This window comes from Streptomyces sp. NPDC002730 (assembly GCF_042888805.1).
GTDB lineage: Bacteria > Actinomycetota > Actinomycetes > Streptomycetales > Streptomycetaceae > Streptomyces.
Window position 1 is genome coordinate 619,218 of the sequence record NZ_JBIAQG010000003.1, and the last position, 56,632, is coordinate 675,849.

Genomic DNA, 56,632 nt, shown 5'->3' on the forward strand with positions numbered 1-56,632 from the left:
CGGGCCGGTGCGGGCGACGGGTCGGTGAAGACCTCGCCGGCGTACGTGTCGAGCGGCGGGTCGTAGAGATAGCCGACCGTGATCCGGTGGCGTGCGAGTGCGGCGATGGCCGCGTCGCGGTCCTCGACCAGCAGCGGCACCCGGAACAGCGGCTGCACCGGTCCGGGCCGCGCCGGCGCCCACTCGGTGGCGTACAGCCGCCGGGTGCCGGCGAGATGCGCGGCCAGCCGGCGGTCGAGGCGGGTCAGCAGCCGCTCCGTACGCCGCAGCCGCAGCCCGCCGGGTCTGAGCCGGTAGTCGTGCATGTCCACGCGTATCCAGGAGTGGAAGTCCGCGAGCGCGGGAGCTGCGTACATCGCCTGCTTGAGCTCGCCGGGCCGCAGTTCCATCCGGATGTCCTCGCGCTCCTCGAGACCGAGCAGCCGCTGGGTGGCGCGGGCCGCCCGGACGAGCCGCAGTCCCCGCACACCGGCCTCGGCGTACGGTCGCAGGCCGTACGCGATCTCCGCCGACAGCCGTGCCGGTTCCAGGAGTTCGTCCCGTGCCCGCTCCAGTGTCGGCCGCAGCGCCGGATCCGCGACAGCGAGGAATCCGCCGGTCTTGGCCCCGGTGTGCTTGGAAAGGCTGAAGACGGACGCATCACCGAAGGTCCCCACCGGCCGTCCCGCCACCTCGCTGCCGATCGCGTGCGCGGCGTCCTCGATGAGCGGGATCCCCAACCGGTCGCAGCGGGCGCGCAGTTCGGGGACCGGATCGGGATTTCCGTACAGATTGGTGGTGATCACGGCGGACAGCCCGCGCCATACGGAGTCGGGGACGGCGGCCGTGTCGATGGACCCGTCCTCGGCGTTGAGCGGCGCCTGTACGGGGCGCAGTCCGGCGGCGAGCACCACGAAGAAGATGACGTCGTCGTTGACCGGCGACATCAACACCCGCCCGCCGGGCGGGCACCAGTGGCGCAGTGCCACGTAGAGCCCGATACGGCACGACGGCACATACAGACATTCCCTGCCCAGACGGCGGCCCATCAGCTGTTCCAGTGGTGCGTACGCCGCAGGGCAGCCCTCCCCAAGAGCCATGTTCGTCCCCCCACCTACCCCAGGCTCAATGTGGACCAATCAGGACTGCCCCGTCAATAACGGGGAAGGGCCCATTCCTTGACGGAATGGGCCCTTCCAGTGGCCTGTGCGGCGCGTCCCCCGTTACTCCTCCAGCGTCAGACCCTTCCGGAGCCCGACCAGGGTGCGGGACAGCAGCCGGGACACATGCATCTGCGAGATTCCGAGCTCCTCGCCGATCTCCGACTGCGTCATATTGGCGACGAAACGCAGGGAGAGGATTTTACGGTCCCGTGGCGGAAGGCTTGCAATCAGCGGCTTCAGCGACTCGACGTACTCGATGCCCTCGAGTCCGTGGTCCTCGTAGCCGATGCGGTCCGCGAGCGCGCCCTCGGTGTCGTCCTCCTCGGGCTGGGCGTCCAGCGAGCTCGCGGTGTACGCGTTGCTCGCCGCCATGCCCTCGACGACCTCGTCGTTGCTGATGCCGAGCTGCTGCGCCAGTTCGCCGACGGTGGGCGCGCGGTCGAGCTGCTGGGCGAGTTCGTCGCCCGCCTTCGCGAGGTCGAGCCGCAGCTCCTGGAGGCGGCGCGGCACCCGCACCGACCAACTGGTGTCGCGGAAGAATCGCTTGATCTCGCCGACGATGGTCGGCATCGCGAAGGTCGGGAACTCGACGCCGCGGCTGAGTTCGAAGCGGTCGATCGCCTTGATCAGGCCGATCGTGCCGACCTGGATGATGTCCTCCATCGGTTCGCTGCGGGAGCGGAACCGGGAGGCGGCGAACTTGACCAGTGCCAGGTTGAGTTCGACGAGCGTGTTGCGTACGTAGGCGTACTCGTGCGTGCCTTCCTCGAGGGATTCGAGGCGCCCGAAGAGCGTCTTCGACAGGGCACGCGCGTCCACTGGTCCCACCTCGTTGAAGGGTGGGATCTGCGGGAGCCCGTTCAGCCCGTTCAGGCTTTCCAGGTTCTCGGGTTCGGGGGCGGGGGCGTGTGTCGACGGCGCGGTGGGGGTACGCGATGCGTCGAGCCGGGGTGACATGGTCTCCTCCATCGTTCTCGGCATATGGCCGCCGATGCCAATACGGGCTGCTGCGGTGAGCGGCGCCTCCAAAGCCGGTCGTGTTGGTTGTGTCCCTACTAGGCCTACCCGGTCGGCGCGGGCAGTTGCAAGTGCCATATGTTCTATATGTCCGTTATGGTGGAGAGTTCGGCTACCCGTCGGCGCATGGAAGGGCTACTCTTCGTCGGGCGTCCACACCGTCCGACGACGGCGCTCGACGCACGCAGCGACACTCCGATGACACGACGGCGATGCGGCGAACGATGCAGCGCACGACACGGCGAAGAGGGACGGGCATGGACCGCGGGACGGTCGGCAGCGCGAACCGGGGTCGGCTTCAGGTCGAGGTTCGGACCGAGGGCCACAGCGAGGTGGTGAAACCGGCGGGTGAGCTGGATCACCACACCGCCGAATTGCTGCGCGCGCCATTGGACGACGCGCTCGAGCAGGGCCGGGTACGGCTGGTCATCGACTGTTCGGAGCTCGAGTTCTGCGACTCCATCGGGCTCAATGTGCTGCTCGGCGCGCGACTGAAGGCCGAGGCGGCCGGGGGAGGGGTCCATCTGGCCGGGATGCTGCCCGTAGTGGCCAGGGTCTTCGAGATCACCGGAGCAGATGCGGTCTTCACCGTGCACGACTCCCTCGAAGCGGCCCTCTCCGACTGACTGTCGCCCCCTTTGTTGTCCGCGTCACGCGCGCGCTTCGGCGTAGTGGGTGTTGTCACGATTCGGCAGGGCAGGAGAACCCCCGCAGAACGTTGACGACCCCGCACTCTGTGTATTCAAGTCATGGCAAATTGGTGAATCGGTGAGGTGAAGCGCTGATGAGCACCACCCGGCAGCAGCCGCCGGGCGACCTCGGCCCCGAGCCGAGCGGCGCCGGCGCCGCCCCTGCCTCCGGTGCGCCCGGCGGTGCGGTGCGCAGTCTTGCCCTGGGCAGCGCCAGCGGCATCGTTCCGATGGCCCGCGACTTCACCCGCCAGGCGCTGTACGACTGGGGCTGGCTGCCCGCCGCCAGCGCCGACCGGCGGGCGGCGGCGGAGGATGTGCTGCTGGTCGTGTCCGAACTGGTCACCAACGCCTGCCTGCACGCCGATGGCCCGGAGCAGCTGAAAGTCGGCTGCGACGGGAAAGTGCTGCGTCTGGAAGTCACCGACCGGGGCACCGGCCAGCCCGCCCCGCGCACCCCGCACCGGGCCGGACGGCCCGGCGGACACGGGATGTTCATCGTCCAACGTCTCTGTCTGGACTGGGGAGTTGTCCGCGTGCCCGGCGCGTCGGGCAAGACGGTCTGGGCGGAGCTCGCCGCGCCGTCCTAGTGCCGCGCGTAGCGGTCCACGGCAGGTTTTGAATCTCTTGTAGAGCACGTCAATACGGCGTGCTCTTTGTCTTCCCTCCCCAAGGTCCCAGGCGTACCTTGAGCGCCCGATCTGATGTGTCGTCAGTAACTTCGGCGACATCAGGCAGTAACTTCCGGCCTGAGGGGAACTCGAGGTGTCGTACCAGAAGCGGACAGCTCTCGCGCTGGCAGCAGCGGTGGCGGGCTCGGTGGTGCTGATGGCCGCCCCTGCCGCCCAAGCCAGTGTCGTGGACGTCGACTACCAGTGTCAGACTCCGATCGGGCCAAAAGGCGCGGTCTCGCCGATCGATATCAAGAGCGTCAGGAGCGGCGGCGGCTACCGGCTGACGATGTCCTTCCAGAAAGGCGTGTCCTCCAGCCCGGTGGAGCTCGGCAAGGGCGCGATGAAGCCGAGCGCGCTGATCAAGCTGGGCGGCGCGGGGGAGGGTTCGGTCGCGGTCTCCGGGCCCGCGAACGAGGCGGCGATCCCGGCCAACACCCCTATCAAGATCAATGACTTGACGGGGACGTACACCCCGAAGAAGAGCGGCAAGGTCACCTTCACCGCCGGAGTGCTGACGATCAAGGCGCTCGGTACGACGACGACGTGCACACCCAAGAACAACCCCAAGCCCTCGCTGGAACTCGACGTCACGGCGGCGGGCGGCGGTTCGGGCGGCGGCGGTTCCGACGGCGGTACGGGGCAGAACGCCCAGTCGGGCGGCGAACTCCCCAAGACCGGCCCGGTCGACTCGGCCCTCGCGCTCGGCACGCTCGGCGGGACCGTCCTGCTGGCCGGGGCGGCCGGGGTGCTGTGGCTGACCCGGCGCGGACAGCGCACCGCGAGCTGACCCGTGCATGTGCGCGCACGCCTCGCCGTCGCCGCCGCCCTCGCCGTCGCCGTGCTGCAGTGCGCGCTCTGTGGGCTGTGCGCCCCTGCCGCGTGGGCGTCCGGCGAGCCGACGTGGACGGCGGAACCGGCGGCGGGCGGAGGCAGACCGTACATCTATATGGAAGGCGTGCCCGGCACCGTCCTCGAGGACAGGCTCTCCGTGACGAACCGGGGCGCGAAGCCGCTCGCCGTCCGGCTCAGGTCCGCCGATATGTTCAACGCCGCGGCCGGTGCGCCCGCGGTACGGGGCGCGCGGCAGTCCAAGGACGCGGGCACCTGGATCGCGCTCGCCGCGAACCGGGTGACGGTCCCGCCCCGCACCAGGGCGGAGGTCCCCTTCTCGGTCACGGTCCCTCCGGGCGCACTCCCCGGTGACCATCCGGGCGCGGTCGTGGCGGAGTCCGGCGGCCGTGCGGTGGGCGTACGGATCCAGCTGCGGGTGAGCGGCCCGACGCTGGCGGCGCTCACGGTCGAGGACGTGTCGGTCTCCGGCGGCGCGATCCGCTACAGCCTGGTGAACCGCGGCAATACGGCGCTGACCCCGCGGGTCGCGTTCCGCGCGGACGGTCTGTTCGGGCAGGTGCTGCGCCGGGCGCCGCGGACGCTGCCGGTGGAACTGCTCCCGGCCCAGCGCGTCAGGATCACCGAGAAGTGGACCGATCCTCCCGCGCTGAACTCGGTGACGGTCCACATCGAGGCGACGGCCTCGGGCGACGCGAGGGCCGAGGCCTCGGCATCGGCGGCCTTCGTCCCCTGGGGGACGGTGGGGGGCGCGGTCGCGGCTCTGCTCACCACGGCCGCGACGACGCTGTGGTGGGTACGGCGCCGACGCCGGCCCCCGGCCCCCGATCCGACCTCTGAACAGACGGACAACGACCGGCACTTGGCGAGGTCAGGAACATGACGATGCACCACAGAGCTGACGCCGCAGGGGTCGTCGGGCGTCGCGAAGCTGACGCCGTAGGGGTCGATGGGCGTCAGCCCCCGCGCGCCCTCCACCGCCCGGGGGCCCGGTGGCTTGCCCCCGGTTACAGGAGGGGGCGGGGTGGGGGAGACTCCACCGCCCGCCGCCCCAACGCCCTCGCTGTCCTCCTCGCCCTGCTCCCTCTGCTGCTGCTCCTCCCCGCGCTCCCCGCCTCCGCGGCCGACGGAAAGCCCGCGGTCAAGCTCTCCCAGGCGCAGGCCGGCAAGGGCGGCGACATCACCGTCAGCGGTACCGGATGGCGGCCGGGCACGCTCCTCATGATGCTCATCTGCGGGCAGGCTGTGCCTGACAGAGGCGTGATCGGCGGCACCAACGCCTGCGCCAACTCCGACGGCCGCGCCGTCACCACCGACGCCAAGGGCTCCTTCAGCAAGGAGATGCCGGTTGCCGAGCCGCCCAAGCCCTGCCCCTGCGTGGTGCACGTAGCGACCGTGACCGGTGAACAGGCCGTCGTCGACGCCCCGTTCACCGTCGCCGGTCACCCCACCGCACCGCTGCCGCAGCAGGCGGGCACCGGCAGGCTCGCCGTCCTCGCCGCAACCCGTCTCGAGGGCGACTCCGGCATCCTCGTCTTCTTCGGTGCCCCGCCGTCCCGCCGGCTCGAGTTCACTGTCGGCAACCTCGGCTCCGCGCCCGTGCGCGACCCTGTCTTCCAGGTCGGCACCTCGCACGGCGTCTTCGCCCCGCAGTGGGAGGAGCAGCAGTGGCGCGGCACCATCGCGCCCGGCCAGAAGGCGCAGGTCAAGCTGCCGGTCCAGCTGTCCGCCGGGGCACACGGCGACTACCAGGTCTCCGTGAAGTACGGCACCAGGGTGCTCGTCGAGCAGCCGTGGGGCGTCGGCCGGCCGTGGGGCGTCACGATTTTCTGGCTGCTGCTGGCCGTCGTCGTACCGGCCGCCGTCTTCCGTATCGGCATGGCGATCGTCGACCGCCTCCGCCCACGCGGCAACGGCAACCCCCGCCCGCGCGGCAACGGCCGCCACCGCACCGTCCAGCTGCCCACGTTCCGCCGCCCAGGCTCCGGGTCCCGCGCGCAGCCGTCCGCAGCGCCGAAGAGCACCACGGCGGCTCTGCCGTGGTTCACGCCTGACTCCGCACCGTCAGAGAACCGGTCCACGACGAAGGGACATTCGTGAGCACGCAACGGAGGATGAGCGCGGCCGGAGTCGCGCTGATGCTCGGCGGCGCGGGGATTCTGCTGGCCGCAAGCCCCGCCCAGGCAGCCGAGGTCTCGTACCGGACGGAGTGCATCCCACCGCCCATCTCGGGTCTGCCACCCGTGCAGGGCACCACCAAGGTCGAGATCACCGCGCCCGCCGAGGCGAAGGTCGGCGATGAGGTCGAAGTGGTGTGGAAGTTCGTCGAGGCGGCTTCCAAGAACCCCGACATCATCGATCTGGAGAAGGACACGGTGAAGCCCACCGGCACGCTCAAGGCGGCCGGCGCGCAGACCGCGGACATCGCCATGGAGGGGCCGCGGACGAACCCGCCGATCCCCAAGAACAGCCCGATGAAGCTGTCCGACATGAAGGGCAAAATCAAGCTGACCAAGGCCGGCGAGGTCACGCTGACGCCCGACGCGTACAACATCAACGTCTCCAAGCCGATGTCCACCGACACCAAGTGCACGCCGAAGGAGACGGTCAAGGCCGCCGCGACGATCAAGGTGTCGGACGGCAGCGGTACGTCCGGCGGTACGACGACGTCCGGCGGAACCACCTCCGGCGGTACGACGTCGGGCGGCACCACCACCTCCGGCGGCACCACCACCTCCGGCGGCACCACCACCTCCGGCGGCACCACCACCTCCGGCGGTACGGCCTCCGGCGGTGGCGACGGCGGCCAGAGCGACTTCCCCGGCAAGGAGGTCGCCGTCACCTTCGCGTGCAAGTCGCCGGGCCCGGCGAGCATCAACTCCAAGGTGACGATCAACGCCAAGAAGAACGGCGGCAGTTACGACCTGGTCGTCAAGACCGCCAAGGGCGTCATGAACAGCCCGGCGGCACTCCCCGCCGGTGCCCTCAAGCCGTCCATGGCGGTCCTTCTCGGCGGCGTCGACAAGGGCACCGTCCCCGTCACGGGCCCCGCCAACAAGGATCCGCTGGAGCAGGGAAAGCCGGTGGACCTGCCTGATATGACCGGTACGTACAAACCGGGCGCGAGCGGCAAGTCCACGCTCGGCCCCGGCACCCTGACGATCGACGTCACCCTGGGCGGCCAGAAGATCAGCATCCCGTGCACGGTCAAGGGCTCGGCGGCCGTCTCCCTCGAGCTCGACACCTCGGCCCAGCCGGGCGGCGCGTCGGGCGGTGACAGCGGCGGCGGCACCACGTCCAGCGGCACCACGTCCGGCGGCGGTACGAGCACGAGCGGCGGCCTCGCCCAGACGGGCGCCGAGGACAACGGCGCCCTGCGCGCCCTTGCCCTGGTCGCCGGCACAGTGATCCTGCTGGGCGGCGCGGTGTTCACGTTCACCCCGTGGCGCCGACTGCGCGGAATCCGATAGAGCAGCGCTGACACGGCAAAGGGCCGCCGCACCGAATCCGGTGCGGCGGCCCTTTGGCTGAGCGTACGAGCTACGTCAGTGGACGTCGCCCATCAGCGACTCAACCTTCTTGCGGTACATGTAGATCGCGACACCGGCCGCGACGGCAAGCAGAGCCTGCATGGCGATGATCGAGGTTCCGTTGAGGTCGACACCCGCGAGCGAGAGCAGACCCGTGGCGCAGTCACCGGCGGTGACGGCCAGGAACCAGACACCCATCATCTGGCTGGCGTACTTCTGCGGCGCCATCTTCGTGGTGACCGACAGGCCGACCGGGGAGAGGCACAGCTCGGCGATCGTCTGGATCATGTAGATCGAGACCAGCCACATCGGGCTGACCTTCGTGCCGTCACCGGCCATGCCCATCGGCACGATGAACACGAAGAACGAGGCGCCGACGACGACCAGGCCCATCGTGAACTTCACGATGGTGCTCGGCTCCTGGTTCTTACGGGCCAGCCACAGCCACAGCCAGGCGAAGACCGGGGCCAGCGCCATGACGAACAGCGGGTTCAGCGACTGGTACCAGGTGGCCGAGAAGTCGAAGCCGAACAGGGTGCCCGCGGTCTTGCTGTCCGCGAACAGGGACAGGGTGGAGCCACCCTGGTCGTAGATCATCCAGAAGACGGCGGCGGCCACGAAGAACCAGATGTAGGCGCTCATCTTCGACTGCTCGCCGGGGCTGAGGTCCTTGTCGCGCTTGATGCGGACCAGCACGGCGATCGGGATGATCAGGCCGGCCAGAGTCAGCGGGACGAGGGCCCAGTTCAGCGTGTACGCGCCCATGGCGACCACGGCGCCGTAGAAAACGGCGAGGACGGCGACGACGGCGACGACCTTGGTCAGAACGGCCTTGCGCTCATCGGCGGACAGCGGGTTCGGGACGACGCTGCTCTTCTCGCTCAGGTGGCGCGTGCCGAACAGCAGCTGGGCCAGGCCCAGGGCCATGCCGACCGCGGCGAGCGCGAAGCCGAGGTGCCAGTTGTACTCCTTGCCGACCGTGCCGATGACCAGCGGGGCGGCGAAGGCACCGAGGTTGATGCCCATGTAGAAGATCGTGAAGCCACCGTCACGGCGCGGGTCGTCCGGACCGTCGTAGAGGTGGCCGACCATCGTGGAGATGTTGGCCTTCAGCAGACCGGAGCCGACGGCGACGAGGATCAGACCGACGAAGAACATCGCCTGACCGGGGACGGCCAGCAAGCCGTGGCCTGCCATGATCACGAAGCCGGCGATGGTGACGGTCTTGCGAGCGCCCCATACGCGGTCGCCGAACCAGCCGCCCGGCATGGCCATGAGGTAGACCATGGAGACGTAGACGGAGTAGATCGCCGTGGCCATGGCCGTGGTCATCGCAAGGCCGCCGCCCTGGCTGCCGGTTGCCGCGCCGGCACCGCCGGAAACCAGGTAGTACACGAGAAGGGCGCGCATGCCGTAGTAGCTGAAGCGCTCCCACATCTCGGTCATGAAGAGAGTGGCCAGGCCGCGGGGGTGGCCGAGGAAGGTCTTCTCGGAGACAGCGGAGCTGGCCGAGTCCTTCGTCAGGCTGGACGCCATGGTCGATCCTTGCTTGGTCGGGACGCGGTGCTTTGTGAGCGTTACGCGCCCGGTGTGGGGGTGGCCGGCACCGGCAACGGATGTGCCCCACCCCACGCCTGAGGGGTTCGCTCCGCAGAAGCGGGAGCCGAGGGACAGTCCGCACCGGGATCCACGCCTCGCGCGCTGTGTCGCGCACCAGGCCCGGTCCATCGGTCATTCACTGTCTTCGAGGCCGGCAGGGCCAACCTCGCGCAGAAAAGAGACCCTTGGCGTGCTCAGCAGGCCAAAGGTCCCGTGTAGTGCACAGGCTTCTCGCCACCATACGTCACGACACAGTGGCATATGGAAGGATTTGAGACATGGATCACAGGATTTAATGGAACCGCTGCCCTGATTCGAAGGCGGCAACCATGATTGCATCCCAGACCCGCAGGCCTTGACGATCAAGCCCCAACCTGCGAGTCGCGCGGACTACCATCACCCACATGACCCGTGTACTGCTCGCCGAGGACGACGCTTCCATCTCGGAGCCGCTGGCCCGCGCCCTACGTCGGGAGGGGTACGAGGTCGAGGTGCGCGAAGACGGTCCGACCGCGCTCGAAGCCGGACTTGCCGGCGGCGTGGACCTCGTCGTCCTCGACCTCGGGCTGCCCGGCATGGACGGCCTGGAGGTCGCCAGACGGCTGCGTGCCGAGGGCCACACCGTGCCCGTCCTGGTGCTGACCGCCCGCGCCGACGAAGTGGACACCGTGGTGGGCCTGGACGCCGGCGCCGACGACTACGTCACCAAGCCGTTCCGCCTCGCCGAGCTGCTCGCCCGGGTACGGGCCCTGCTGCGGCGCGGCGCCACCGAGCACGTCCCGGCGCCCGCCACCCACGGCGTACGGATCGACGTCGAGTCGCACCGGGCCTGGATGGGCGACGAGGAGCTCCAGCTCACGGCCAAGGAGTTCGACCTGCTGCGGGTCCTGGTCAGGGACGCGGGCCGGGTGGTCACCCGCGACCAGCTGATGCGCGAGGTCTGGGACACCACGTGGTGGTCGTCCACCAAGACGCTGGACATGCACATCTCGTGGCTGCGCAAGAAGCTCGGCGACGACGCGGCGAACCCGCGCTACATCGCCACGGTCCGGGGAGTGGGCTTCCGCTTCGAGAAGAGCTGAGGCACGGCGAAGAGCTGAGGCACGGCGAAGGGCTGAGGCGCGGCGAACAGCTGAGGCACGGGGGCGGAGCCCGCACGGAACCCGCACCGGACAGGAAACCGCGCCACGAGGCCTAGGCTGAAGTACGGGCACTCCCCGTACACCGCGTCCCGCCCGGAGGGCACTTTGCGCCGCCGCCTCATCAACTCCACGCTCGCCGTCGTGCTCGTCGTCATCGCCGTCTTCGGGGTCTCCCTCGTCCTCGTCGAGACCCGCACCATCAGCGCCAGCGCCCAGGAGAGCGTTGACTCCGAGGCCCTACGCCTCGTCAGCATCGTCGACAGCCGGCTCATCGGCGGCGAGCCCGTCAACCCGGACATCCTGGCCGAACAGAGCGGCGCCAAGCGGTACGCGCAGATCCAGATCCCCGGCCGCTCGCCCATCGAGATCGGCGAGCGCCCCTCCGGCAGCGTCATCCGCGGCGTCGCGCGCGGCGAGCGCGGCGAGTCCGTCACTGTCGAGGAATCCCGTTCCTCCGTCACCCGCGAGGTCGGCCGGACCCTGCTGATCATCGGCGCGGTGGCGCTGCTCGCGGTCGTCGCCGCCGTACTGCTCGCCGTACGTCAGGCGAACCGGCTCGGCTCGCCGCTCACCGACCTCGCCGAGACCGCCGAGCGCCTCGGCTCCGGCGACCCGCGCCCCCGCCACAAGCGCTACGGCGTCCCCGAGCTCGACCGGGTCGCCGACGTCCTCGACGCAAGTGCCGAGCGCATCGCGCGCATGCTCACCGCCGAGCGCCGGCTCGCCGCGGACGCCTCGCACCAGCTCCGTACGCCACTGACCGCGCTCTCCATGCGGCTGGAGGAGATCACCGTCGCCGAGGACCTCGAGACGGTGAAGGAGGAGGCGAGTATCGCGCTCGCCCAGGTGGAGCGGCTCACCGACGTGGTGGAGCGGCTGCTCACCAACTCCCGTGATCCGCGCACCGGTTCCGCCGTCGTCTTCGATCTGGACGAGGTCGTCAAGCAGCAGCTGGAGGAGTGGCGGCCGGCCTACCGCAGCGCGGGCCGGGCAATCGTCTGCTCGGGACGGCAGGGCATGCGCGCCGTCGGCACCCCGGGCGCGGTAGCCCAGGTCCTCGCCGCGCTGATCGAGAACTCCCTCATGCACGGCGGCGGCACCGTCGCCGTGCGCACTCGCGTCACCGGCAACCAGGCCGTCGTCGAGGTGACCGACGAGGGCCCCGGCGTACCGGCCGACCTCGGCGCGCGGATTTTCGAGCGGACCATCAGCGGCCGCAACTCCACCGGCATCGGACTGGCCGTGGCCCGCGATCTGGCGGAGGCGGACGGCGGACGGCTCGAGCTGCTCCAGCAGGATCCGCCGGTCTTTGCGCTCTTCCTGAGCCGGGTGCAGCGCGGCCGCCGGGACGAGCAGACGCCGATGGTCAGATAGCCGTCGGGCGGCCGTGGGACAGCCGGCGGGCGGTCCAGGCTCAGCGTGCGACCGGGCTCAGCGGGAGACCCGGTCGGGCTGCGGCGGCCGCTGCCCGAGGAAGGACTCCGCGGTCTGTACGGCCTCGCGCACCGGCAGCGCCCGGAACACCCAGGTGCGGTACGACCAGAAGCGGAACAGCGTCGCGATGCCGATACCGAGGAACTTGAACACATTGCTCTGGAGCGGACTGTCCCAGCCGAAGCCGTACGTCGCGGCGTAGAGCACCCCGCTCTGGATCACCAGCCCGACCAGGCTGAACAGGAAGAAGAGCGTCAGCTCCTTCGTCCTGCGGGTCTTGTCGCGGTCCCGGTAGGTGAAGTAGCGGAAGCCCACATAGTTGAAGGCGATCGCGACGACCGTGGCCACGATGCTCGCCCGTACCACAGGGAGGTCCGTGAGAGTCCGTACGAGATTGAAGACTCCCAGGTCCACCAGGAGCCCCACAGCACCAACCGCGCCGAACTTCGCGAACTCGCGCGTGAGCTGATCAAGCGGCACGCGCAGTGCGCTTCGTTCACTCATGGTGATCGCTCAGCCCCGTTCGGGTCGGTGTCGTCAACTCAGCCATGCTAACCACCACCCCCAGGAGTTGCCCGCGGACGTCTTCAACGGCGTGGCGGGACTGTGACGAGGGCGACGACGGACCGGGGCCGCGGGAGGCAGGGCGCACCGGGGCGGCGGATACCCTAAGAGGGTGACGTTCCCGGTAGTCGGCATGGTCGGCGGCGGTCAGCTCGCCCGTATGACCCACGAGGCGGGCATCCCCCTCGGCATCAGATTCAAGCTCCTCAGTGACACTCCGCAGGACTCGGCGGCCCAGGTGGTCAGCGAGGTCGTCATCGGCGACTATCGCGACCTGGACACGCTGCGTGAGTTCGCGCGGGGCTGCGACGTGATCACTTTCGATCACGAGCATGTCCCGATCGAGCACCTGCGGGCCCTGGAGGCGGACGGCATCCCCGTCCGGCCGGGGCCCGACGCCTTGGTGCACGCGCAGGACAAGGGCGTGATGCGCGCCAAGCTCGACGAGCTCGGCGCGCCCTGCCCGCGCCACCGCATCGTCGCGGACCCCGCCGATGTGTCGGCGTTCGCCGAGGAGGTGGGCGGCTTCCCCGTCATCCTCAAGACGGTGCGCGGCGGCTACGACGGCAAGGGCGTCTGGTTCGTCCGTACGCAGCACGAGGCCGAGGCCCCGTTCCGGGCCGGTGTCCCCGTCCTCGCGGAGGAGAAGGTCGACTTCACCCGCGAGCTCGCGGCGAACATCGTCCGCTCTCCGCACGGCCAGGCCGTCGCCTATCCCGTCGTTGAGTCCCAGCAGGTCGACGGCGTCTGCGACACGGTGATCGCGCCCGCGCCGAATCTGTCGGAGCCGCTCGCGGGCCAGGCCCAGGAGCTCGCCCTGCGGATCGCGAAGGACCTCGGCGTCGTCGGCCATCTCGCGGTCGAGCTCTTCGAGACGACCGACGGCCGCATCCTGGTCAACGAACTCGCCATGCGCCCGCACAACTCCGGCCACTGGACCCAGGACGGCGCGGTCACCTCGCAGTTCGCCAACCATGTCCGCGCCATTCTCGACCTCCCGCTCGGCGACCCGCGCCCGCGCGCCGGCTGGACGGTCATGTGCAATGTCCTGGGCGGCGACTTCCCCGACATGTACGCGGCCTATCTGCACTGCATGGCCCGCGACCCGCAGCTCAAGATCCATATGTATGGCAAGGACGTGAAGCCCGGCCGCAAGGTGGGGCACGTCAACACCTACGGCGACGACCTGGACGACGTGCTGGAGCGCGCCCGTCACGCAGCCGGCTATCTCAGAGGAACGATCACGGAATGACCAGCCCCGCAGCCAGCCCCCTCGTCGGCATCGTCATGGGCTCGGACTCCGACTGGCCCGTCATGGAAGCCGCCGCGCAGGCGCTCGAAGAGTTCGAGATCCCCTACGAGGTCGATGTCGTCTCCGCGCACCGGATGCCGCGCGAGATGATCGCGTACGGCGAGGCGGCCGACGGCCGCGGCCTCAAGGCGATCATCGCGGGCGCCGGGGGAGCGGCCCATCTGCCGGGCATGCTCGCCTCCGTCACCCCGCTGCCGGTGATCGGCGTGCCGGTGCCGCTGAAGTACCTCGACGGGATGGACTCCCTGCTCTCCATCGTGCAGATGCCGGCGGGCGTGCCCGTGGCCACCGTCTCCGTGGCCGGCGCCCGTAACGCCGGTCTGCTCGCGGCCCGCATCCTGGCCACGCAGGACAGCGAACTCCTCGCCCGTATGCGGGAGTTCCAGCAGGAGCTGAACGACCAGGCCACCGAGAAGGGCAAGCGGCTGCGCACCAAGGTCGAAGGTGCGGGCGCCTTCGGCTTCGGGAAGTAAGAGGCAATGGACTCAGCCACGGACTTCCTCACCGCGGCGCGCGAACTCCTCGCCGCCCACCCCGTCGTCGACGGCCACAACGACCTGCCCTGGGCGCTGCGCCAGCACGTCCGCTACGACCTGGACCGCCTCGACATCGCCGGCGACCAGACCGGCCGGCTGCACACCGACATCCCGCGGCTGCGCTCCGGCGGGGTCGGCGCGCAGTTCTGGTCCGTGTACGTACGCAGCGACATGGCCGGCGACGACGCGGTCAGCGCGACCCTCGAGCAGATCGACGGGGTGCGCCAGCTCCTTGAGCGCTATCCGGCGGACCTGGCCGCCGCGCTGAGCGCGGACGACATGGAGAAGGCGCGCGGCGAGGGCCGTATCGCCTCGCTCATGGGCGCCGAGGGCGGCCACTCCATCAACAACTCCCTCGCCACCCTGCGCGCTCTGTTCGCGCTGGGCGTGCGCTATATGACGCTCACCCACAACGACAACATCGCGTGGGCGGACTCGGCGACGGACGAGGTGGGCGTCGGCGGTCTGTCGGCCTTCGGCCATGAGGTCGTACGGGAGATGAACCGCATCGGCATGCTGGTCGACCTCTCGCACGTCGCCGTGTCGACGATGCGCGACGCGCTGGCCACCTCGGTCGCGCCGGTCGTCTTCTCGCACTCGTCGTCCCGGGCGATATGCGACCACGTGCGCAACATTCCCGACGACGTGCTGGCGCAGCTGCCCGACAACGGCGGTATCGCCATGGCGACGTTCGTACCGAAGTTCATCCTTCCGGCGGCCGTCGACTGGACACGGGCCGCGGACGAGAACATGCGCGCGCACGGCCTCCACCACCTGGAGACCACGCCGGAGGCCATGAAGGTCCACGAGGCCTTCGAGGCGGCGAACCCACGGCCGATGGCGACGGCTGCGACGGTCGCCGACCATCTCGACCACATGCGCGAGGTCGCCGGCATCGACCACATCGGCATCGGCGGCGACTTCGACGGCACGGCCTTCACCCCGGCCGGGCTCGAGGACGTCGCGGGCTACCCGAACCTGATCGCGGAGCTGCTGCGCCGCGGCTGGTCCGACGCCGACCTGGCGAAGCTCACCTGGCAGAACGCGGTGCGCACCCTGCGCGCGGCCGAAGACGTCGCCCGCGACCTGCAGCGGGGCCGCGGACCGTCCAACGCGACGATCGAGCAGCTCGACGGCTGAGTGCGGTGACGGGGGTACGGGGACGAGGCCCCGTACCCCCGAACGCACCACCCTGCCGTGAACCCTCGCCGCTCCCGTGCCACGGTGGCCGTACGGCAACCGCCGTCGAAGCTCGGAGCACCCAGACATGGCAGATCTCGAGGACGACCCCCATGCCGCCACCGCCGCGGTCGGCGATCTCGACGGCCTGGCCCCGCCCAGCAGAAGAGTGTCGGCCGAGCCGACCGAGCTCGCCGAGTCGGCAGAGCCGACCGATGTGGCAGAGCTCGCCGAGCCGACCGATGTGGCAGAGCCCGCCGGAAGCCTTGAGCGCGCTCGCGAACTCCTCGCCGCGCACCCCATAGCCGACGGTCACAGCGGACTGGCCCGCGCACTGAAATACGCGTCCGGGTACGGGTACGACATCGAACTGGGCGAGCGCGTGCTGGAGACCGACATACCGCGCCTGCGCGACGGGTGCGTCGGCGCGCAGTTCCTGTCCCTGCACGTGCCACCGGAACTGACCGGGGACCGAGCGCTGAGCGCCACCCTGGAACAGATCGACCTGGTCCGCTCCCTGGTGGCAGCCTGTCCCGAAGGCCTGCGCCTCGCGCTGAGCGCCGACGACATGGCCGACGCCCACAACTGCGGTCGCGTCGCCACCCTGCTCGGCCCGGTGTCGGGCCCGGCGCTGGGCGACTCGCTCGGCACGCTGCGGGCGTACCACGCACTCGGCGTCCGCAGCCTCACCCTCGCGGGCACCCGCTGGACGCAGGGCACCGGACTGACCCGCTTCGGCCAGGAGGTCGTCCGCGAGATGAACCGCCTCGGCGTTCTCGTCGACCTCGCCGGCTGCTCGACCGACACGATGCGCCGTGCGCTCGCGGTGGCCGGGGCTCCGGTCGTCATCTCGCACCACCCGGCACGGGTCCCGGACGATGTGCTGGGCCTGCTGCGCGACAATCACGGCGTGTGCATGGTCGCGTGCACCGCCACGACGATCCGCGAGACGGCGGACCGCCTGGACCACGTCCGCGAGGTGGCGGGCCCCGAGTCGGTCGCCCTCAGCGGCGCCTACGACACGGGAACCCCGCACGCCCCGGGACTGGGCGATGTGTCCTGCTTCCCCCGCGTGATCGCCGAACTCCTCGACCGAGACTGGCCGGAGCCGGATATCGAGGCCCTGACCTGGTCGAACGTGTCCCGGGTGCTACGCGACGCGGAGTTCCTGGCCCGCGCCACGCATCCACGCCGCCCGCCGTCGACGGCAACACTGCCGGCGCTGGACACCTGAACTCCGGCCGTGCGGGCCGCCCTGTGGCGGCGCGGTGAGCAGGCGCGGGGGCAGAAGGGGGGCCCGGCCGGATCCGCGCGGTCAGCAGGCGCAGAGGCAGAACGGATGCCCCGCCGGATCCGCGACCTCTCTTCCGAGGCCGTTCTCGCGCCGTTCGGCCCTGGGGGCCTCGCGGGCTTCGAGCGGCTGCGCCGGACTCCGTCCGTCGGTTCCCGTGGCTGCCCCTCAGCAGGCGCAGAGGCAGAACGGATGCCCCGCCGGATCCGCATACACGCGCCAGGAGCGGGTCCTGTCGTCCGCGTCCAGCACCGTCGCGCCCAGCGCCAGTACGCGCTTCTCCGCCGCGTCCAGGTCCTCCACCGTCAGATCCAGGTGGAACTGCTGCGAGCCGTCAGGAGCCGGCCACTTCGGCGGTACGAAGCCGGGCGCAGCCTGGAAGGCCAGCGGGGTGCCCGGGGCTTCCGCCAGGTCGACCCAGCCCTCGCCGTCGTCCTGGATCCGGCCGCCCAGCATCGCGGCGTAGAAACGGCCGAGTGCGACGGGGTCGGGACAGTCCAGAACGACGGTCCCCAGCGTGGCGATGGCCATGGTTTCCTCCTCGGTCGGTGTTACCTCTATATGCGAGCAACCGGTAACGGTTACCTGATGCTCTCGCATCGGAGGTAACGTCGCAACCATGAATGAGAAGGCGCCCGCACCAGGCGGCCTGGCGCTGGTCGAGGCCCTGGTGAACACGCTGGACGTCGAGACCGGCGCCGACGCTCTGGACACGACGGAGGGCCGTGCCGTCTTCGGTCTCGTCGAGCGGGACGTCCCCGCCGCCCGCGAACTGCGCGAGGCCCTGCGCGCCGCCTGCCTCGCCCACGCGGGCCACCGCGCACCGGACCGCTCGCCGGCGGCACTCGACGGCTTTCTGGCCGAGGCGCCGCTGCTGGTCACGGTGGCCGAGGACGGCACGGCCGCGCTCCGTCCGGCCACCCCGGACACGCTCGTCTCCCGTATCGCCGAGGCACTCGCGGCCGCGGCCGCCGACGGGACCTGGGCACGCCTCAAGGCGTGCGAGGCGGAGGACTGCCAGTGGGCGTACTACGACCGCAGCCCGGCGGGCCGCCGCCGCTGGTGCTCGATGTCGGTCTGCGGAGCCCGCGCCAAGATGCGCACATACCGGGCGCGCCGGTCGGTGCCGGACGCCTCGGCCTGATAACCCCCGAGGGCCGGCCCGACCGCGGTCACGACCGCGGTCACGACCGCTGTCATGACCGCGCGCAGAGCCGCCCCCTGCGAGCGCGCTGACCGCGCTGACCCCGCCGTCCGCGCACAGGGGGCCTGTACGCGGCGGCGTGCTGATCAGATCTGCGGCTGGCCATGACCGCGCGCAGCGGCCCACCCGCCATCGCCCCCACCCGCCATCGCCCCCGCCGCGCCCGCTCAGGCGCGCGGGCGGCCCATCGCCCGGTACGTCCAGCCCGCCTCGCGCCAGCGCGCGCCGTCCAGCGCGTTCCGCCCGTCCAGGATGATCCGGCTGGTCGCGACCTCGCCCAGCGCCGCCGCGTCCAGCTCGCGGAACTCGCGCCACTCCGTCAGGTGCAGCACCACGTCCGCGCCCCGCACCGCGTCCAGCGCCGAATCCGCGTAGCCCAGCGTCGGGAAGAGACGGCGCGCGTTCTCCATGCCCTTCGGGTCGTACACCGTCACCTGGCCGCCCTGCAGATGGATCTGGCCCGCCACATTCAGCGCCGGTGAATCCCGTACGTCGTCCGAGTCCGGTTTGAACGTCGCACCCAGCACGGCCACCCGCTTCCCCAGGAAGGAGTCACCGCCCACCGCGTCCCGCGCCAGTTCCACCATGTGGCCACGCCGCCGCATATTGATCGAGTCGACCTCCCGCAGGAAGGTCAGCGCCTGGTCGGCGCCCAGCTCACCGGCGCGCGCCATGAACGCACGGATGTCCTTCGGCAGACATCCGCCGCCGAAGCCGATCCCGGCCCGCAGGAACTTGGACCCGATCCGCTCGTCGTAACCGATCGCCTCGGCCAGCTTCACGACATCGCCGTCCGCGGCCTCGCACAACTCCGCCATGGCGTTGATGAACGAAATCTTCGTCGCGAGAAAGGAGTTCGCGGAGGTCTTCACCAGCTCGGCGGTCGGGAAGTCCATGACCACGAATGGCGACCCTTCGCCGACCGGCGTCGCGTACACCTCGCGCAGCAGCTTCTCCGCGCGCTCGCTCTCCACACCGACCACGATCCGGTCGGGGTGCAGCGTGTCCTGGACGGCGAAGCCCTCGCGCAGGAACTCCGGGTTCCACGCCAGCTCCGCGTCCACGCCCACCGGAGCCAGCTCGACGAGCAGCTCCGCCAGCCGGGCCGCGCTGCCGACCGGCACGGTCGACTTGCCGACGACCAGCGCCGGCCGCTTCAGCTGCGGCGCGAGAGAGGCGAAGGCACGGTCCACGTACGACATGTCGCAGGCGTACTCACCGTGCTTCTGCGGGGTGTTCACACAGACAAAATGAATGTCGCCGAACTCCCCGATCTCCTCCCAGGAGGTCGTGAAACGCAGCCGGCCGCTCGATCCCTCGATCCCGGCGACATGCTTGGCGAGCAGATCCTCGAGCCCCGGCTCGTACATGGGGACCTTGCCGGCCGAAAGCATCTCGATCTTCTCGGGAACGACATCGAGCCCGAGCACCTCGAAGCCCAACTCCGCCATGGCCGCGGCGTGCGTGGCGCCGAGATATCCGGTGCCGATCACGGTGATCTTGAGGGCCATGCGGTGCTCCAGTGAATTGCGGGCTCAGGTGCGCTGCCCGAGCATAACCGGGGGCCTCGCAGGGCAGGTTTGCCGCTGTCGCCAAGGTCACGTATGCCTAAGAGTGCCGAGCCCTCTAAAATTAGGTTACTTAACGGTAGTTAGCGTCACTGGGGAGTGAGAGACCTTGGCCGGATCGGCTGATTTCGACCTGTACCGCCCGTCCGAAGAGCACGACATGCTCCGCGACGCCATCCGTTCGCTCGCCGAGGCGAAGATCGCGCCGTTCGCCGCCGAGGTCGACGAGCAGGCCCGCTTCCCGCAGGAGGCTCTGGACGCGCTGGTCTCCGCCGATCTGCACGCGGTCCACGTCCCCGAGGAGTACGGCGGCGCCGGCGCCGACGCGCTGGCGACCGTGATCGTGATCGAGGAGGTGGCCCGCGTCTGCGCGTCCGCCTCCCTCATCCCGGCCGTGAACAAGCTCGGCTCCCTCCCCGTGATCCTCTCGGGTGACGAAGACCTCAAGAAGAAGTACCTGGGCCCGCTCGCCCAGGGCGACGGGATGTTCTCGTACTGCCTCTCCGAGCCGGACGCGGGCTCCGACGCCGCCGGTATGAAGACGAAGGCCGTACGCGACGGAGACTTCTGGGTCCTCAACGGCGTGAAGCGCTGGATCACCAACGCCGGCGTCTCCGAGTACTACACGGTGATGGCCGTCACCGACCCGACCAAGCGCTCCAAGGGCATCAGCGCCTTCGTCGTCGAGAAGTCGGACGAGGGTGTCTCCTTCGGCGCCCCGGAGAAGAAGCTCGGCATCAAGGGCTCCCCGACCCGCGAGGTCTACCTCGACAACGTCCGCATCCCCGCCGACCGCATGATCGGCGAGGAGGGCACGGGCTTCGCCACCGCGATGAAGACCCTGGACCACACCCGCATCACGATCGCGGCCCAGGCCCTCGGCATCGCCCAGGGCGCCCTCGACTACGCCAAGGGCTATGTCCAGGAGCGCAAGCAGTTCGGTAAGCCGATCGCCGACTTCCAGGGCATCCAGTTCATGCTCGCCGACATGGCCATGAAGCTCGAGGCCGCCCGCCAGCTCACCTACTCCGCGGCCGCCAAGTCGCAGCGCGTCGACGGCGACCTGACCTTCTTCGGCGCGGCGGCGAAGTGCTTCGCCTCCGACGTGGCGATGGAGGTCACCACGGACGCCGTCCAGCTGCTCGGCGGCTACGGCTACACGCGTGACTACCCGGTGGAGCGGATGATGCGCGACGCCAAAATCACGCAGATTTATGAAGGTACGAATCAAGTGCAGCGGATCGTCATGGCAAGGAACCTGCCGTAGCCGGCACGCGTAGGTAGGTAAGAGGCACCCTCCGGGGTGCCTCTTTCGTTGCGCCCCGTCCGGTTGCCAGACCTCTCCTGAGCGGTCGGGGCCCGGAGCACACGAGAGGGCCCGGACGGCGATCCGTCCGGGCCCTCTCCCGTACCGCTCAAGCGTCAGCGGTCCGAGGTGACCGTGACCTTCTCGTCGTTCTTCAGCTGCTGCACCAGTTGCTTCACCTTGGCCTTGTCCCAGACCAGGTTCCCGTTCGTGCTGCCCGAGATCGGCATGTTCATGGACTTGCCCTCGCCGCCGGTGACGCCCTTCATCGCGAAGAACATCTGTCCCAGCGACCACAGGGACATGTCCTTGTCGACGATGAGCGTGTCCAGGCCCGCGCCCATCGTCGGGTAGAGCTTGAACGGGTTGAGGATCGTGCCCGGCGTCGCCGTCTGGCTCGCCAGGGCCGCGAGGAACTTCTGCTGGTTCTTCGTACGGTCCAGGTCGCTGCCCGCGAATGCGTACCGCGTCCGTACGAACGCCAGCGACTGCTCGCCGTCGAGCGTCTGCTTGCCCGCCTGGAAGTCCGCGCCCGAGTTCTTGTCCTTGAAGGCCTTCGGGATGTCGATCTCGACACCGCCGATTGCGTCCACGATGTTCGCGAAGCCCGCGAAGCCGATCTCGACGTAGTGGTCGATGCGCAGGCCCGTGTTGTGCTCGACCGTGCGGACCAGCAGCTCCGGGCCGTCCTCCGCGTACGCGGCGTTCAGCTTGGTGTGCCGGCCCTTCGCCGGGAAGAGCTTGCCCGACTGCGAGCCCTTGAAGGACGGTATCTCCACGTCCGAGTCGCGCGGCAGCGAGATCAGCGTGGGGCCGTTCGAGCCGTCGTGCAGGATCATCATCGAGTCGGTCCGCTTGCCTTCGGCCGAGCCCGTGTGGAGCTTCTTCTTCTCGTCGGCGGACATGCCCTCACGGCTGTCGGAACCCACGATCAGATAGTTCGTGCCCTCGCCGCCGCCCGGCCGCTCGATGACCTTGGAGAGGTCGACCTCGCGCTTGAGCTTGGAGTCGGCCCAGAAGTACGTGCCGATGGAGACCGCGAGCAGCAGCACGACCAGCGTCAGCGAACCGATCTTGAGCCGACGGCGCCAGTCCGGGGCCGCGCCCGGGCGCGGCGGGTAGCTCTGCGGGGGAGCGCCGTTGTCGCCGCCCCGGCCGCCGCCTCCGTAGACCTGACCCGTGTTGTAGCCGCTGTCGTACGCCTGCTGGTCATAGCCTTCGTCGTACCCGCGCGACTGCGGGGGGACCCCGCCGTGCTGCGGTGCGGCCGGGCGCTGGACATGGCGCATCACCCGCGCGCCTTCGGGCTGCGGGCCTGCGCTGCCGCGGCCGTAGCCGGCTGCGTTGCCGTTGCCGCGGTCGTCGGACCATCCATCGGGCCAGTCATTCATGCGGACCAGTGTGCAGGGAGAGCCCCCGTCCCCCACAAGGAGGGTGAGGAATCGCACCAGGGCTGTTGCGAAGCTGATGCAATGTGGCCCGGCATATGGTGGGCGGCATGACAGATCAGGCCCAGCGCCCGGAGCCAGAGATACCGGGCAAGCCCACCGCAGCTTCCCGTACCACCCTGAGCCACATCATGACCGGCAGTGACACCAATCTCCTCGGCACGGTGCACGGCGGCGTGATCATGAAGCTGGTGGACGACGCGGCTGGCGCGGTCGCCGGCCGCCACTCCGGCGGGCCTGCGGTCACCGCCTCCATGGACGAGATGGTCTTCCTGGAGCCGGTCAGGGTCGGTGATCTGGTCCATGTGAAGGCCCAGGTCAATTGGACAGGGCGGTCCTCGATGGAGGTCGGCGTACGGGTCCTGGCCGAGCGCTGGAACGAGTCGACCCCGGCGCAGCAGGTCGGCAGCGCCTATCTCGTCTTCGCGGCCGTCGACGGCGACGGCAAGCCCCGTCGCGTACCGTCCGTGATCCCCGTGACCGAGCGCGACCGGCGGCGCTACCAGGAGGCGCAGATCCGCCGTACGCACCGGCTCGCCCGGCGCCGCGCGATCAAGGAGCTGCGGGAGAAGCGCGCCGCCGAGGGCATCGAGGACTGACCGGCTCTCACGGGCAGACGACCTGGTCACCGGTGACCGTGCCGAACCCGCCCCGGGGCACCTCCTCCGCCCGCACCGGCGTGACCCCCTTGTAGTCCCGCCCCGCCGTCACCTTCATCGTCGGCCCCTGCCTCCTGGCCGCCCGCAGCTCGCACCCCGGCAGCGCGGCCGCGAGCGACCTCGCCGAGCGGTCCCAGCGTGGGTCGTATGTCACATAGGTGCGGCGCACCTCGCGGCTGCTGCCGTTCAGCGGGGTGCGGGTGGTGTTGAAGCCGGTGGAGCGCAGGGCCGCGTCGACCTGCTTGCCGAGCCCGTCGGTGTGCGTGCCGTTGAAGATCTGCACCCGGATCTGCTGCGGCGGCACATCGACCAGCGTCACCTTCCGCGTCTTCGGCCGGCGCGGGGCGAGCGGCTTGTCCTCGCGCAGCGTCTGGAAGAGCTTTTTCGACTTCGCGTCGTCCCACTTCACCGTGGAGCCGATGCCCTTGACCGGATTTCTGGTGTCGGCGAGCGGTACGGACGTGAACTCCGACGAGGCGGGCGTGAAGCCGCGCATCGCCTTGCCGAGCGCGAGCATCTCATCCGAGCCGAAGCCCCGGTCGGCCCGTACGGAGTTCAGCATCGTCGAGGCGACATCCCGGAACTTGACCGGGTTCAGCAGGACGCCGCTGCTGCTCGCCTGGTGGATGAGAGCCGCGAGGAAGCGCTGCTGGCGCTGCATCCGGCCCAGGTCCGCCGCCCCGTCGACATAGCGCGAGCGCACATACTGCAGTGCCTGACCGCCGGTGAGCCTGTGCGTGCCGACGCCGAGGTCCAGACCGGTGTGCGAGTCCTTCAGCGGCCGGGCGTTGCAGATCTCCACCCCGCCCAGCGTGTCCACCGTCTTCATGAAGCTGGTGAAGTCGACCTCCAGATAATGGTCGATCTTCACCTTGGTCATGTTCTCGACGGTCCGCACCGTCAGGTTCGGCCCGCCTTCCGAGTACGCCGCGTTGAGCTTCAGCGGGTGCGGCTGATGGTGCTTGCCGGTAGTGGCGTCGGTGTGCTCGGGGATCTGCGTGTAGGTGTCCCGCGGCAGGCTCACCACACTCGCGCGCTCCCGGTCCGCCGAGATGTGCACGAGCATGATCGTGTCGGTGCAGCGGCAGGGCGCGCCGCCCAGACGGTACTTCCGCTTCTCCTCGCGTGTGATTTTGTCGCGCCCGTCGGTGCCGACGACGAGCAGATTCATGCCGTGGCCCGGATCGGGCCGGTTTTTCATGTCCCTGAACGGGTCGACGCGGCTGATACCGGTGGTGTCCAGACTCGTCACCACCGCATGCCCGATGCCGCCCGCGGCCAGCACCAGGACCGAGAGCGACGTCGCCACCCGCATTCCCCAGCGGGGCCGCACGGCCGGCCGTCTGCTCCCGGCCGGCTGTCTGCTCCCGGCCGCCCGCCCGCTCGCGACCGGCTGTCTGCTCCCGGCCGGACGTCTGGTCCTGGGCTGGGCGGCCGGCCGCGGACGGCTGGAGCGGGGCGGCGTGGGCACGTGGGAAACCTCCGCGGGTGACAGGGATCGCGAGCACCGTAGGCCCATACGATCTGCGACAACGGGCAGCGACCCGGCCGCCGCGCGTCCGTGTCCCCCGTTCGCGGTAACGTGGCGACCGATGAACGCCACACCCGCTGTCTCCGTGATCATGCCGGTCCTCAACGAGGAGCGGCATCTGCGTAACTCCGTCCGTCATATCCTCGAGCAGGAGTACGACGGCGAGATGGAGGTGGTGATCGCGCTCGGGCCGTCCACGGACCGCACCGACGAGATCGCCGCCGAGCTCGTACGGGAGGACCCCCGCGTCCACACCGTCCCGAACCCCACCGGCCGCACCCCGGCCGCGCTGAATGCCGCCATCAAGGCATCGCGCCACCCGATCGTGGTACGGGTCGACGGTCACGGCATGCTGTCGGCCAACTACATCGCCACCGCCGTCCGGCTCCTGGAGGAGACCGGCGCGCAGAACGTCGGCGGCATCATGCACGCCGAGGGCGAGAACGACTGGGAGCACGCGGTCGCCGCCGCCATGACCTCGAAGATAGGTGTCGGCAACGCGGCCTTTCACACCGGCGGCGCGGCAGCCCCGGCCGAAACCGTGTATCTGGGTGTCTTCCGGCGCGAGGCGCTGGAGCAACAGGGCGGCTACAACGAGGAGTTCATCCGGGCCCAGGACTGGGAGCTGAACTTCCGTATCCGCGAGGCGGGCGGCCTCATCTGGTTCTCGCCGGAGCTCAAGGTCCAGTACCGGCCGCGGCCCTCTGTGAAGGCGCTCGCCAAGCAGTACAAGGACTACGGCCGCTGGCGCCATGTCGTCGCCCGCTACCACTCCGGCTCCATCAACCTCCGCTACCTCGCCCCGCCGACCGCCGTCTGCGCGATCGCCGCGGGCCTCGTGGCCGGTGTGACCCTCACCGCATGGGGCTTTGTGGTGCCGGTCGGCTATCTGGCCGCGATCGCAGCCGGATCCGTACCCGCGGGCCGGGGCCTGCCGCTGAAGGCGCGACTGCAGATCCCCGTCGCGCTGGCCACGATGCACATGTCGTGGGGGTACGGCTTCCTGACCAGCCCGCGCTCGCTGGCGCGGAAGGTCATCGCGAGCCGCCGCCCGGCCGTGCGGACGGCCTCCGCCTGATACGCAGGAAGGGCCCCGGGTACGCATCGCGTGCCCGGGGCCCTTCGCGTACGACCTACCAGGTGAAGCCGGCCTGCACGGGCATGCACGCCGTCTTGTCCTCGCCGTTCAGGGCCTTCGCCGACGTCGGCGTCTTGTTGTCCTGCTGTCCCGCCGACTTCGGGTAGGCGTCGCCCCGACGCCAGTCCGCGCCGACGGTCAGGGTGATGCCGCTGACCTCGGTCGACTTCTTCACCGAAGTCAGCGGAATCCCGAGGGACTTGGCGACCGCCTGCGCATCGCCCTCCAGCTCGGCGTTGGAGAAGCGGATGATCGTTTTCTTCTGCGGGTTGGTCGTGCTGTCGGCCTTGGCCAGGGCGTACCCCTTGCCGGTCAGGACCCCGGCGACCGCCGTCGCACGGCGCTTCTCGGCTATCTGCCCGTCGCCCCCGGTGCCGTTCTGCACCATCACCGCGATCTCACCGGGCGTCGCCGCCGGGTCCTTGGACACGGCCGGGGTGGTGGTCGGCCGCTTCTTCGGGGCCTTGCCGTCCAGCGGAATGTCCTCGCGGACCATCCGGAACAGCTGCTCGGCGTCGCCGGGCTGGGGCTCGACCTTCCCCTCGTGGCGCGTGGAGTAGAAGTTCGGCATCGTGGTCATGGTGATCCGGCCGGTGGGAACGCTCTTGAGCTCCTCGCCCAGGTCGTACAGGTCCTTGACGGTGTTGATGCCCTTGTCGACGGTGAGCGCGTCGATGGCGGCCTCGGCGAGGTTGCGCAGCTTGGCCGGGTCGGTGAGCTTGGTGTTCTTGCGCAGCTCCCGGACCATCGAGTTCATGTACATGTGCTGCGCGCGGGTGCGGGCGAGGTCGGTGCCGTCGTCGAAGCCGTAGCGCGTACGCAGCCATTGCAGGGCCTGCTCGCCCTTGACCGGGTGTGTGCCCGCCTCCAGTTTGAGGCCGGAGCCCTGGCCCTTCTTGTTGCGCGAGTAGACGTTCTTCTCGACGCAGACCGGGACGCCGCCGATGGCGTCGGCCATGGAGACCACACCCGCGAAGTCGATCATCATGAAGTGGTCGATGGTGATGCCCGTGAGCTCGTACCAGGTGGCCACCGTGCAGCCGGGTCCGCCGCGGCCCAGCGACTCGTTGGTCGGCGCCTCTGTGGTGGCGCGGTACGTCTTGCCGGTGTCGGGGTCCTTGCACTCCGGGATCTTCAGCACGGTGTCGCGCGGCATGCTGATCACCGAAATGTTGCTGCGGTCGGCCGAGACGTGCACCAGCATCTGTACGTCCGCCAGCGGCACGCCGTTGAACGTCTCCTTGGCGCCGCCGAGCTCCTGGTTCTTCTTGGAGTTCCGCGCGTCCGAGCCGATCAGCAGGATGTTCAGCGGCGTCTGACCCGCGGCGTTGGCCTGGTGCTCGCGCATCTTGCCGCCGAGGTTCAGGTCGTCCTTCTTGAGCTTGCTGTTGAGGTGCTCGTAGTACAGATAACCGGCCCCGGCCGTGCCGAGTATCAGCAGTGACACCACGGCCGCGACCCAGCGCAGTATCCGGCGCTTGCCGCCCTTTCCGCGCCGTCTCGGGCCACCGCGCCGGTGGCCGCTCTCAGCGCCGCCGCCGTCCTCCGCTGTCGCGGTGTCGTCGCCGGCCGGCCGGTCATGCCGGTCCTGGCGACCGATCGTGCCTGTGCGGCCCTTGGGAGCCTCGCCCCCCTCGCCGTACAGGCTGTCGTCCCATCCCAGCTCACGGGCCTGCCGGACGCGGTCTCGCGTCCCCTCCCCCCGCACCCTGTTCTGTCCCACCCCGGGTCCCCCCTGTCGTTCAGGCTCTCCCCATGACCCGGTGTTCCGGCGTCATTTGGCACATACCTGTTTGTCTGCTTCGACCTTCTGCACACCCTCCGGCGCCTTGGCCGGTCCGGTGATGGGCACCCCTGCGCCCTTGTAATCCGCGCCGAGGGTCAGCGTCATCGCCTCACGCCCCACGGCGTCCTTCGTGCCCGGCTTCAGAGCCTCGGCCGGCAGACCCATCAGGTCCGCGAGCTTGCGGGCCTGGTCGGCCTGGTTCGGTGCGTACGTCAGCGTCGTCCTGGCGAGCTGCTGCGGGGCGTTGCCCTCATTGCTCGATTTCAGTACGCCTTCCTCGTTCTGCAGCCAGGTGAGGGTCGCCAGTGCCGCACCCTGCGTCTCGCTGCCGTTGAAGACCGCGACGCGTACCTCGGAGGCGGCCGCCCTGGACCCCTTGAGCAGGGTCTGCTGCTTGTTCTTGGCGTCCTGCTCCTTCTGCTTCACCTCGGTGAGCGAGGTGTCGTTCTGCATCATCGAGAACAGCGGCTTGGCCTTGGCCTCGTTGAGCAGCACGGTCGCGCCGTCGGTGTTGTCGACCACCGGCACGGTGGCGAACGTGATGTTCTTCGGATTCACCTTCGAGAGCTCCATACCGAGATCCCGGAGCCTCGAGATCTTTCCTATCCCGCTGTCGACCGTGAGTGCCTTGGTGGCGGCCTCGGCCAGGTCCCACATCTTGGTGGGGCTGGAGAGGGTGTCGCTGGACTTCATCTTCCGGATCAGTGAGCTCAGGAACTGCTGCTGGATCTCGATCCGGCTCAGGTCGCCGCCGAAGCCCACCGAGTGACGCGTACGGACGAAGGCAAGCGCCTGCTCACCTTCGAGGACGTGCTTGCCCGCCGGCAGGTTGAGCTTGGAGTCCTTGTCATGGATGTCCTTGGCGAGACAGACCTCGACGCCACCGACGGCTGTCGTCATCGACTTCACCGCGTTGAAGTCGGCCATCATGAAGTGGTCGACGGTCAGCCCGGTGAGCTCCTTGACCGTACGCATGGTGCAGCCGGGGTCGCGGCCCTCCTGGCCGAGGCTCTCGTTGAACCGGGTCTTGCGCGTACCGCCTATGACCTTGGTGCCGTCCGCGGTCTTGGTCTCGCAGTCCGGGATGTCGGTGATCAGGTCACGCGGGATGGACAGCGCGGTCGCGTTGGTCCGGTCCTTGGAGACATGGAAGAGGATCGAGGTGTCGGCGTGGCCGACGCTGTTCTTGTCGCCGTAGCCGTCATTGCCCTTGCCGGACCGCTTGTCCGTGCCGATCACCAGGATGTTGACGGCCTGGTCCTTCTTGAAGCCGCCACTGCCCGCGCCCGCGACGTCGACCGTGTTCAGGTTCGAGTCGAAGTGCTGGTAGACGAGGTACGCACCGACGGAGCCGGCGACGACGATGAAGGCCATCACGCCGCCTGTCCACAGCAGCGCCTTCTTCTTGCGCGACTTGGGCTGCTTGCGCTTGCGCCGGCCCGCCGTGGGCGGTGTCGTACCGCCGGAGGCGTTGCCCGCGCGGCGCGAGCGCTGGCCCGGGACCTGACGGCCCGGTGCCTCGCGGCCCGGAGTCTCCCTGCCCGGCGTCTCGCCCGGCGCGACGGGACTGCGGCGCGTCGAACTTCGCGGGGCCGGGGTCCTGGGAGCCGTGGTTCTCGCGGCCGATGACTGCGGTCCGGATTGATCCAGTCGCAGTTCGTAATTGCCGGTCTGCGGGTTGAGTACCCACTGGTCGGCGGGGTCGATCTCGTCCCGCCCACGGCTTTGCGCATCCACGGTTTCTTGAGTCCTCCGTCGGTGCCACGCGAGGCGCCTCCCCCGAAGGGCGCTCGGTCTTTCGATCCAGCAGGTGCGCGACCCAGGGTCGGTAGCACCAGGTCGCGTCACACTATCCGCCCAGTTCAGCGTCGAGCGACGCTCGTGACAAATTCCACGCCCCTTACAAGAGGGCATTCCGCCCAATCGTCATGGACTGCCGACTCCGGCTTGGTCATCGCTTTACTCACACATGCCCACAGCGGCATTCGTGCCGGAGAAAGTCGGCGTCGGTGTCGGGCCCCCGGCTGCGCTGTCGTCGGGCTTCTCGTCGGTCCCGGCCGTGGGCCGCTGCGACGCCTTTTCGGATTCCCCGCTCTTGCCCTCGTCCCCGGACTTCCCCTTGCCCCCGGAGACGACCGTGACGGGCGTGTCTTCCCGGAGCCGCTTGAAGAGCTGGGCGGCCTCGGACTCGATGAGCTCGTCGCGGTTCGGGTCGGCGCTGTACGGCTGCCGCGGAACCGTCAGGAACTGCACCTTTTCCGTCGGAATGTTACGAATCGAGCGGGTCAGGTTGTACAGATCCTTGAGCGAGTCAAGACCAGGATCAGTGGTCAGCGACTTGGTCGCCGCGTCCAGTACCGGGTAGAGCCGGATCGGATTCAGCAGTACGCCGTTGCTCTGCACCTTCTTCACCAGCGCACCGAGGAACTGCTGCTGGCGGTCCATACGTTCGGTGTCGCTGCCGTTGCCGATGGACTTGCGGGCCCGTACGAAACCGAGGGCCTGCTCGCCGTTGAGCAACTGCTTGCCCGCGCGAAGCCTGAGGTGCGCGTCGGCGTCGTCGATCGGGTCCTTGAGGCAGACCTCGACCCCGTGCACGGCGTTGACCATGTCCTTGAAGCCGCTGAAGTCGACCACCATGTGGTGGTCGATGCGGATACCGGTGAAGCGCTCGACGGTACGGATCGTGCAGGCCGTACCGCCGAACTCGAAAGCCCAGTTGAACTGCGAGAACTGCTCTTTCGTGCGGGTCCCGTCGGGCTTGTGGCAGCTCGGGATGGTCACCATCAGGTCGCGCGGGATGGACATCGCCGTCGCGCTCTGCCGGTCCGCGGCGATATGCAGCAGGATCGTGGTGTCGGAGCGCTGGCTGCCGCCGTCGTCGCGGCCGTACTTGCTGTTGCCCTCGCCGGAGCGGGTGTCCGAGCCGAGCAGCAGGATGTTCTGCGCGTTGTGCGCGAGGGACGCCGGGCGCTCCTTCTCGTATGACTCGAGCTCGGCGGCGGCGGTGCTGTCCGTGGTGATGTTGGCGTCGAGCTTGCGGTAGAACCACCAGCCGACGCCGGCCGCGGCGAGTACGACGACGGAGGTGCCGAGGGCGGTCCAACGCAGCCAGTGGCGCTTGTGGTTGGCGGTTTCAGCAGCGGTGCCGTCGGTCGTGCCGTCGGTGCCGGACGTCTGTCCGTCGGTGGCGGACACCGTGGCGGAGGCCTCGTCCCGCGGCGCGCCGGCCGCACCGGCTTCGCCCTTCGGGACCTCGTCCGCCCCGTGCCCGGGCGTTCCGGCGGCCGGCTCGTCGTCGGCCGGCCTGTCCGGTTCGGCGGGCGTGCCAGCACTCTCCGTCACGTCTGCGTCCATCCTTCACGGCGTCGGCGGCGCGCTGGGTCGCCGATCGCAGGACTAGACGGCCGAACCTCACGCTTGGTTGTCTTTTTAAGCACGGGTATCGCCGATCATGTACCGGAGTTGACGCTGAGGCCCGGGGGCTCGGCCCGTGTGTGCGCCACACGAGTGGACTTCAGAGGCTTGTCATACGGCGGTGTTGGTGACGCGCTCGCTCTCGATCCGCTTCTCGAGGCTCTCTTGGGACAACTCGCCGAGATGGCGGCACAGCACCACCGACCCGCCGGCCGCGAGCGGCGCGAACAGCCCGGCCGACAGCCCCTCCCAGGAGTCGTACGCGCGTCCCGTCAGCAGTCGCGAGCCGGGCGAAAGTCCCAAGTCGGCCGCGTCAGCGCGGGCCCGCTCGACCAGCTGTACGCCCGTCAGCTCCAAGCCGCCGACGGCGAGCGCGGGCGCGGCCGGGTCCACCGGCGCGTACGGAGCGAAACGGTCGCCCTGCCCCGGCACCTCCACCGCGTAGTCGGCGAAGCCCGCCGGCGGCTGCGGGAAACGGCCCCCCAGCGGCCGCAGCGCGAGAGCGACCCGCTCCCCGGAACAGGCCCGCGCCGCCTCCAGCGTGTCCGGTCCGCTGACGACGAGATCGGCGTCCGCCGGGTCGCCGCCCACCTCCACGGTCACCCCGACCGAGGAGCAGGCGAGCAGCCAGACCGCGCTCTGCCAGTGCGCGGGAAGCAGCAGCGCGAGCCGGTCGCCGGGCGCGGCGGCAAGATCGCCCTGGAGCAGATTCGCCGTTTTGGCCACCCAATTGGCGAAGGTGGCCACGGACAATTCGACGCGCTCACCGGTGGCGTCGTCGTAGAAGGTGACCAAGGGGCGCGCCGGGTCCGCGGCGAGCGCGGATCGCAGCAGGTCGGCGGGGGTACGGTCGCTGGCGTTCACGCGCGCAAGCGTACGCGGCACGGTGACTGGACAGGCCGCCGTACCGGTGATGCGTACACCGGTCGGACCGCTGCACCGTCAGTTCCTTGGGGAGCGGAGTCGGCGACCCCGGCTCAGGATCGAACCCATGCGTGGATTCCTAGCTTTTTCGATCGGTATCGCGTGCACCGCCGCGCTCGTACTCCCGCTCTCGCTGCCCGCCGGCGCTGCCGCCGTGGCGCCCCGGGCGCCTGATGTGCCCGGCTCCACCCAGTCCCTGCCGCTCGCAGCCATCGGGGCGAAGGCATCGGAGCGGTCCCTCGGGCCCGCGGCGGAACAGGGTCTGACCGAACGTGAGGTCAGACCGTTCTCCCTGCTCGGCGTCGTCTGGGACGACGTGAACGCCGAACTGCACGGCACCGTCCAGGTCCGCACCAGGGCCGTCGGCTCCGGCGCGTGGTCCGGCTGGCAGGGCGTGGAGACCCACAACGCCGAGCATCGCGCGGATCCCGGCACCCGGGAGAGCGAATGGGGGAGGGCCCGCGGCGCCACGGCCCCGCTCTGGGTCGGGGCGTCGGACGGCGTCGAGGTACGCATACGCGCGGAGGCGGCGGATCCGTGGCCGCTGCCCGAAGGTTTGAGCCTCGAACTCGTCGACCCCGGCGAGGAGTCGGCAGCCGACGAGGCGCCGCCGACGGACGACGAGCGGGCCGACGACGAGCCGACGTCGGCGGAGGATGAGGATGTGCTCCCGGCGCTTTCCGTGGCGGAGACGGAAGCGCAGGCCGTGGCACAGGCCGAAGAGGACGCGACAGCGGCCGGGACGGTCGGCGCCGCGGAGTTGAGTCCTTTCATCGGACCGCGCCCGCGCATCATTACGCGCAAGGGGTGGGGTGCGAGCGAGTCGCTGCGCGAACCGGGCTTCGTCTACACAAATTCTGTGAAGGTCGCCTTCGTGCACCACACCGCCACAGGCAACAGCTATACCTGCGAGCAGGCACCCTCCGTCCTGCGCAGTATCTACCGCTACCACGTAGTGAGCAGTGGCTGGCGCGACTTCGGCTACAACTTCGCCGTCGACAAGTGCGGAAACATCTACGAAGGGCGCGCGGGAGGCGTGGCCAAACCGGTCCTCGGCGCGCACACCCTGGGATTTAACACGAACAGCATGGGTATCGCCGTGCTCGGCACGTACAGTCTGTCCACCCCGCCCGCGGTCGCGGTGGACGCCATCGCGCAGCTGACCGCCTGGAAGCTCGGACTGTACGGAATCGACCCGCGTGGCAAGTCGGTGCTGACGTCAGGAGGGAGCGGCAAGTATGAGCAGGGCAAGAACGTCAGTTTCAACGTCATCTCCGGGCACCGGGACGGATTCTTCACGGAATGTCCGGGAAGTCATCTCTACGCCAGGCTAGGCACGGCCCGGACTTCCTCGGCCACGCTGCAGGGCCGGACCTGACGGGGAAAGCACCGACGAACTGCATACACTGCCGGTCTCGAACGAGTGAGCATGCCGGCCCCAGCAGGAAGCAGAGACGACAAGGTGACAGAAGCGATCCTCCTGGTCGGCGGCAAGGGCACCCGGCTGCGTCCGCTCACCGTCAACACGCCGAAGCCGATGGTTCCGGCGGCGGGCGTCCCGTTCCTGACGCATCAGCTGGCGCGGGCGCGGGCGGCGGGGGTCGAGCACATCGTGCTGGCCACGTCGTACCTGGCCGAGGTCTTCGAGCCGTACTTCGGCGACGGCTCCTCGCTCGGCCTCCACCTGGAGTACGTCACCGAGGAGGAGCCGCTCGGCACGGGCGGGGCGATCCGCAATGTCGCGTCGCGGCTGCACTCGGGCCCCGAGGACCCGGTCCTGATCTTCAACGGCGACATCCTGACGGGCCTGGACATCGAGGCGCTCGTCGCCACGCACCAGTCGTCCGGCGCGGACGTCTCGCTCCACCTCACCAGGGTCGAGGATCCGCGGGCGTTCGGTCTGGTCCCGACGGACTCTTCCGGTCGCGTCACGGCCTTCCTGGAGAAGCCGCAGACGCCCGAGGAGATCGTCACCGACCAGATCAACGCGGGCGCGTACGTCTTCCGCCGCTCTGTCATCGACACCATCCCGACGGGCCGCCCGGTCTCGGTCGAACGTGAGACCTTCCCGGACCTGCTGTCTTCCGGAGCCCACCTCCAGGGCATGGTCGACTCCACGTACTGGCTGGATCTCGGCACCCCGCAGGCCTTCGTCCGCGGCTCGGCCGACCTGGTCATGGGCCGTGCCCCGTCCCCGGCGGTCCCGGGCCGCTGCGGCGATCGCCTGGTACTGCCGTCGGCGACAGTGGCACCCGACGCGAAGCTGACGGGCGGCACGGTGGTCGGCCGTGGCGCCCGGATCGGCAGCGGCGCCCGCATCGACGGCAGCGCGATCCTGGAGGGCGCGGTGGTGGAGGAGGGCGCGGAGATCTCCGCCTCCTTGATCGGCGCGGGCGCGAGAATCGGACCCCGCACGGTCCTGTCGGGCGTGGTGATCGGCGACGGCGCGTCGGTAGGCGCGGACAACGAGCTCCGCGACGGCGCGAGGGTGTGGTGCGAGGCGGTGCTACCGCCGTCATCGGTGCGGTTCTCGTCGGACCAGTAGCCGGGCTTCCCCCACCCGGGGCTCCGCCCCGGACCCTGTTCCGCAACCGCCGGAGGGGTTTGAAGAGCGGGCTCCGCCCTGGACCCTGAAAATCAAGCCCGTCCGGCGATTGAGGACACACCCGGCCCCACGTCCCCCTCCCCCAGGGGGCCCGGGGGCGCAGCCCCCGGTTTCGGGAAGGGGCGGGGTGGGGGAACAACACCGCCTACCCTCAGAAGGCACCCGATCCCCGAGGACCCCCGCCGTGTCAGGACCCTTCGCCCCCCGCACCCCCACCCGCACCACCGTGCGAGGCGGCCACACCACCGTCCCCTCCGGCATCCCCGCGCAGACGCGGGCCGGCTCCAGCACCCGGTGCTGGACGCCCCCGGGGCCCCTCGATCTCGGGCTCGTGCTCGGGCCGCACCGTCGCGGGCCCGGCGACCCCACCTTCTGTACGACCCCGGACGGCTCCGTCTGGCGCGCCAGCCGTACGCCCGCCGGCCCCGGCACCCTCCGCGTCGCCCTGCACGCGAGCGTCGGCGCCGCCGAGGCCGAGGCATGGGGCCCCGGCGCCGACTGGCTGCTCGAGCACCTCCCCACGCTGCTCGGTGAGGCGGACGACCCCGCCGCCTTCACCCCGCGCCACCGCCTACTCGCCGCCTCCCAGCACCGCCGCCCCGGCCTCCGCCTGTCCCGCACCGGTCTGGTTCTGGAATCCCTGATCCCGTCGATCCTGGAGCAGAAGGTCACCACGGACGAGGCGTACCGAGCCTGGCGGCTGCTCGTACGCAAGTACGGCGAACCCGCGCCCGGCCCCGCACCGGGTATGTACGTGATGCCCGAGCCCCGCACCTGGGCGCTGATCCCTTCCTGGGAGTGGCACCGCGCGGGCGTCGACAACAAGCGCGCATCGACGATCCTGCGCGCGGTCCGCGTCGCCCGCCGCCTGGAGGAGGCCGCAGCCATGGAGCCCGAACGGGCCCAGGCAAGGCTGGAGTTGATCTCCGGCATCGGCCCCTGGACCTCCGCCGAAACGGTCCAGCGCAGCAACGGCGCCCCCGACGCCGTCTCCGTCGGCGATGTGCATCTGCCGGGCATCGTCGGCTACGCGCTCGCGGGCGACCGCGACGCCGACGACGCGGCGATGCTCGAACTCCTGGCCCCGTACGCCGGCCAGCGCCACCGCGCCGTCCGTCTGATCCTGCTGAGCGGCCGCACCCCGCCCCGCCGCGTGCCCAAGATGCCCCGCACAGACATCGCCGGCCTGTAGAACGCCGAGGGCAGAAGGACTTCATGGCCAAACAACGCGTCACCGTCTGTCTCGCCCCGACCGAACCCGCAGATCTCCAGCGGGCGATCGGCGCGGCCATGGCGCCCTACGACTACAACCGCGCCTACCTCGACGCCCTGCCCGCCGACGCGATGGTCGTACGCGTGCTGTACCACTCCTGACGTGCTGCGGGGCGCAAGTGCGCGTCATCGCACCTCGATGAAGTCCCCCGCCTCCCGCGCCGGCCGTTCCTTCGGCGCCCCGGCCGCATGCCCGACCGCCACCGCGCCCATCGGGTCCCACTCCTCCGGCAGCCGCAGCACGTCCCGTACGACCTCGCGGCAGAACATCGTCGACGACACCCACGCCGAGCCGAGCCGCTCACCAGCCAGCGCCACCAGGAAGTTCTGCACGCCCGCGCCCGCAGCGACCACGAACATCTCGCGCTCGGCGGCGTCCCGGCGCTCGTCCCCGTAGTGGTGCGAGCCGTCCGCCACCAGGCACGGCACGACCAGATACGGCGCCTTGCGCAGCACGTCCCCGCGCCGCACCCGCTTCGCGATCGACTCCTCCGACTTGCCGTCGCGCCGCAGGTCCGCGATCCACGCGTCCCGCATCGCGTCGAGCAACCCGGTGCGCGCCGCAGCGGATTCGAGGAGTACGAACCGCCAGGGCGTCGTGTGATGCGGCGCCGGAGCCGTCACAGCCGCGGCGACGGCGCGGCGCACCGCACCGCCGTCCACCGGTTCGTCCGTGAACTCCCGCACCGTACGGCGCTGGGTCACTGCCTCCCGTACCGCCTCCGAGGTCCCCAGCCGGAACATGTCGTCGGCCGCGACCCGGACCATCGCCCGCGCTCCCTCAGCCGCGTCGGCCACCAGATGCGGCAGACCGCGCACCACCGCGACCGGCAGACCCGCCACCTTGCCCTTCACCAGATCGCCCGCCGCGGCCAGTTCGTCCGCGGTGGCGACGACGGTCGCGCTCAGCGGATTGCCGTACGTGTCGGCCCCGCCGCGCAGATCGTCCAGTACCCGCACGCCTGCCGCGCCGATCGCGACATCGGTCAGACCGTTGCGCCAGGGCCGCCCGAAGGTGTCCGTGACGATCACGCCGACGTCGACCCCGAGCGACTCCCGCAGCCCTTCGCGGATCGCCCGCGCCGAGGCATCAGGATCGGCGGGCAGCAACAGCACTGTCCCGGCAGGGGTGTTGGAGGCGTCGACCCCGGCTGCGGCCATCACCAGGCCCTGCCGGTTCTCGACGATACGAAGGGTGCCGCGCCGCGCCACCACCCGTACCGTCTCCGCGTCGATGGCTGCCTCGCGGTCGGCCGCCTCGACGACCCGTCCCTCCGCCTTGCTCACGATCTTCGAGGTGACGAGCAGTACGTCGCCGTCCACCAGCTCCGGTGAGGCCGCGGTGATCAGCTTCGCGAGGTCGTCGCCCGGCTGGACCTCCGCAAGACCGGGCAGCGCCCAGACCCGGTAGGAGGGCGGGTTCACGCCCGTACCTCCTCGGCCAGGGCCAGCGCCTGACGCGCCATCTCGGCGGTCGCGTCCACATCCGTCATCAGCAGCGGCACGGCCCGGCAGCGGATCCCCGCCGACTCGACCTCCGCCACCGCGCCCGCGTCCACCGTGTCGACCAGCCACCCGTCGAGCAGCCCGGAGCCGTAGTGCTGGGCGACGGCGGCGGCCGTCGCCGCCACGCCCACCGCGGCCAGGACCTTGTCCGCCATGCCGCGCACCGGCGCGTCCCCGACGATGGGGGACAGGCCCACGACCGGGACGCCCGCTTCGGCTATGGCCTCGCGGATCCCCGGCACGGCCAGGATCGTGCCGACGCTGACGACGGGGTTGGACGGCGGGAAGAGGATGACGTCGGCGGCGGCGATCGCCTCCAGCACCCCGGGCGCCGGCTTCGCCTGGTCCGCGCCGACGGGCACGACGGCCTCCGCGGCCACGGACGCCCGCAGCTTCACCCAGTACTCCTGGAAGTGGATGACCTTGCGCTCGCCCTCGACCTCGACGGCGACATGCGTCTCGACGCGGTCGTCGGACATCGGCAGCAGCCGCACGCCAGGGTTCCAGCGCGCGCAGAGCGCCTCGGTGACGGCGCTGAGCGGATAGCCCGCGCTCAGCATCTGCGTACGGACGATGTGCGTGGCGAAGTCGCGGTCGCCGAGACCGAACCACTCGGGTCCCACGCCGTACGCCGCGAGCTCGCTCTTGACCTGGAAGGTCTCGTCCGTACGGCCCCAGCCCTGCTCCTCGTTGATGCCACCGCCGAGGGTGTACATCACGGTGTCGAGGTCGGGGCAGACCTTCAGTCCGAACAGATGGATGTCGTCGCCGGTGTTGCCGATCACCGTGACGTCCGCTTCGGGCGCGGCCTGCTTGAGACCGCGGAGGAAACGGGCGCCGCCGATGCCGCCGGCCAGAACCACAATGCGCATGCAGACAGTCTGTCAGGCGGAGCCTGATCCCATGAGGGGCGGTGGTCGGGTACGGGCGGGACTGTCAGGCAGAGCCTGATCCCATGGGTGGTGGTCAGGCGGCTACGACATCCCGTTCGGCCGGGGAGCACTGGGAGCTGTGCATCGGCATATCGGTCAGACCCGGGTAGTAGATGTGCAGGCTGACCGCAGGCTCGAGCGAGTCATTGACCACCTCGTGCACATATCCGGGCGCGAACACCCGCTGCGCGCCGGCCGACAGGGACCGGGAGGTGTCTGCGGTGCGCTCGGTGAGCTCGCCGTCGAGGACGGTCAGCACACCGGAGGACAGTCCGTGGTCGTGCAGCCCGCTGCCCTGCCCCGGGACCCAGGACAGCAGCCACACCTCGTAGCCCGGACCGGTGCGCAGCCGGTGGTACCAGCGGGTGGTGGTGTCGTACTGGACGAGGTGGGCCCACTGCGCGCGGTCGGCGGCGATGGAGCGGGCCAGGCCGACGAAGTCGGCGACGGTGGCCGGGTGCTCGCGGGCGGGCTGGAGCAGGTGCTGTACGGCGAGGATGTCGCCGGCGATCTGGAGGTCGCTGTCGCTGTTCATGGGTGCGGTGGTTCCTCGGCAGAGAACGTGCAGTGCAGGGGTGTCGCAGGACATGCGGTGCATACGGCGATGAGCTGTACGCGGTGGTGAAGCTGGAGCGCTACGGCATCAACAGCTGGAACAGCAACAGCGCGCCTGGACAGCGCTGCGGAACCCACGGATGGGGGTTGCGAAGGGCGCTGAGGTCACTGGCATGCAATCAAAGGTGACGGGTGGGTCCCATACTGTCAACTCAATGACCGATTTGGCGGTAATGTTTCACCTCATCCGGTTACTGGCTGCGGAGAAAGGTTTGTGCAGCCGCGACCGCGGAGACATGGCGCAGCAACCGCGCTGACAAACGCCGTTGCGGTCCCGTGATCGGACTGTGATCCGGATCGCTTCAGTGGCTCGATGGGCAACAAGATCGATCCCAGCCACGTCTTCTCTGTGTGAGAGGAGGAGTGCGGGGCAGGCCGCTGGCATGTGTCAGGTTTCTCATGATTTGAACACTTTCCGCAAAGCTTTGGTTCCCCAGAGTGAATACCGGGCCCAATAGCAGATCTCGGCTTGACTGGCTTGGAGCACCGCACTTGTAATTTCACTCGTGTCGTTCGGCCGAAAAGCGACACCGGCAACATCACGGGGACGCAAAAACAGACGAGGGGCGCACATGACCGAGCTGTTCGAACAACTGCTGGTCGAGGACGCGGACGAGGAACTCGGCTGGCAGGAGCGCGCGTTGTGCGCCCAGACCGACCCCGAGTCCTTCTTCCCCGAGAAGGGCGGATCCACCCGCGAGGCCAAGAAGGTCTGCCTTGCCTGCGAGGTCCGCCCCGAATGTCTCGAGTACGCCCTCGCCAACGACGAGCGATTCGGTATCTGGGGCGGCCTGTCCGAACGCGAACGCCGCCGGCTGAAGAAGGCCGCCGTCTGAAAACCGAACCGATACCCGAGACCCGACCAAACACCACAAGCCCGTACGTAAACCACGGTCCGCCGACTGCGCACTCGCTGCAGTCGGCGGACCGTTCTGTCCCACCCGTCGCCCGACCACCACCCCCATCGAGTCGCTTCGCGCCGCAGCGCTTTTTCATACCGTTAGGGTGGGGCCCCGTCCGAGACGCTCCAACGCCCCTACGGGGCGACCCCCCGGCCGGAGGGCCCGTACCTCAATGTCCCCCACCACAGCCGCGTTTGTTCCCGCACACCCGCCCGAGTTCCCGCGGCATGTCGTCACCGCCGTGCTTGTCTCCCACGACGGCGCACGCTGGCTCCCCGACGCCCTCGCCGGACTCCTCGGCCAGGAACGCCCCGTACAGAACGTCATCGCCGCCGACACCGGCAGCGCCGACGACTCCGCGCGGCTGGTCACCGAAGCACTCGGCGCCGAACGCGTACTGCACCTCGCCCGCCGCACCGGCTTCGGCACCGCCGTCGACGAAGCGGCCCGCACCGCCGGCGTGCTCACCCCCGACGACCTGCCCTACCTCAAGCGGCCCAGCGGCTGGGACCCGGTCAGCAGGAGCTGGCGCGACGACGCCTACGACATGCCCGAGCTGCCCCATGGCGAACCCGTCCAATGGCTGTGGCTCCTCCACGACGACAGCGCACCCGAACCCGGCGCTCTCGCCGAACTGCTGCGCGTCGCCGACTCCGACGAATACGCCGCCATCGTCGGACCCAAACTCCGCGGCTGGTACGACCGCAAACAACTCCTCGAGGCAGGCGTCTCCATCGCCAACAGCGGACGCCGCTGGACCGGACTCGACCGGCGCGAACAGGACCAGGGACAGCACGACCAGATCCGCTCCGTCCTCTCCGTCTCCTCCGCCGGCATGCTCATCCGCCGCGACGTCTTCGAAGAGCTCGGCGGCTTCGACCGACGACTGCCCCTCATGCGCGACGACGTCGACCTCTGCTGGCGCGCCCACGCCGCAGGGCACCGCGTCCTCATCGCCCCCGACGCCGTCATGCGGCACGCCGAAGCCGCCGCCCGCGAACGTCGCACCGTCGACTGCGCGGGACGCTCCGTCGCCAGCCCGCACCGCGTCGACAAGGCCGGGGCCGTCTACACCCTCCTCACCAACGCACGCGGCGCCGCGCTCCCGTACGTACTCCTGCGCATCGTCTTCGGCACCCTGCTGCGCACCCTCGCCTACCTCGTCGGAAAAGTCCCCGGCCAGGCCGTCGACGAAGTCATGGGCCTCTTCGGCACCCTGCTGCGGCCCGAACGGATCATCGCCGGACGCCGCAGGCGCTCTCGGCGAGCGGTCGAGGCCGGCGAACTGCGCCCCCTCTTCCCGCCGACGGGCGCGACCGTCCGCGCCACCGTCGAACAGGTCGCGGGCCACTTCGGCGGCGGCTCCGACGCCGACTCCGGCGGCTCCCGGCACGGCGCCGTCGAATCCGGACCCGGCGGCGACGATGCGGACTTCCTCGAGATCGAACAGTTCGCCCGCCTGAAGAAAATAGGGCGCAAGCCGGGACCGGTGCTCTTCGCCGTCCTACTCCTCGTCTCGCTCGTCGCCTGCCGCGGACTCTTCGGCAGCGGCGCCCTCGCGGGCGGCGCACTGCTGCCCGCCCCGGCCGACGTCTCCGAGCTCTGGTCCCGCTACGCCGACAACTGGCACCCCCTCGGCACCGGCGGCACCCAGACCGCACCGCCCTACCTCGCGGTGCTCGCGGCGCTCTCCACCCTCTTCCTCGGCTCCACCGGCTTCGCACTCACCGTGCTGCTCGTCTGCTCGGTCCCGCTCGCCGGACTCACCGCCTACTTCGCCTCCCGGCCCATCGTCGAGTCCCGGCTGCTGCGGGCCTGGGGGAGCGTCGCGTATGCGTTCCTGCCCGCCGCGACCGGCGCACTCGCCACCGGACGGCTCGGCACCGCCGTACTCGCGATTCTGCTGCCCCTCATCGCACGCGCCGGCGTCGCCGCCCACGGACTGCGCGGCGGCAACGGCGGCGGGCGCGGAAGCTGGCGCGCCACCTGGGCCTACGCCCTCCTGCTGACCTTCACCATGGCGTTCACACCCATCGTGTGGCCGATCGCGCTCGTCCTCGGCATCGGCGTCCTCGTACTGCGACGTGACGACATCACGGCATACGGACTGCGCTTCCTCGCCGCCGTCGGCACCCCGCTCCTTGTGCTCGCGCCGTGGTCACTGACCCTGCTCACCGGCCCGTCCGGCTTCTTCCGCGAAGCCGGACTCGAGTTCGGCACCGGATCGGCCGGCGCACTCGACCTCCTCGGCATGAGCCCCGGCGGCCCCAAGGCCGCAGGCGGAATCCTGCTCATCGGCATCGTCCTGGCCGCACTCGCGGCCCTGCTGCGCGGCGAACGGCAGTTCGCGATCCGCGCCGCCTGGGCCGCCGCACTTGTCGCACTGATCTTCGCGGCGCTCGCCAACGGCTCCGGCTGGGCAGGACCCGCCACCCTCGTCTACGGCATCGCCCTGCTCGCCGCCGCCGTCATCGGCGCCGAAGGCGGCCGCTCCCGCGTCGCCGCCCAGAACTTCGGCTGGCGCCAGCCCGTCGCGGCCCTCGTCGCGCTCGCCGCCGGCATCGCCCCCCTTCTCGCCGCAGGCAACTGGATGCTCAGCGGCGCTGCGGGACCGCTGCAACGACGCGACCCCGTCCAGGTGCCCGCCTTCGTCGCCGCAGAGAGCGACACCCGCGACCAGCCACGCACCCTCGTCCTCGGCGGCACCTCCGCCGCCAAGGTCTCGTACACCCTCGTGCGCGGCTCCGGCGGCCGCCTCGGCGACGCCGAACTGTCCGAGGCCGGCGGCAGCGACGGCCGCCTCGACAAGGTCGTCGCCAACCTCGTCGCGGGCTCCGGCGCCGACCAGACCAGCCAGCTCAGCGGCTTCGCGATCCGTTACGTACTCGTACGTGACGGTGCACCGCGCCAGACCAGCCGCGTCCTCGACGCCACCCCGGGCCTCACCCGGCTGAGCCAGCTCGACGGCAGCGCACTGTGGCGCGTCGACCGCCAGGTCGCACGGGCCACCATCGTCACCGGCAAGGCCGACCCCCTGCCCGTCGCCGCCGACCCGGTCGAGGCCCACGCCAAGATCCCGGCCGGTGCGTCCGGACGCGTGCTGCGCATCGCGGACCGCGCCGACGCAGGCTGGCAGGCAACGCTCGACGGCCGCGTGCTGACGAAGACCACCGTCGACGGCTGGGCCCAGGGCTTCGAACTGCCCGCCGAGGGCGGTCGGCTGGACCTGACGTACGACGACCCCGCCACCCACACGGGCTGGATCTGGACCCAGGGGGCGTTCGCACTGGTGCTGCTGGTGCTCGCGCTTCCGGGCCGGCGCCGGGAGATCGACGACGACCTGCCGGACGAGGAGATCGCCGTACCGGCTCAGCCGGTGGAGGGCGAAGGCCGCAGGGCACGCAGACTGCGCGCGCAGGCGGAAGCGGAGGCCGAGTCGGACACGGCGCTGGAGACAGGGGTGGGGACGGCCGACCAGGTTCAGGCCTACGCCGACCCGGCCCCCGACCCGTACGGCCAACTCGGCGCACAGCAGGCCGAGCAGCAGCCGACGCAGTACGCGGCGCTGCCCCAGCAGCAGTACGGCGAATGGGACGCGCAGTCGTACGCGGACACCGGGTACACCGCTCCGTACGGCAACGAGCAGTACCAGGGCGGCGCCCAGTACGACGGCCGGCAGCAGTTCGGCGGTGAGCAGTACGGCGACGGGCAGCAGTACGGCGCTGCGGACCAGTACCAGCAGCCGTACCAGGCCGATCCGTACCAGGCGGCGACCTACGGGGACGGGCAGTACCAGGAGGGCCAGTACGACCCGTACGGCTACGACCGGCAGGGCGGACAGCCCTACGCCGACGGCAGCGAGACCGAACAGCATCCCGGCAACACTTCGCGAGGCGAGTCAGAGTGAAGCGCACAACCATCTCCCTGATCGCGACCACCGTCGCACTCGCCGCGATCACCGGGTTCGCCGCCCTCACCGCACCGGGCGGCGGCTCGACGGCGGAAGCCGGGGCCGCGGCGCGGCTGCCCGTCGAACGCTCCAGCCTGCTCTGCCCGGCGCCGAGCAGCTCCGAGATCGCGGAGACGGCGTACACGTCGTTCACTCCGGTCGGGAAGGCCGGAGACGCGAAGGACGGTGCAGCCGAGCTGAAGGCGTCCGCCGCCACCCTGGCCGACACCGGCACCACGCCCAAGAAGGACGCCAAGAAGGACGCCAAGAAGGACGCCGCGGCGGAGGGCGCGAAGAAGCCGGCGCCCGACAAGGCGGTGCTCGCGCTGAAGGAGCCCGGCAAGCCCGTCGCCGCCAAGGCCGACGGCGGCGAGGCCCCCGCCCTCGTCGGCACCGCCACCGGCCGCCTCGCCCCGGGCTGGACCGCCCAGCAGACCACCACGGTCACCGCAGGCGGCTCGCGCGGCGTGCTCGGCGTCAGCTGCACCGCACCCGACACCGACTTCTGGTTCCCGGGCGCCTCCATCGCCAAGAACCGCCAGGACTACGTCCACCTCACCAACCCGGACCCGACGGCGGCCGTCGCCGACATCGAGCTGTACGGCAAGGACGGCGCCCTCAAGACCACACTGACCGAGGGCATCCCGGTCCCTGCCGGATCCAGCGTCCCGGTCCTGCTCTCCACACTGACCTCCGACCCCGCCGCGGATCTGACCGTCCATGTCACCACCCGCACGGGCCGCGTCGGAGCGGTGGTGCGGGCAGCCGACGACAAGGCGGGCAGCGACTGGCTGGCCGCCTCGGCCGATCCGTCGGGCACCGCGGTACTGCCGGGCATCCCTGCGGACGCCACCTCGGTCCAGCTGGTGGCCTTCGCGCCCGGCGACGACGACGCCGACCTGAAGGTGCAGCTGGCGGGCGCGACCGGCCGGATCACCCCGGCCGGACACGAGACGCTGCACATCAAGTCCGGCATGACCGCGGCCGTCGACCTGCAGGACGTCACCAAGGGCGAGGCCGGATCACTGATCCTCAGCCCGGCGCAGAGCAGCCAGGCGACCCCGGTGGTGGCGGCGCTTCGCGTCGTGCGCGGCAAGGGCGACAAGCAGGAGGTCGCCTTCATCCCGGCGACCGCACCGGTGGGGGAGCGGGCGACCGCGGCCGACAACCGCGCCAAGGGCTCGATCCTGTCCCTGACCGCGCCGGACGCCGGCGCACAGGTCAAGGTCACCGCCTCGGCGGGTACGCAGGGCGGCACTCAGGTCGTCAAGACGTACACGGTCAAGGCCGGTACGACACTGGCGGTCCCCCCGCCGGTCCCGGCCGGTCTCAAGGGCTCGTACGCGCTCACCGTCGAGACGGTGTCGGGCGGCCCGGTGCACGCGTCACGCACGCTCACGCTGCCGCAGGACGGCATCCCGATGTTCACGGTGCAGACGCTGCCGGACGACCGGGGGACGGTGGCGGTGCCGAAGGCGGAGCAGGATCTGTCGGTACTGGACGACTGACGAGATCGACCGGCGCAACGACTGACAGCAGACTGCCGTCGGTCAGTCCTGTCCGTATCGCGGGTCGACCGACTCCGGCGCCAGCCCCAGCAGCTCAGCCACCTGCTCCACGACCACCTCGTGCACCAGCAGTGCGCGCTCGTCGCGATTCTTCGTCCGGATCTCGACGGGCCGCCGGTAGACCACGATCTGAGCCCGCCGTTCCTTTTCCGCGGGAGCCGAGCTGCCCAGCGGCACCGACTCGTCCGGCGCGCCCGGCACGTCCAGTACGAGGAAATCGACGTCGGCGAGCTGTGGCCAGCGTCGCTCCAGCCGCTCCACCGAGTCCTGCACCAGGTCCCGGAAGGACTCGGCCCGGCTGGCGGCGAGGGGTACCTGGGGCGGCGCGACGGGCCCGCGCATCCCGCGGCCGTGGCGGTCGCGGCGACGCGGCCGCGGTTCGGACGGGCGGGGCGGCACAGAACTGTCCATCACTGACGCAGGGTAACTCTCACTGGGGTGCGGCGATCGGGTCCGCGCCGCGGGGAGGGGGCATGTCGCTAATTGAGCATTCCGGCCAAGCTTGGGCCCGATTGCGTACCTCCCCACGATCGCCGATCTCATCGTGATTGACCTTATTTACCCCGAGTCGTGACCGCATCGCCCGCGGGTGTCGTCGGCGCGCTTCTCCTCCCGTGCAGGTCAGGGCAGTTGCTCGAGGAGCCTCTATGGTCGACATCACAGCACGACACGGTGGGGTGACCTGGTGGAGAGTCGTCGCAGCCCGCTCAAGAGTGCGGTACCGTCCAACGTCGTGAGCCCTGTACGTCGCTGTTCGCGCACCGCGTGCGGCCGCCCCGCCGTCGCGACACTGACGTACGTCTATGCCGATTCGACCGCGGTCCTCGGCCCGCTCGCCACCTATGCCGAGCCCCACTGCTACGACCTGTGTGCCGAGCACAGTGAGCGGCTGACCGCCCCGCGCGGCTGGGAGGTCGTGCGGCTCACCGACGGCTCCGCCCCGCCCCGCCCCAGCGGCGACGATCTCGAGGCGCTCGCCAATGCCGTACGGGAGGCGGCCCGCCCGCAGGGACGGACCGTCGAGGCCGGTGCGCAGAACGGCCGCCGGGCGGCGGACCCGATGGAGGTCGCGCGCCGCGGCCATCTGCGGGTGCTGCGTTCCCCGGACTCCTGAGCCCTCGCGCCCCTGGAGCGCACCCTGAGCGCCCTCGCTCCACCTGAGCCACGCCGCTCATTTATTCATTGAATCCTGTACGGAATCCACTGCGGAATCCTGTGCGGACCATTGACCTCCACTTGTCGCGGACACGACCATTCCCTCACCCGTGAGAGATCGCTTTCCGCATCCCGGAATTCGGAGGTAGGTCTGTCGTGTTCGTGCAGGAACTGGAACCCGTCGCCGACTCGCTCGCCCTGTCCGCCCTCGTTGCCGCGCTCCCGCTGGTCACCGTCATGGTGCTGCTCGGAGCCGTACGGATGAAGGCCCACCGCGCCGGACTCATCGGGCTCGCTGTCGCGGCGCTGGTCGCCTGGCTCGCCTACGGCATGCCCCTCGGCCAGACCCTCTCGGCCGGCGCGCAGGGTGTGCTCTTCGGCCTCTTCCCCATCATGTGGATCGTCGTCAACGCCCTGTGGGTGTACCGGATGACGGTCCGTACCCAGCACTTCGACATCCTGCGGCGTTCCTTCGGCCGGCTCTCCGACGACCCTCGCATCCAGGCCCTCGTCATCGCCTTCTGCTTCGGTGCGCTGCTCGAAGCACTCGCCGGTTTCGGCGCGCCGGTCGCCATCTGTTCGGTGATGCTCGTCGCGCTCGGCTTCGACCCGGTCAAGGCGGCGGTCGTCTCGCTCGTGGCCAACACCGCGCCCGTCGCGTTCGGCGCCATGGGTACCCCGGTGGTGACGCTCGCTCAGGTCACCGGCCTGCCGCTGGACTCGGTCGCCTCGGTGGTCGGCCGCCAGACGCCGCTGCTCGCCCTCGTCGTGCCGCTGGTGCTGGTCGGTCTGGTCGACGGGCGGCGGGGTCTGCGGGAGACCTGGGCGCCCGCGCTCGCCTGCGGATTCGCCTTCGCGGCAGCCCAGTTCGCGGCGGCCAACTATGTCTCGGCCCAACTCGCCGACATCGGCGCGGCGTTGGTGGGCGCGGCAGCGCTGGTCGCGGTGCCGGGCGCGCGCAGGCCGGCCGCGGAGCCGGTACGGGCTGCGGTGCTCACAGGCGTACGGAGCGAGGACCTGGACCACGAGGACCCGCGGCGCGAAGTGGTGCGCGCCTACGCCCCGTACGCACTCATCGTCGCGATCTTCTCCGTCGCCCAGATACCGCCCGTCAAACGGCTGCTGGCGGAGGCGACCCGTGTCTTCGACTGGCCGTTCCTCGATGTCGCGAGCCCGGAGGGGAAGCCGGTCGGCGCGAATGTCTTCACGATGCCGCTCGTCTCCACCGGCGGGACGCTGGTGCTGCTCGCGGGTGTGGTGACCGCGTTCGTCCTGGGCGTAGGCGGGCGGGAGGCGCTGCGCGAGTGGGCGGCGACCGTGCACGAACTGCGGTACGCGATCCTCACGGTCACCTCCGTACTGGCACTCGCGTACGTCATGAACCTGTCCGGACAGGCCGCCTCCATCGGTCATCTCGTGGCCGCGGCGGGCGCGGGACTTGCCTTCCTCTCCCCGGTGCTCGGCTGGTTCGGCGTCGCGGTCTCCGGCTCGGACACCTCCGCGAACGCGCTCTTCGGCGCGCTCCAGGTGACGGCGGCGCGGGAATCGGGGCTCTCGCCCGAGCTGTTGGCGGCGGCCAACAGCTCCGGAGGGGTCCTCGGCAAGATGATTTCGCCGCAGAATCTGACGATCGCCTGCGCCGCGGTCGGGCTCGCGGGCAAGGAGGGCGACCTGCTGCGCAAGGTGCTCCCGTGGAGCCTGGGACTGCTGCTGGTGATGTGCCTGATCGTGACGGCACAGAGCACACCGGTACTGGGCTGGATGCTGCCTTAGTTTGTGCAGGTAGTTTGACGTGACCGCAGAGACTTCAGGAAGGTTGGGCCGTGACTGCTGATCTGTCGCAGATCGTGAAGGCGTACGACGTCCGCGGGGTGGTGCCGGATCAGTGGGACGAGGCCCTGGCCGAACTGTTCGGGGCCGCCTTCGTCCAGGTGACGGACGCCGACGCGATCGTCGTCGGCCATGACATGCGGCCGTCGTCGCCAGGGCTTTCCGGGGCGTTCGCGCGCGGGGCCGCGGCCCGGGGCGCGGATGTCACCCTGATCGGCCTGTGCTCGACGGACCAGCTGTACTTCGCTTCGGGGAAGCTGGGTCTGCCGGGCGCGATGTTCACCGCCTCGCACAACCCGGCGCAGTACAACGGCATCAAGATGTGCCGGGCGGGCGCCGCACCGGTGGGCCAGGACACGGGCCTCGCGGACATCCGCGCGCTGGTCGAGTCCTGGTCCGAGCGGGGCGCACCGGCCCCGGCCGAGGTGCCGGGCACGGTGACCGAGCTGGACACGCTGACGGACTACTCGGCGCATCTGCTGTCCCTGGTGGACCTGTCGGCGATGCGTCCGCTGAAGGTGGTCGTGGACGCGGGCAACGGCATGGGCGGCCACACCGTCCCGACCGTCTTCGGGTCCCTGCCCCTCACTCTCGTACCGATGTACTTCGAGCTGGACGGCACTTTCCCCAACCACGAGGCGAACCCGCTGGACCCGCGGAACCTCGTCGACCTCCAGGCCCGCGTCCGGTCCGAGGGCGCCGACCTGGGCCTGGCCTTCGACGGCGACGCGGACCGCTGCTTCGTCGTGGACGAGCGCGGCGAGGGCATCTCGCCGTCGGCGATCACGGCGCTGGTGGCGGCGCGTGAACTGGCCAAGCACCCCGGCGGCACGGTGATCCACAACCTGATCACGTCGTGGTCGGTCCCGGAGGTCGTCCGCGAGAACGGCGGCACTCCGGCCCGTACGCGGGTCGGCCACTCCTTCATCAAGGAGGAGATGGCCCGTACGGGAGCGATCTTCGGCGGCGAGCACTCGGCGCACTACTACTTCCGGGACTTCTGGAACGCGGACACCGGCATGCTGGCGGCGCTGCATGTACTGGCGGCGCTGGGCTCGCAGGACGGCGCGCTGTCGTCGCTGGTCGCACAGTACGACCGGTACACGGGCTCGGGCGAGATCAACTCCACGGTCGACGACCAGGCGGGCCGTACGGCGGCGGTGAAGGCTGCGTTCGGGGCGCGCGAGGACGTGACGACCGACGAACTGGACGGCCTGACGGTGTCGACGGCGGACTGGTGGTTCAACCTCCGCCCGTCGAACACCGAGCCACTGCTGCGCCTGAACGTGGAGGCACGCGACGAGGCGACGATGACGAAGGTGCGGGACGAGGTCCTGACACTGGTCCGTGCTTCCTGACCCTGAGTGAGTCCCAGCCGGGTCCGGGGATGGGTTACTGCCCCCCGGCCCCGGGTGCGGCGCCTCGTTCGGCGGCGCGAAGCTGCAGCCCCCGGGGGCTGCCCCCCGGGGGCGGGTGCAGCGACTCGCTCGGCGGCGCGAAGCTGCCGCCGCGGGGGCGTGGGGGTACCCCGTACCCCCACATCTCAAGGGCGGGCGGGTGGGGAAACGCCCGGGGCCCGGGGCGGAGCCCCGGTTTCGGGAAGGGGCGGGCAGGGGAACGCCCCGCGCAGCGGCCCCACCCGCACCCCGACCCACCCGCACCCGCACCCGCACCCGTGCCCCTGCACCCGCCCGCCCCAGAACGCGCCGCACCCCGCCCCCCAGCGGTAGGCTGACGTGGCTCAATCCGCATGACCGCGACCGCATGTTCGAAGCGACTTCGACATGCGGCATGCCCGAAGGGACACCCCACACATGCCGCTCGAAGCCGGCCTCCTGGAGATCCTCGCCTGCCCGGCCTGCCACGCTCCGCTCAGCGACCGCACGGCAGCCGACACACCCGAGCTGATCTGCACGGGCAAGGACTGCGGCCTGGCCTACCCGGTGCGGGACGCCATCCCCGTCCTCCTCGTCGACGAGGCACGCCGCCCGGCGTAACCCTCACCACGCGCGCACCCCACCAACCACACCCGCACCACCCGCACCCGTACAACTGCACAACAACCAAGACCCCCCGCACGCGCACGGCGATCGGAGGCCCACCCCCATGCTCGACGAGTCGCTCCTCGATGCCCCGGACGCCCTGGCCCGAGCCGATCGCCGAGGCCTCCTCCGAGGGGCCGCCGAGGCCGGGGCGCGGGTACGCACCGCCGCCAGGCACGCCGCAGAGGCAGGTATCGCCGAGCTCAAGCCCGAGGGCCGCCCCCGGTCCGTACTCATCGCGGGCCCCGGCACCGCCGCCACCGGCGTCGCCGACCTGGTCAGCGCGCTCGCCGGCGCCACCGCCCCCGTCACCCGGCTCGCCCCCACCGGCGTAGCCCCGGCCGCCGGCGCCCTCCGCTGGGCGCTGCCCGGCTGGGCCGGCTCCGTGGACCTCCTCCTCATCGCGACCACCGACGGCAGCGAACCCGGCCTCGCCCTCCTCGCCGAGCAGGCGTACCGCCGCGGCTGCACCGTCGTCGCCGTAGCCCCCCAGCACTCCCCGCTCTCCGAGGCGGTCGACGGCACGCACGGCCTGGTCGTCCCCATGGCCACCGCCCCGCACGAGATGTACGAGGAGACCCAGGCCGCGAGCCCCGGCGCGCTGTGGGCGCTGTTCACTCCGCTCCTCGCGCTTCTCGACCGCGTCGGCGTACTCGAGGCGCCCCCGGAGACGCTCGCCAAGGTGGCCGACCGCCTCGACGCCACCGCCGAACGGTGCGGCCCGGCCATCGCGACGTACAGCAATCCCGCCAAGACGCTCGCCGCCGAGCTCGCCGACAGCCTCCCGCTCATCTGGACGGAGGGCGCGGGCGCCGCCCCCGCGGGCCGCCGCTTCGCCGCCGTACTGGCCGAGCTGGCCGGCCGGCCCGCCCTGGTCGCGGAGCTCCCCGAGGCGCTCCCCGCCCACGGAGTGCTCCTCGCGGGCGCGCTCGCGGCAGGCGCCGACCCGGAGGACTTCTTCCGCGACCGTGTCGCGGAGCAGCAGGCCCTGCGCGCTCGCGTCGTGCTTCTGCGCGACCGGCCCGCCGGCGGCCTCACCGCCGCGCCCGCCGCCCGCGAACTGGCGCTCAGCCACGACACCCCGATCAGCGAGCTCGAACCGGAGGAGGGCACCGAGCTGGAGTCGATCGCCGAACTCCTCGCCGTCACCGACTTCGCGGCCATCTATCTGGCCCTGACGGCCTCGCGCGCTCAGGCCTGAGAACACGGGTACCTGTCGAGTATCTGAGAACACGAGTACTGAGAACTCAAGGAAGAACATGGATCGCCTCTCCAACAGCGTGCGCCCCTACGCCTGGGGCTCCACGACCGCCATCCCGGACCTGCTGGGCGTCGCCCACACCGGCGAGCCACAGGCCGAGATGTGGATGGGCGCCCACCCGGGAGCGCCCTCCCGCGTCACCCGCAGCACTACCGACCAGCCGCTGTCCGACGTCATCGCCGCCGATCCGGTACGCGAACTCGGCTCCGCGGCCGTCGAGAAGTTCGGACCGCGCCTCCCCTTCCTCCTCAAGATCCTCGCGGCCGGTGCCCCTCTCTCCCTCCAGGTCCACCCGAACCTCGAGCAGGCGAGGGAGGGCTACGCCGCCGAGGAGAGCGCGGGCGTCCCGATCGACGCTCCGCACCGCAACTACAAGGACGCCAACCACAAGCCCGAACTGATCTGCGCGCTCACGCCCTTCGACGGCCTGTGCGGATTCCGTACGCCCGTCGACGCCGCCGATCTCCTCGCCGGACTCGAGGTGGACTCGCTCAAGCCGTACGTCGATCTCCTCCACGCCCACCCGGAAGAGGCCGCGCTCCGCGAGGTACTGACCGCCATCCTGACCGCCGACCCGGCCGAGATGACCGCCACCGTCACCGAAGCGGCGGCCGCCGCGGAACGCCTCGGCGGCGCCTACGCCCCGTACGCCGCGATTGCGCACCAATTCCCCGGCGACCCGGGCGTGATCGCCGCCATGCTGCTCAACTACGTCCAACTGCAGCCCGGCGAGGCGCTGTTCCTCGGCGCCGGCGTCCCGCACGCGTATCTCAACGGCCTCGGCGTCGAGATCATGGCCAACTCCGACAATGTGCTGCGCTGCGGACTGACCCCCAAGCATGTGGACGTTCCCGAACTGCTGCGCATCGTCCGCTTCGAGGTGACCGATCCGGGCGTTCTGCGCCCGGAGGCCGCGCCCTCGGGCGAGGAGGTCTACGAAACCCCGATCCACGAGTTCCGCCTCTCCCGCTACACGCTGGCTCCGGGCGCGCAGCCCCGCGATCTCACCGCTCCCACCCCGCAGATCCTGCTCTGCACGGCGGGCAGCGTGACGGTGGACAGCGTGCCTGCGGGAAGTGCGACGTCCGGTGAGCTGACCCTTGCCCCTGGCGAGTCGGCCTTCGTCCCGGCGGGGGACAAGACGGAGATCTCGGGCACAGGATCCGGTTCCGGCACCGTCTTCCGAGCCACTGTGGTGGCCTGACGCGGCGCCCTTTTCGAGGGCTGCAACAATGGCGCACGGCAAAGACCGGGCAAAGCCCGAGTGGCGACCGACGTAAGTACGAAGGGACATCCGGCACACATGAGCGCGTCAGGCGGAACAAAGGCGATCGTGGCGGCACTGGGCGCCAACATCGCAATCGCGGTAGCGAAGTTCGTTGCGTTCCTCTTCAGCGGCTCGTCGTCGATGCTCGCGGAGAGCGTCCACTCGCTCGCGGACTCCGGAAACCAGGGGCTGCTGCTGCTCGGCGGCAAGAAGGCCAAGCGTGAGGCGACCCCGCAGCACCCCTTCGGCTACGGCCGTGAGCGATACATCTACGCCTTCCTCGTCTCCATCGTTCTCTTCTCGGTCGGCGGCATGTTCGCGATCTACGAGGGCTACGAGAAGATCCAGCACCCGCACCAGATCGAGGCCTGGTACTGGCCGGTCGGCGTCCTGGTCTTCGCGATCATCGCCGAGTCCTTCTCCTTCCGTACCGCGATCAAGGAGTCCAACGAGACACGCGGCAAGCTCTCGTGGACGGAGTTCGTCCGCCGCGCCAAGGCCCCGGAGCTTCCGGTCGTCCTCCTGGAGGACCTGGGCGCGCTGGTCGGTCTGGTCCTGGCGCTCATCGGTGTGGGCCTGGCCCTGGGCACGGGCGACGGCGTCTGGGACGGCATCGGCACCCTCTGCATCGGCGTCCTGCTCATCCTGATCGCGCTGGTCCTGGCGGCCGAGACGAAGTCCCTGCTGCTGGGCGAGGCGGCCGGCACGGACGATGTCGAGAAGATCAAGGCCGCCCTCGTGGACGGTGATGTGGTCACCGGCATCATCCACATGCGTACGCTCCACCTCGGCCCGGAGGAACTGCTGGTCGCAGCGAAGATCGCGGTCAAGCACGACGACACGGCCTCCGAGGTCGCGGACGCGATCAACGCTGCCGAGGACCGCATCCGTAACGCGGTCCCGATCGCCCGCGTGATCTACCTGGAGCCGGACATCTACAGCGAGTCGGCGGCCGCGGCTGGCGTCAACCCGGCGAAGGCCCCGGGCGGCCAGGGCCCGGAGACCTCCCACTGATCTCGCGTCGCCGCTCGCACCACCACGAGAAGGCCCCGATGCCGACAGGCAGCGGGGCCTTTCTCGTCGACAAGGGCCCGTTCTCGTCGACAAGGGCCCCGCTCTCGTCGACAAGGGCCCCGCGCAGCTGTTCGCGCGGGGCCCCTTCGTGTTCCCTACGGGCTACTGGATCTCGCGCAGCACGTCGAGGATCGCCGCCTCGTCGGACGCGCCCGTCAGCCGCTCCCGGAAACCGGAGTCCATGAGCTTGCGCGACAGCAGCGCCAGGATCCGCAGGTGCTCATCGCCGGCGGCCGCCTCCGGCACCGTGATCATGAAGATCAGCTTGGCCTTCGTACCGTCGAGCGAACCCCACTCCACGCCCTCCGCCGACCGCGCGAACCCGACGATCGGCGCGGTGACCGCATCGGTCTTGGCGTGGGGCACGGCGATCTCCTCGCCGAGCCCGGTGGTGCCCTGGTCCTCGCGGGCGAAGGCGGCCGCCACGAGTGCGTCGGGATCGGCGACCTTGCCCGTGCCGGAGAGCATCGCGGCCATCTCCCGGATGGCGTCTTCCTTGCTGTCGGCGGCCAGCTGAACCTTGACGGTCTGCACGGTCAGATATCCGGACAGCACGTCGTCCTCGGCCGGTGGTGCCGGTTCGGCCGGGTCTGCCAGTTCGGGCTGCTCCGCCGCAGAGGGCGGGGAAGTGAGCGCGGTCTCGGTCCGTACGCCCCCGGCACCGACCCCGGCACCGGCCCCGACAAGGGCCCGCTCGGGCACCAGCGCATCCACGCCCACGCCCACACTCACGGGCGCCGGCGCACCGGCCCCGCGCGTCTTCCGCTCCTTGACGTCGATCAGCGCATTCGTGGTGATCGCGGTGACGACGGTGCCGATCGCGACCGCCAGGAAGAACATCGGCACCCCTCCGACCGCACCGAGCACGGCCACGATCGGCCCACCGTGCGGAACCGCGTCCTCCACGCCGGCCAGACCTGCGAACGCACCGGCCACCGCACCACCGAGCATGTTCGCCGGAATGACCTGGGCCGGCCTGGCCGCCGCGAACGGAATCGCGCCTTCCGAAATCCCGAACATCCCCATGAAGAGCGCGGCCATACCGGTCTCCCGTTCCTGCTCCGAGTAGAGCCGCCGCCGGATCAGCGTGGCGAGCCCCTGCCCGAGCGGCATGACCGGAATCGCGGCGGCGCACATACCCATGACGGTCTGGTTGCCGGTGGCGATCAGCCCGGCGCCGAAGAGGAACGCGGTCTTGTTGACCGGCCCGCCCATGTCGAACGCGATCATGAGCCCCAGAATCGCGCCCAGCAGAATCGCACTGGTCCCGGTCATCCCGCTGAGCCAGTCGGTGAGATGCGTGAAGACCCACGAGATCGGCTTGCCGATGACGTTGATGAACAAGAGCCCCAGCACGGAGGTCGCGACGATCGGGATCACGATGATCGGCATGATCGGCCGGACGAACTTCGGGACCTTGACCTTCTTGATCCACAACACCAGATAACCGGCCAGGAAGCCGGTGACGATCGCACCGATGAAGCCCGCGCCGGCCTTCGGCGAACCGTAGAGCTCGCCGTGCGCGGCAATCCATCCGCCGATCATGCCCGGCACCAGTGCGGGCCGGTCCCCGATGGCGTACGCGATGTAGCCGGAGAGGATCGGGATCATCAGCGTGAAGCCGGCGACACCGATGTTGTTGACGTCCAGCCAGAAGGAGTCCTTCGGGATGATGTAACCCTCGGGCGTCGCATGACCCCCCAACGCCAGCGAGATGGCGATCAGCAGCCCGCCGACCACCACGAACGGGATCATGTACGAGACACCGTTCATCAGCGCCTTGTACGCGACGCTGCGCTCCTTGCCGCTCCCGCCCGCGCTGCTCGGCGGCGCCGCGTCCCCGCCCCCGCCGCCCGCCCCCTGCACGGGAGCGCTCTGCACCTGCTCGATCAGCCGCTCGGGGTGGTGGATGCCCTCGGCGACCCCGACGGCCAGCACCTTCTTCCCTGCGAACCGACTGCGGTCCACGTCCTTGTCAGCCGCGATGATGATGCCGTCGGCGTTTATGACATCGTTGTCAGAGAGGACATTCTCGGCCCCGATGGAGCCTTGAGTCTCCACCTTCATATCGATGCCGAGCGCCTCCGCGGCCTGCACCAGCTTCTCCGCCGCCATATAGGTGTGGGCGATGCCGGTCGGACAGGCGGTCACCGCGAGCAGCTTCAACTTCCGCTGCTCACTTGCCGGACTGGTCACGTGGTTCTCCTAACGCTTCGGTGCGCAGATCGTGCAGTGGTTCCCGATCCACGAGGCATCGTGCAACACACGAGCGCGACGGCGAAAGCCGGAGGACGCTTCCAGTTAGGGGCGGCGGACCTCGGATGTGGCTGGATCCCAGCCCGGGCGGGCTGGGGCCCACTCGGCCGATCGGTGTAGATTCGTGACCAGAGTCAGACGTCGCTGCTGATGGCGGTCGGGCGGTCCCGTTCCACGGACCGGCCGAGGGAGAGAGGGCCTCCGACGGACTGCACTGCGGGCGCCCGGGCATTCGTATGCCCATGGCCGCCGCAGAGCCAGCCGTACCCACCCTCGACCCACACCACGAGGAGCAGCTCGCATGTCGACTGTCGCCACTGACCAGGACTTCAAGGTCGCCGACCTTTCCCTCGCCGCCTTCGGCCGCAAGGAGATCACTCTCGCCGAGCATGAGATGCCCGGTCTGATGTCGATCCGTAAGGAGTACGCCGCCGCTCAGCCGTTGGCGGGTGCCCGGAT

General features: G+C 70.2%; 48 protein-coding genes (1 of these 48 running past the window's edge). 31 read left to right on the forward strand and 17 right to left on the reverse strand.

All coding sequences use genetic code 11. From position 1 onward, the window contains the following. Both ACFYXH_RS11080 and ACFYXH_RS11085 read right to left on the reverse strand, forming a co-directional pair. A protein-coding gene (locus tag ACFYXH_RS11080) for a DegT/DnrJ/EryC1/StrS family aminotransferase (RefSeq protein ID WP_389561839.1) crosses the window boundary here: on the reverse strand, positions 1-1,028 show its 5' portion. It extends 151 nt beyond the left edge of the window; only the first 1,028 of its 1,179 coding nucleotides appear in the window; it begins with the start codon at positions 1,026-1,028; its stop codon lies beyond the left edge, outside the window. A gap of 174 nt (positions 1,029-1,202) precedes the next feature. Next, a complete protein-coding gene (locus tag ACFYXH_RS11085; protein WP_389561775.1) occupies positions 1,203-2,111 on the reverse strand; it encodes an RNA polymerase sigma factor SigF in 909 nt (302 codons plus the stop codon). Positions 2,112-2,416: 305 nt separating this feature from the next. On the opposite strand from ACFYXH_RS11085, the gene ACFYXH_RS11090 reads away from it, so the two are divergent. From ACFYXH_RS11090 to ACFYXH_RS11115, 6 genes are all read left to right on the forward strand, one after another. Further along, on the forward strand, positions 2,417-2,785 hold the full coding sequence (locus tag ACFYXH_RS11090) for an STAS domain-containing protein (RefSeq protein ID WP_389561776.1): 369 nt from the start codon (positions 2,417-2,419) through the stop codon (positions 2,783-2,785). A gap of 158 nt (positions 2,786-2,943) precedes the next feature. Further along, positions 2,944-3,438, forward strand: a complete 495-nt coding sequence (locus ACFYXH_RS11095; RefSeq protein ID WP_389561777.1) for an ATP-binding protein — start codon at positions 2,944-2,946, stop codon at positions 3,436-3,438. A 175-nt stretch (positions 3,439-3,613) separates the two neighbouring features. Then, positions 3,614-4,309: an LPXTG cell wall anchor domain-containing protein gene (locus ACFYXH_RS11100; RefSeq protein WP_389561778.1), complete on the forward strand. Its 696-nt coding sequence runs from the start codon at positions 3,614-3,616 to the stop codon at positions 4,307-4,309. Positions 4,310-4,312: 3 nt separating this feature from the next. Next, positions 4,313-5,254 carry a hypothetical protein gene (locus ACFYXH_RS11105; protein WP_389561779.1) on the forward strand — a complete coding sequence of 314 codons (942 nt, stop codon included), beginning with the start codon at positions 4,313-4,315 and terminating at the stop codon, positions 5,252-5,254. Positions 5,255-5,256: 2 nt separating this feature from the next. Further along, on the forward strand, positions 5,257-6,471 hold the full coding sequence (locus tag ACFYXH_RS11110) for a hypothetical protein (protein WP_389561780.1): 1,215 nt from the start codon (positions 5,257-5,259) through the stop codon (positions 6,469-6,471). 14 nt (positions 6,472-6,485) lie between these two features. Further along, positions 6,486-7,841, forward strand: coding sequence for a hypothetical protein (locus tag ACFYXH_RS11115; RefSeq protein WP_389561781.1), 1,356 nt, complete (start codon positions 6,486-6,488; stop codon positions 7,839-7,841). 75 nt (positions 7,842-7,916) lie between these two features. On the opposite strand, the gene ACFYXH_RS11120 is transcribed toward ACFYXH_RS11115, so the two are convergent. Then, on the reverse strand, positions 7,917-9,437 hold the full coding sequence (locus ACFYXH_RS11120) for a peptide MFS transporter (RefSeq protein ID WP_389561782.1): 1,521 nt from the start codon (positions 9,435-9,437) through the stop codon (positions 7,917-7,919). Between the two features lie 467 nt (positions 9,438-9,904). Here ACFYXH_RS11120 and ACFYXH_RS11125 point away from each other — a divergent pair, with 467 nt between their 5' ends. Both ACFYXH_RS11125 and ACFYXH_RS11130 read left to right on the forward strand, forming a co-directional pair. After that, the gene (locus ACFYXH_RS11125; RefSeq protein WP_389561783.1) at positions 9,905-10,582 is read left to right on the forward strand and encodes a response regulator transcription factor; all 678 of its coding nucleotides are present in this window, start codon (positions 9,905-9,907) and stop codon (positions 10,580-10,582) included. Between the two features lie 165 nt (positions 10,583-10,747). After that, positions 10,748-12,016, forward strand: coding sequence for an ATP-binding protein (locus ACFYXH_RS11130; RefSeq protein ID WP_389561784.1), 1,269 nt, complete (start codon positions 10,748-10,750; stop codon positions 12,014-12,016). 57 nt (positions 12,017-12,073) lie between these two features. On the opposite strand, the gene ACFYXH_RS11135 is transcribed toward ACFYXH_RS11130, so the two are convergent. After that, a complete protein-coding gene (locus ACFYXH_RS11135; RefSeq protein WP_327323996.1) occupies positions 12,074-12,580 on the reverse strand; it encodes a GtrA family protein in 507 nt (168 codons plus the stop codon). A 193-nt stretch (positions 12,581-12,773) separates the two neighbouring features. On the opposite strand from ACFYXH_RS11135, the gene ACFYXH_RS11140 reads away from it, so the two are divergent. From ACFYXH_RS11140 to ACFYXH_RS11155, 4 genes are all read left to right on the forward strand, one after another. Next, entirely contained in the window at positions 12,774-13,892 is a 1,119-nt protein-coding gene (locus ACFYXH_RS11140; protein WP_389561840.1) for a 5-(carboxyamino)imidazole ribonucleotide synthase, read from the forward strand. Beyond that, on the forward strand, positions 13,889-14,425 hold the full coding sequence (gene purE / locus ACFYXH_RS11145) for a 5-(carboxyamino)imidazole ribonucleotide mutase (protein ID WP_389561785.1): 537 nt from the start codon (positions 13,889-13,891) through the stop codon (positions 14,423-14,425). The genes ACFYXH_RS11140 and purE overlap by 4 nt, the downstream gene beginning before the upstream one ends. Before the next feature lie 6 nt (positions 14,426-14,431). After that, on the forward strand, positions 14,432-15,628 hold the full coding sequence (locus ACFYXH_RS11150; protein WP_389561786.1) for a dipeptidase: 1,197 nt from the start codon (positions 14,432-14,434) through the stop codon (positions 15,626-15,628). 127 nt (positions 15,629-15,755) lie between these two features. Then, on the forward strand, positions 15,756-16,901 hold the full coding sequence (locus ACFYXH_RS11155; protein ID WP_389561787.1) for a dipeptidase: 1,146 nt from the start codon (positions 15,756-15,758) through the stop codon (positions 16,899-16,901). A 225-nt stretch (positions 16,902-17,126) separates the two neighbouring features. On the opposite strand, the gene ACFYXH_RS11160 is transcribed toward ACFYXH_RS11155, so the two are convergent. After that, positions 17,127-17,489 carry a VOC family protein gene (locus tag ACFYXH_RS11160; RefSeq protein ID WP_389561788.1) on the reverse strand — a complete coding sequence of 121 codons (363 nt, stop codon included), beginning with the start codon at positions 17,487-17,489 and terminating at the stop codon, positions 17,127-17,129. Positions 17,490-17,577: 88 nt separating this feature from the next. On the opposite strand from ACFYXH_RS11160, the gene ACFYXH_RS11165 reads away from it, so the two are divergent. Continuing rightward, positions 17,578-18,102 carry a CGNR zinc finger domain-containing protein gene (locus ACFYXH_RS11165; protein ID WP_389561789.1) on the forward strand — a complete coding sequence of 175 codons (525 nt, stop codon included), beginning with the start codon at positions 17,578-17,580 and terminating at the stop codon, positions 18,100-18,102. A 227-nt stretch (positions 18,103-18,329) separates the two neighbouring features. On the opposite strand, the gene ACFYXH_RS11170 is transcribed toward ACFYXH_RS11165, so the two are convergent. Next, on the reverse strand, positions 18,330-19,673 hold the full coding sequence (locus ACFYXH_RS11170; protein ID WP_389561790.1) for a UDP-glucose dehydrogenase family protein: 1,344 nt from the start codon (positions 19,671-19,673) through the stop codon (positions 18,330-18,332). Positions 19,674-19,839: 166 nt separating this feature from the next. Between ACFYXH_RS11170 and ACFYXH_RS11175 the strand changes: the two genes are divergently transcribed. Next, the gene (locus tag ACFYXH_RS11175) at positions 19,840-20,997 is read left to right on the forward strand and encodes an acyl-CoA dehydrogenase (RefSeq protein ID WP_389561791.1); all 1,158 of its coding nucleotides are present in this window, start codon (positions 19,840-19,842) and stop codon (positions 20,995-20,997) included. 155 nt (positions 20,998-21,152) lie between these two features. On the opposite strand, the gene ACFYXH_RS11180 is transcribed toward ACFYXH_RS11175, so the two are convergent. After that, entirely contained in the window at positions 21,153-22,427 is a 1,275-nt protein-coding gene (locus ACFYXH_RS11180) for an LCP family protein (protein ID WP_389561792.1), read from the reverse strand. A 107-nt stretch (positions 22,428-22,534) separates the two neighbouring features. Between ACFYXH_RS11180 and ACFYXH_RS11185 the strand changes: the two genes are divergently transcribed. Beyond that, the gene (locus ACFYXH_RS11185) at positions 22,535-23,083 is read left to right on the forward strand and encodes an acyl-CoA thioesterase (RefSeq protein WP_389561793.1); all 549 of its coding nucleotides are present in this window, start codon (positions 22,535-22,537) and stop codon (positions 23,081-23,083) included. A gap of 7 nt (positions 23,084-23,090) precedes the next feature. Here ACFYXH_RS11185 and ACFYXH_RS11190 read toward each other — a convergent pair whose 3' ends face one another. Beyond that, positions 23,091-24,458, reverse strand: a complete 1,368-nt coding sequence (locus tag ACFYXH_RS11190; protein WP_389561841.1) for an LCP family protein — start codon at positions 24,456-24,458, stop codon at positions 23,091-23,093. 277 nt (positions 24,459-24,735) lie between these two features. On the opposite strand from ACFYXH_RS11190, the gene ACFYXH_RS11195 reads away from it, so the two are divergent. Next, positions 24,736-25,752, forward strand: a complete 1,017-nt coding sequence (locus ACFYXH_RS11195) for a glycosyltransferase family 2 protein (RefSeq protein ID WP_389561794.1) — start codon at positions 24,736-24,738, stop codon at positions 25,750-25,752. Between the two features lie 55 nt (positions 25,753-25,807). Here ACFYXH_RS11195 and ACFYXH_RS11200 read toward each other — a convergent pair whose 3' ends face one another. The 4 genes from ACFYXH_RS11200 to ACFYXH_RS11215 form a co-directional block, all read right to left on the reverse strand. After that, on the reverse strand, positions 25,808-27,535 hold the full coding sequence (locus ACFYXH_RS11200) for an LCP family protein (protein ID WP_389561795.1): 1,728 nt from the start codon (positions 27,533-27,535) through the stop codon (positions 25,808-25,810). Positions 27,536-27,586: 51 nt separating this feature from the next. Then, on the reverse strand, positions 27,587-29,335 hold the full coding sequence (locus ACFYXH_RS11205) for an LCP family protein (RefSeq protein WP_389561796.1): 1,749 nt from the start codon (positions 29,333-29,335) through the stop codon (positions 27,587-27,589). A gap of 222 nt (positions 29,336-29,557) precedes the next feature. Beyond that, positions 29,558-30,943, reverse strand: coding sequence for an LCP family protein (locus ACFYXH_RS11210; RefSeq protein ID WP_389561797.1), 1,386 nt, complete (start codon positions 30,941-30,943; stop codon positions 29,558-29,560). 183 nt (positions 30,944-31,126) lie between these two features. Next, positions 31,127-31,879 (reverse strand): TIGR03089 family protein, encoded by a 753-nt coding sequence (locus ACFYXH_RS11215; protein WP_389561798.1) that lies wholly within the window; start codon positions 31,877-31,879, stop codon positions 31,127-31,129. Positions 31,880-32,006: 127 nt separating this feature from the next. On the opposite strand from ACFYXH_RS11215, the gene ACFYXH_RS11220 reads away from it, so the two are divergent. The 4 genes from ACFYXH_RS11220 to ACFYXH_RS11235 all read left to right on the forward strand — a co-directional run bounded on the left by ACFYXH_RS11220 (position 32,007) and on the right by ACFYXH_RS11235 (position 35,918). After that, the gene (locus tag ACFYXH_RS11220; protein WP_389561799.1) at positions 32,007-33,317 is read left to right on the forward strand and encodes a peptidoglycan recognition protein; all 1,311 of its coding nucleotides are present in this window, start codon (positions 32,007-32,009) and stop codon (positions 33,315-33,317) included. 51 nt (positions 33,318-33,368) lie between these two features. Beyond that, entirely contained in the window at positions 33,369-34,484 is a 1,116-nt protein-coding gene (locus tag ACFYXH_RS11225; RefSeq protein WP_389561800.1) for a sugar phosphate nucleotidyltransferase, read from the forward strand. Between the two features lie 244 nt (positions 34,485-34,728). Continuing rightward, a complete protein-coding gene (locus tag ACFYXH_RS11230; RefSeq protein WP_389561801.1) occupies positions 34,729-35,736 on the forward strand; it encodes a DNA-3-methyladenine glycosylase family protein in 1,008 nt (335 codons plus the stop codon). 23 nt (positions 35,737-35,759) lie between these two features. Further along, complete coding sequence (locus ACFYXH_RS11235; protein WP_389561802.1) at positions 35,760-35,918, forward strand: hypothetical protein; 159 nt, start codon at positions 35,760-35,762, stop codon at positions 35,916-35,918. A 24-nt stretch (positions 35,919-35,942) separates the two neighbouring features. On the opposite strand, the gene ACFYXH_RS11240 is transcribed toward ACFYXH_RS11235, so the two are convergent. The 3 genes from ACFYXH_RS11240 to ACFYXH_RS11250 form a co-directional block, all read right to left on the reverse strand. Next, positions 35,943-37,241 carry a coenzyme F420-0:L-glutamate ligase gene (locus ACFYXH_RS11240; protein WP_389561803.1) on the reverse strand — a complete coding sequence of 433 codons (1,299 nt, stop codon included), beginning with the start codon at positions 37,239-37,241 and terminating at the stop codon, positions 35,943-35,945. Further along, entirely contained in the window at positions 37,238-38,194 is a 957-nt protein-coding gene (cofD, locus tag ACFYXH_RS11245) for a 2-phospho-L-lactate transferase (RefSeq protein WP_389561804.1), read from the reverse strand. Before cofD ends, ACFYXH_RS11240 begins: the two co-directional genes overlap by 4 nt. Positions 38,195-38,288: 94 nt before the next feature. Next, positions 38,289-38,789 (reverse strand): cysteine dioxygenase family protein, encoded by a 501-nt coding sequence (locus tag ACFYXH_RS11250; RefSeq protein ID WP_327323973.1) that lies wholly within the window; start codon positions 38,787-38,789, stop codon positions 38,289-38,291. A 652-nt stretch (positions 38,790-39,441) separates the two neighbouring features. On the opposite strand from ACFYXH_RS11250, the gene ACFYXH_RS11255 reads away from it, so the two are divergent. The 3 genes from ACFYXH_RS11255 (at position 39,442) to ACFYXH_RS11265 (ending at position 45,228) form a co-directional block, all read left to right on the forward strand. Then, entirely contained in the window at positions 39,442-39,705 is a 264-nt protein-coding gene (locus tag ACFYXH_RS11255; RefSeq protein WP_326650296.1) for a WhiB family transcriptional regulator, read from the forward strand. 238 nt (positions 39,706-39,943) lie between these two features. After that, positions 39,944-43,678 (forward strand): glycosyltransferase, encoded by a 3,735-nt coding sequence (locus ACFYXH_RS11260; protein WP_389561805.1) that lies wholly within the window; start codon positions 39,944-39,946, stop codon positions 43,676-43,678. Next, the gene (locus ACFYXH_RS11265) at positions 43,675-45,228 is read left to right on the forward strand and encodes a DUF5719 family protein (protein ID WP_389561806.1); all 1,554 of its coding nucleotides are present in this window, start codon (positions 43,675-43,677) and stop codon (positions 45,226-45,228) included. Before ACFYXH_RS11260 ends, ACFYXH_RS11265 begins: the two co-directional genes overlap by 4 nt. A 42-nt stretch (positions 45,229-45,270) precedes the next feature. On the opposite strand, the gene ACFYXH_RS11270 is transcribed toward ACFYXH_RS11265, so the two are convergent. Then, positions 45,271-45,699 carry a metallopeptidase family protein gene (locus ACFYXH_RS11270; RefSeq protein ID WP_327328347.1) on the reverse strand — a complete coding sequence of 143 codons (429 nt, stop codon included), beginning with the start codon at positions 45,697-45,699 and terminating at the stop codon, positions 45,271-45,273. 274 nt (positions 45,700-45,973) lie between these two features. Between ACFYXH_RS11270 and ACFYXH_RS11275 the strand changes: the two genes are divergently transcribed. The 7 genes from ACFYXH_RS11275 to ACFYXH_RS11305 all read left to right on the forward strand — a co-directional run bounded on the left by ACFYXH_RS11275 (position 45,974) and on the right by ACFYXH_RS11305 (position 53,857). After that, entirely contained in the window at positions 45,974-46,402 is a 429-nt protein-coding gene (locus ACFYXH_RS11275) for a DUF3499 domain-containing protein (RefSeq protein WP_389561807.1), read from the forward strand. Between the two features lie 197 nt (positions 46,403-46,599). Then, positions 46,600-48,216 (forward strand): L-lactate permease, encoded by a 1,617-nt coding sequence (locus ACFYXH_RS11280; protein WP_389561808.1) that lies wholly within the window; start codon positions 46,600-46,602, stop codon positions 48,214-48,216. Between the two features lie 50 nt (positions 48,217-48,266). Beyond that, entirely contained in the window at positions 48,267-49,631 is a 1,365-nt protein-coding gene (locus ACFYXH_RS11285) for a phosphomannomutase/phosphoglucomutase (RefSeq protein ID WP_389561809.1), read from the forward strand. Positions 49,632-50,087: 456 nt separating this feature from the next. After that, positions 50,088-50,270, forward strand: a complete 183-nt coding sequence (locus ACFYXH_RS11290) for a Trm112 family protein (RefSeq protein ID WP_326650288.1) — start codon at positions 50,088-50,090, stop codon at positions 50,268-50,270. A 109-nt stretch (positions 50,271-50,379) separates the two neighbouring features. Continuing rightward, complete coding sequence (locus ACFYXH_RS11295) at positions 50,380-51,516, forward strand: SIS domain-containing protein (protein WP_389561810.1); 1,137 nt, start codon at positions 50,380-50,382, stop codon at positions 51,514-51,516. Positions 51,517-51,574: 58 nt separating this feature from the next. Next, positions 51,575-52,780 carry a mannose-6-phosphate isomerase, class I gene (gene manA, locus ACFYXH_RS11300; RefSeq protein WP_389561811.1) on the forward strand — a complete coding sequence of 402 codons (1,206 nt, stop codon included), beginning with the start codon at positions 51,575-51,577 and terminating at the stop codon, positions 52,778-52,780. Positions 52,781-52,879: 99 nt separating this feature from the next. Further along, a complete protein-coding gene (locus ACFYXH_RS11305; RefSeq protein ID WP_389561812.1) occupies positions 52,880-53,857 on the forward strand; it encodes a cation diffusion facilitator family transporter in 978 nt (325 codons plus the stop codon). 162 nt (positions 53,858-54,019) lie between these two features. On the opposite strand, the gene ACFYXH_RS11310 is transcribed toward ACFYXH_RS11305, so the two are convergent. After that, positions 54,020-56,113 carry a fructose-specific PTS transporter subunit EIIC gene (locus ACFYXH_RS11310; protein ID WP_389561813.1) on the reverse strand — a complete coding sequence of 698 codons (2,094 nt, stop codon included), beginning with the start codon at positions 56,111-56,113 and terminating at the stop codon, positions 54,020-54,022. A gap of 361 nt (positions 56,114-56,474) precedes the next feature. Between ACFYXH_RS11310 and ACFYXH_RS11315 the strand changes: the two genes are divergently transcribed. Continuing rightward, on the forward strand, positions 56,475-56,632 hold a 158-nt coding region (locus tag ACFYXH_RS11315; protein WP_389561842.1), incomplete at its 3' end, for an adenosylhomocysteinase.

Coding starts and splice junctions, on each gene's coding strand:
- ACFYXH_RS11220 (WP_389561799.1), top strand. CDS start 32,007: ATGCGTGGATTCCTAGCTTTTTCGATCGGTATCGCGTGCACCGCCGCG.
- ACFYXH_RS11295 (WP_389561810.1), top strand. CDS start 50,380: ATGCTCGACGAGTCGCTCCTCGATGCCCCGGACGCCCTGGCCCGAGCC.
- ACFYXH_RS11135 (WP_327323996.1), bottom strand. CDS start 12,580: ATGAGTGAACGAAGCGCACTGCGCGTGCCGCTTGATCAGCTCACGCGC.
- ACFYXH_RS11270 (WP_327328347.1), bottom strand. CDS start 45,699: ATGGACAGTTCTGTGCCGCCCCGCCCGTCCGAACCGCGGCCGCGTCGC.
- ACFYXH_RS11195 (WP_389561794.1), top strand. CDS start 24,736: ATGAACGCCACACCCGCTGTCTCCGTGATCATGCCGGTCCTCAACGAG.
- ACFYXH_RS11255 (WP_326650296.1), top strand. CDS start 39,442: ATGACCGAGCTGTTCGAACAACTGCTGGTCGAGGACGCGGACGAGGAA.
- ACFYXH_RS11290 (WP_326650288.1), top strand. CDS start 50,088: ATGCCGCTCGAAGCCGGCCTCCTGGAGATCCTCGCCTGCCCGGCCTGC.
- ACFYXH_RS11150 (WP_389561786.1), top strand. CDS start 14,432: ATGGACTCAGCCACGGACTTCCTCACCGCGGCGCGCGAACTCCTCGCC.
- ACFYXH_RS11260 (WP_389561805.1), top strand. CDS start 39,944: ATGTCCCCCACCACAGCCGCGTTTGTTCCCGCACACCCGCCCGAGTTC.
- ACFYXH_RS11190 (WP_389561841.1), bottom strand. CDS start 24,458: ATGCGGGTGGCGACGTCGCTCTCGGTCCTGGTGCTGGCCGCGGGCGGC.
- ACFYXH_RS11110 (WP_389561780.1), top strand. CDS start 5,257: ATGCACCACAGAGCTGACGCCGCAGGGGTCGTCGGGCGTCGCGAAGCT.
- ACFYXH_RS11165 (WP_389561789.1), top strand. CDS start 17,578: ATGAATGAGAAGGCGCCCGCACCAGGCGGCCTGGCGCTGGTCGAGGCC.
- ACFYXH_RS11170 (WP_389561790.1), bottom strand. CDS start 19,673: ATGGCCCTCAAGATCACCGTGATCGGCACCGGATATCTCGGCGCCACG.
- purE (WP_389561785.1), top strand. CDS start 13,889: ATGACCAGCCCCGCAGCCAGCCCCCTCGTCGGCATCGTCATGGGCTCG.
- cofD (WP_389561804.1), bottom strand. CDS start 38,194: ATGCGCATTGTGGTTCTGGCCGGCGGCATCGGCGGCGCCCGTTTCCTC.
- manA (WP_389561811.1), top strand. CDS start 51,575: ATGGATCGCCTCTCCAACAGCGTGCGCCCCTACGCCTGGGGCTCCACG.
- ACFYXH_RS11125 (WP_389561783.1), top strand. CDS start 9,905: ATGACCCGTGTACTGCTCGCCGAGGACGACGCTTCCATCTCGGAGCCG.
- ACFYXH_RS11250 (WP_327323973.1), bottom strand. CDS start 38,789: ATGAACAGCGACAGCGACCTCCAGATCGCCGGCGACATCCTCGCCGTA.
- ACFYXH_RS11235 (WP_389561802.1), top strand. CDS start 35,760: ATGGCCAAACAACGCGTCACCGTCTGTCTCGCCCCGACCGAACCCGCA.
- ACFYXH_RS11160 (WP_389561788.1), bottom strand. CDS start 17,489: ATGGCCATCGCCACGCTGGGGACCGTCGTTCTGGACTGTCCCGACCCC.
- ACFYXH_RS11115 (WP_389561781.1), top strand. CDS start 6,486: ATGAGCGCGGCCGGAGTCGCGCTGATGCTCGGCGGCGCGGGGATTCTG.
- ACFYXH_RS11090 (WP_389561776.1), top strand. CDS start 2,417: ATGGACCGCGGGACGGTCGGCAGCGCGAACCGGGGTCGGCTTCAGGTC.
- ACFYXH_RS11085 (WP_389561775.1), bottom strand. CDS start 2,111: ATGGAGGAGACCATGTCACCCCGGCTCGACGCATCGCGTACCCCCACC.
- ACFYXH_RS11225 (WP_389561800.1), top strand. CDS start 33,369: ATGCCGGCCCCAGCAGGAAGCAGAGACGACAAGGTGACAGAAGCGATC.
- ACFYXH_RS11185 (WP_389561793.1), top strand. CDS start 22,535: ATGACAGATCAGGCCCAGCGCCCGGAGCCAGAGATACCGGGCAAGCCC.
- ACFYXH_RS11140 (WP_389561840.1), top strand. CDS start 12,774: ATGGTCGGCGGCGGTCAGCTCGCCCGTATGACCCACGAGGCGGGCATC.
- ACFYXH_RS11120 (WP_389561782.1), bottom strand. CDS start 9,437: ATGGCGTCCAGCCTGACGAAGGACTCGGCCAGCTCCGCTGTCTCCGAG.
- ACFYXH_RS11095 (WP_389561777.1), top strand. CDS start 2,944: ATGAGCACCACCCGGCAGCAGCCGCCGGGCGACCTCGGCCCCGAGCCG.
- ACFYXH_RS11180 (WP_389561792.1), bottom strand. CDS start 22,427: ATGAATGACTGGCCCGATGGATGGTCCGACGACCGCGGCAACGGCAAC.
- ACFYXH_RS11305 (WP_389561812.1), top strand. CDS start 52,880: ATGAGCGCGTCAGGCGGAACAAAGGCGATCGTGGCGGCACTGGGCGCC.
- ACFYXH_RS11155 (WP_389561787.1), top strand. CDS start 15,756: ATGGCAGATCTCGAGGACGACCCCCATGCCGCCACCGCCGCGGTCGGC.